General features: G+C 72.1%; 56 protein-coding genes (2 of these 56 only partly in view). 39 read left to right on the top strand and 17 right to left on the bottom strand.

The features are described 5' to 3' along the window. A protein-coding gene (locus tag ABZT17_RS14855) for a TetR/AcrR family transcriptional regulator (RefSeq protein ID WP_356348354.1) crosses the window boundary here: on the top strand, positions 1 to 369 show its 3' portion. The gene continues 225 nt to the left of window position 1, outside the view; 369 of the gene's 594 nt are visible here — the last part of the coding sequence; its start codon lies off the left edge, out of view; it ends in the stop codon at positions 367 to 369. 117 nt (positions 370 to 486) lie between these two features. Here ABZT17_RS14855 and ABZT17_RS14850 read toward each other — a convergent pair whose 3' ends face one another. After that, on the bottom strand, positions 487 to 1821 hold the full coding sequence (locus ABZT17_RS14850; protein ID WP_356348352.1) for a S53 family peptidase: 1335 nt from the start codon (positions 1819 to 1821) through the stop codon (positions 487 to 489). Between the two features lie 100 nt (positions 1822 to 1921). Next, positions 1922 to 2152 carry a hypothetical protein gene (locus tag ABZT17_RS14845; protein WP_356348349.1) on the bottom strand — a complete coding sequence of 77 codons (231 nt, stop codon included), beginning with the start codon at positions 2150 to 2152 and terminating at the stop codon, positions 1922 to 1924. Between ABZT17_RS14845 and ABZT17_RS14840 the strand changes: the two genes are divergently transcribed. The 3 genes from ABZT17_RS14840 to ABZT17_RS14830 all read left to right on the top strand — a co-directional run bounded on the left by ABZT17_RS14840 (position 2151) and on the right by ABZT17_RS14830 (position 5273). After that, positions 2151 to 2786 (top strand): DUF6629 family protein, encoded by a 636-nt coding sequence (locus ABZT17_RS14840; protein WP_356348347.1) that lies wholly within the window; start codon positions 2151 to 2153, stop codon positions 2784 to 2786. The two genes, ABZT17_RS14845 and ABZT17_RS14840, sit on opposite strands and share 2 nt — an antisense overlap. A 136-nt stretch (positions 2787 to 2922) precedes the next feature. Further along, entirely contained in the window at positions 2923 to 4098 is a 1176-nt protein-coding gene (locus ABZT17_RS14835; RefSeq protein ID WP_356348344.1) for a CoA transferase, read from the top strand. Beyond that, positions 4095 to 5273, top strand: coding sequence for an acyl-CoA dehydrogenase family protein (locus ABZT17_RS14830; RefSeq protein WP_356348341.1), 1179 nt, complete (start codon positions 4095 to 4097; stop codon positions 5271 to 5273). Before ABZT17_RS14835 ends, ABZT17_RS14830 begins: the two co-directional genes overlap by 4 nt. On the opposite strand, the gene ABZT17_RS14825 is transcribed toward ABZT17_RS14830, so the two are convergent. Beyond that, the gene (locus tag ABZT17_RS14825) at positions 5248 to 6216 is read right to left on the bottom strand and encodes a LysR substrate-binding domain-containing protein (protein WP_356348339.1); all 969 of its coding nucleotides are present in this window, start codon (positions 6214 to 6216) and stop codon (positions 5248 to 5250) included. The genes ABZT17_RS14830 and ABZT17_RS14825 overlap by 26 nt on opposite strands. Positions 6217 to 6326: 110 nt before the next feature. After that, complete coding sequence (locus ABZT17_RS14820; RefSeq protein ID WP_356348370.1) at positions 6327 to 7217, bottom strand: NAD(P)-dependent oxidoreductase; 891 nt, start codon at positions 7215 to 7217, stop codon at positions 6327 to 6329. 104 nt (positions 7218 to 7321) lie between these two features. Here ABZT17_RS14820 and ABZT17_RS14815 point away from each other — a divergent pair, with 104 nt between their 5' ends. The 3 genes from ABZT17_RS14815 to rox all read left to right on the top strand — a co-directional run bounded on the left by ABZT17_RS14815 (position 7322) and on the right by rox (position 10595). Beyond that, positions 7322 to 7912 carry a TetR/AcrR family transcriptional regulator gene (locus ABZT17_RS14815; RefSeq protein WP_356348336.1) on the top strand — a complete coding sequence of 197 codons (591 nt, stop codon included), beginning with the start codon at positions 7322 to 7324 and terminating at the stop codon, positions 7910 to 7912. 197 nt (positions 7913 to 8109) lie between these two features. After that, entirely contained in the window at positions 8110 to 9087 is a 978-nt protein-coding gene (locus tag ABZT17_RS14810; protein WP_356348334.1) for a TIGR01777 family oxidoreductase, read from the top strand. A gap of 83 nt (positions 9088 to 9170) precedes the next feature. Next, positions 9171 to 10595 carry a rifampin monooxygenase gene (gene rox, locus ABZT17_RS14805; protein WP_356348367.1) on the top strand — a complete coding sequence of 475 codons (1425 nt, stop codon included), beginning with the start codon at positions 9171 to 9173 and terminating at the stop codon, positions 10593 to 10595. Positions 10596 to 10686: 91 nt separating this feature from the next. On the opposite strand, the gene ABZT17_RS14800 is transcribed toward rox, so the two are convergent. From ABZT17_RS14800 to ABZT17_RS14780, 5 genes are all read right to left on the bottom strand, one after another. Then, positions 10687 to 12552 (bottom strand): alkaline phosphatase family protein, encoded by a 1866-nt coding sequence (locus ABZT17_RS14800; RefSeq protein ID WP_356348331.1) that lies wholly within the window; start codon positions 12550 to 12552, stop codon positions 10687 to 10689. Between the two features lie 193 nt (positions 12553 to 12745). Then, positions 12746 to 13966 carry an iron uptake transporter deferrochelatase/peroxidase subunit gene (gene efeB, locus ABZT17_RS14795; protein WP_356348329.1) on the bottom strand — a complete coding sequence of 407 codons (1221 nt, stop codon included), beginning with the start codon at positions 13964 to 13966 and terminating at the stop codon, positions 12746 to 12748. After that, positions 13963 to 15210: an EfeM/EfeO family lipoprotein gene (locus ABZT17_RS14790; protein WP_356348327.1), complete on the bottom strand. Its 1248-nt coding sequence runs from the start codon at positions 15208 to 15210 to the stop codon at positions 13963 to 13965. Before ABZT17_RS14790 ends, efeB begins: the two co-directional genes overlap by 4 nt. A 146-nt stretch (positions 15211 to 15356) precedes the next feature. Next, a complete protein-coding gene (locus ABZT17_RS14785) occupies positions 15357 to 16130 on the bottom strand; it encodes an SGNH/GDSL hydrolase family protein (RefSeq protein WP_356348325.1) in 774 nt (257 codons plus the stop codon). Positions 16131 to 16195: 65 nt separating this feature from the next. Continuing rightward, entirely contained in the window at positions 16196 to 17200 is a 1005-nt protein-coding gene (locus tag ABZT17_RS14780) for a LacI family DNA-binding transcriptional regulator (RefSeq protein WP_356348322.1), read from the bottom strand. A gap of 159 nt (positions 17201 to 17359) precedes the next feature. On the opposite strand from ABZT17_RS14780, the gene ABZT17_RS14775 reads away from it, so the two are divergent. The 9 genes from ABZT17_RS14775 (at position 17360) to ABZT17_RS14735 (ending at position 27294) form a co-directional block, all read left to right on the top strand. After that, positions 17360 to 18292, top strand: coding sequence for an amidohydrolase (locus tag ABZT17_RS14775; RefSeq protein ID WP_356348319.1), 933 nt, complete (start codon positions 17360 to 17362; stop codon positions 18290 to 18292). After that, entirely contained in the window at positions 18289 to 18831 is a 543-nt protein-coding gene (locus ABZT17_RS14770) for a cysteine dioxygenase family protein (RefSeq protein WP_356348316.1), read from the top strand. Before ABZT17_RS14775 ends, ABZT17_RS14770 begins: the two co-directional genes overlap by 4 nt. Before the next feature lie 70 nt (positions 18832 to 18901). After that, a complete protein-coding gene (locus tag ABZT17_RS14765) occupies positions 18902 to 19612 on the top strand; it encodes a ThuA domain-containing protein (RefSeq protein WP_356348313.1) in 711 nt (236 codons plus the stop codon). Next, positions 19582 to 20694, top strand: coding sequence for a Gfo/Idh/MocA family oxidoreductase (locus tag ABZT17_RS14760; protein WP_356348310.1), 1113 nt, complete (start codon positions 19582 to 19584; stop codon positions 20692 to 20694). The genes ABZT17_RS14765 and ABZT17_RS14760 overlap by 31 nt, the downstream gene beginning before the upstream one ends. Before the next feature lie 66 nt (positions 20695 to 20760). Next, positions 20761 to 21543, top strand: a complete 783-nt coding sequence (locus tag ABZT17_RS14755) for a sulfite exporter TauE/SafE family protein (protein WP_356348307.1) — start codon at positions 20761 to 20763, stop codon at positions 21541 to 21543. A 161-nt stretch (positions 21544 to 21704) separates the two neighbouring features. Further along, entirely contained in the window at positions 21705 to 23042 is a 1338-nt protein-coding gene (locus ABZT17_RS14750) for a gluconate:H+ symporter (protein ID WP_356348305.1), read from the top strand. Between the two features lie 41 nt (positions 23043 to 23083). Further along, positions 23084 to 24412 carry an enolase C-terminal domain-like protein gene (locus ABZT17_RS14745; protein WP_356348302.1) on the top strand — a complete coding sequence of 443 codons (1329 nt, stop codon included), beginning with the start codon at positions 23084 to 23086 and terminating at the stop codon, positions 24410 to 24412. Between the two features lie 78 nt (positions 24413 to 24490). Further along, the gene (gene argG / locus ABZT17_RS14740) at positions 24491 to 25945 is read left to right on the top strand and encodes an argininosuccinate synthase (RefSeq protein ID WP_356348299.1); all 1455 of its coding nucleotides are present in this window, start codon (positions 24491 to 24493) and stop codon (positions 25943 to 25945) included. A 242-nt stretch (positions 25946 to 26187) separates the two neighbouring features. Continuing rightward, complete coding sequence (locus tag ABZT17_RS14735; protein ID WP_356348297.1) at positions 26188 to 27294, top strand: FAD-dependent oxidoreductase; 1107 nt, start codon at positions 26188 to 26190, stop codon at positions 27292 to 27294. A gap of 11 nt (positions 27295 to 27305) precedes the next feature. Here the strand turns inward: ABZT17_RS14735 and ABZT17_RS14730 are convergent, their stop codons facing one another. Then, positions 27306 to 28667 (bottom strand): Tat pathway signal sequence domain protein, encoded by a 1362-nt coding sequence (locus ABZT17_RS14730; RefSeq protein ID WP_356348295.1) that lies wholly within the window; start codon positions 28665 to 28667, stop codon positions 27306 to 27308. A 275-nt stretch (positions 28668 to 28942) separates the two neighbouring features. On the opposite strand from ABZT17_RS14730, the gene ABZT17_RS14725 reads away from it, so the two are divergent. Together ABZT17_RS14725 and ABZT17_RS14720 are read left to right on the top strand one after the other, a co-directional pair. Beyond that, on the top strand, positions 28943 to 29719 hold the full coding sequence (locus ABZT17_RS14725) for an SGNH/GDSL hydrolase family protein (RefSeq protein ID WP_356348292.1): 777 nt from the start codon (positions 28943 to 28945) through the stop codon (positions 29717 to 29719). A 66-nt stretch (positions 29720 to 29785) separates the two neighbouring features. Continuing rightward, positions 29786 to 30364, top strand: coding sequence for a PadR family transcriptional regulator (locus ABZT17_RS14720; protein WP_356348290.1), 579 nt, complete (start codon positions 29786 to 29788; stop codon positions 30362 to 30364). 77 nt (positions 30365 to 30441) lie between these two features. On the opposite strand, the gene ABZT17_RS14715 is transcribed toward ABZT17_RS14720, so the two are convergent. Further along, complete coding sequence (locus tag ABZT17_RS14715) at positions 30442 to 30846, bottom strand: ATP-binding protein (protein WP_356348287.1); 405 nt, start codon at positions 30844 to 30846, stop codon at positions 30442 to 30444. 459 nt (positions 30847 to 31305) lie between these two features. On the opposite strand from ABZT17_RS14715, the gene ABZT17_RS14710 reads away from it, so the two are divergent. After that, positions 31306 to 31512 (top strand): hypothetical protein, encoded by a 207-nt coding sequence (locus ABZT17_RS14710; protein ID WP_356348284.1) that lies wholly within the window; start codon positions 31306 to 31308, stop codon positions 31510 to 31512. A 96-nt stretch (positions 31513 to 31608) separates the two neighbouring features. Then, on the top strand, positions 31609 to 32115 hold the full coding sequence (locus tag ABZT17_RS14705) for a MarR family winged helix-turn-helix transcriptional regulator (RefSeq protein WP_356348282.1): 507 nt from the start codon (positions 31609 to 31611) through the stop codon (positions 32113 to 32115). Between the two features lie 23 nt (positions 32116 to 32138). Here ABZT17_RS14705 and ABZT17_RS14700 read toward each other — a convergent pair whose 3' ends face one another. Next, positions 32139 to 32642 (bottom strand): MarR family transcriptional regulator, encoded by a 504-nt coding sequence (locus ABZT17_RS14700; RefSeq protein ID WP_356348280.1) that lies wholly within the window; start codon positions 32640 to 32642, stop codon positions 32139 to 32141. Between the two features lie 79 nt (positions 32643 to 32721). Between ABZT17_RS14700 and ABZT17_RS14695 the strand changes: the two genes are divergently transcribed. From ABZT17_RS14695 to ABZT17_RS14685, 3 genes are all read left to right on the top strand, one after another. Beyond that, entirely contained in the window at positions 32722 to 34005 is a 1284-nt protein-coding gene (locus ABZT17_RS14695; RefSeq protein WP_356348278.1) for a multidrug effflux MFS transporter, read from the top strand. A gap of 89 nt (positions 34006 to 34094) precedes the next feature. After that, the gene (locus ABZT17_RS14690) at positions 34095 to 34694 is read left to right on the top strand and encodes an NUDIX hydrolase (protein ID WP_356348276.1); all 600 of its coding nucleotides are present in this window, start codon (positions 34095 to 34097) and stop codon (positions 34692 to 34694) included. Then, positions 34691 to 35116 (top strand): CBS domain-containing protein, encoded by a 426-nt coding sequence (locus ABZT17_RS14685; RefSeq protein ID WP_356348274.1) that lies wholly within the window; start codon positions 34691 to 34693, stop codon positions 35114 to 35116. Before ABZT17_RS14690 ends, ABZT17_RS14685 begins: the two co-directional genes overlap by 4 nt. A 93-nt stretch (positions 35117 to 35209) precedes the next feature. Here ABZT17_RS14685 and ABZT17_RS14680 read toward each other — a convergent pair whose 3' ends face one another. Beyond that, the gene (locus ABZT17_RS14680) at positions 35210 to 35503 is read right to left on the bottom strand and encodes a hypothetical protein (RefSeq protein ID WP_356348272.1); all 294 of its coding nucleotides are present in this window, start codon (positions 35501 to 35503) and stop codon (positions 35210 to 35212) included. Here ABZT17_RS14680 and ABZT17_RS14675 point away from each other — a divergent pair. The 3 genes from ABZT17_RS14675 to ABZT17_RS14665 all read left to right on the top strand — a co-directional run bounded on the left by ABZT17_RS14675 (position 35493) and on the right by ABZT17_RS14665 (position 37389). Further along, positions 35493 to 35675: a hypothetical protein gene (locus ABZT17_RS14675; protein WP_356348270.1), complete on the top strand. Its 183-nt coding sequence runs from the start codon at positions 35493 to 35495 to the stop codon at positions 35673 to 35675. The two genes, ABZT17_RS14680 and ABZT17_RS14675, sit on opposite strands and share 11 nt — an antisense overlap. Positions 35676 to 35755: 80 nt before the next feature. Further along, a complete protein-coding gene (locus tag ABZT17_RS14670) occupies positions 35756 to 36406 on the top strand; it encodes a phosphoribosyltransferase family protein (protein ID WP_356348365.1) in 651 nt (216 codons plus the stop codon). 101 nt (positions 36407 to 36507) lie between these two features. Then, positions 36508 to 37389, top strand: a complete 882-nt coding sequence (locus tag ABZT17_RS14665; RefSeq protein WP_356348268.1) for a fructosamine kinase family protein — start codon at positions 36508 to 36510, stop codon at positions 37387 to 37389. Between the two features lie 140 nt (positions 37390 to 37529). On the opposite strand, the gene ABZT17_RS14660 is transcribed toward ABZT17_RS14665, so the two are convergent. Further along, on the bottom strand, positions 37530 to 39704 hold the full coding sequence (locus ABZT17_RS14660; protein ID WP_356348265.1) for a hypothetical protein: 2175 nt from the start codon (positions 39702 to 39704) through the stop codon (positions 37530 to 37532). Positions 39705 to 39913: 209 nt separating this feature from the next. Here ABZT17_RS14660 and ABZT17_RS14655 point away from each other — a divergent pair, with 209 nt between their 5' ends. Further along, positions 39914 to 40387: a carboxymuconolactone decarboxylase family protein gene (locus ABZT17_RS14655; protein ID WP_356348263.1), complete on the top strand. Its 474-nt coding sequence runs from the start codon at positions 39914 to 39916 to the stop codon at positions 40385 to 40387. A 22-nt stretch (positions 40388 to 40409) separates the two neighbouring features. Here ABZT17_RS14655 and mftR read toward each other — a convergent pair whose 3' ends face one another. Further along, positions 40410 to 41027 carry a mycofactocin system transcriptional regulator gene (gene mftR / locus ABZT17_RS14650; protein WP_356348260.1) on the bottom strand — a complete coding sequence of 206 codons (618 nt, stop codon included), beginning with the start codon at positions 41025 to 41027 and terminating at the stop codon, positions 40410 to 40412. Positions 41028 to 41110: 83 nt separating this feature from the next. Between mftR and mftA the strand changes: the two genes are divergently transcribed. Genes mftA through ABZT17_RS14610 form a run of 8 tightly spaced genes read left to right on the top strand, consistent with a single transcriptional unit; the run spans position 41111 to position 48386 of the window. Beyond that, entirely contained in the window at positions 41111 to 41275 is a 165-nt protein-coding gene (gene mftA, locus ABZT17_RS14645; RefSeq protein WP_356348257.1) for a mycofactocin precursor MftA, read from the top strand. Between the two features lie 13 nt (positions 41276 to 41288). After that, the gene (gene mftB / locus ABZT17_RS14640; RefSeq protein WP_356348255.1) at positions 41289 to 41585 is read left to right on the top strand and encodes a mycofactocin biosynthesis chaperone MftB; all 297 of its coding nucleotides are present in this window, start codon (positions 41289 to 41291) and stop codon (positions 41583 to 41585) included. Then, the gene (gene mftC, locus ABZT17_RS14635) at positions 41582 to 42805 is read left to right on the top strand and encodes a mycofactocin radical SAM maturase (protein WP_356348251.1); all 1224 of its coding nucleotides are present in this window, start codon (positions 41582 to 41584) and stop codon (positions 42803 to 42805) included. Before mftB ends, mftC begins: the two co-directional genes overlap by 4 nt. A gap of 20 nt (positions 42806 to 42825) precedes the next feature. Further along, positions 42826 to 44013: a pre-mycofactocin synthase MftD gene (gene mftD / locus ABZT17_RS14630; RefSeq protein ID WP_356348248.1), complete on the top strand. Its 1188-nt coding sequence runs from the start codon at positions 42826 to 42828 to the stop codon at positions 44011 to 44013. Further along, positions 44010 to 44711: a mycofactocin biosynthesis peptidyl-dipeptidase MftE gene (gene mftE, locus ABZT17_RS14625; RefSeq protein WP_356348245.1), complete on the top strand. Its 702-nt coding sequence runs from the start codon at positions 44010 to 44012 to the stop codon at positions 44709 to 44711. Before mftD ends, mftE begins: the two co-directional genes overlap by 4 nt. Continuing rightward, a complete protein-coding gene (locus ABZT17_RS14620; protein WP_356348243.1) occupies positions 44708 to 45508 on the top strand; it encodes a mycofactocin-coupled SDR family oxidoreductase in 801 nt (266 codons plus the stop codon). The genes mftE and ABZT17_RS14620 overlap by 4 nt, the downstream gene beginning before the upstream one ends. Beyond that, positions 45505 to 46935 carry a mycofactocin biosynthesis glycosyltransferase MftF gene (gene mftF, locus ABZT17_RS14615; RefSeq protein ID WP_356348240.1) on the top strand — a complete coding sequence of 477 codons (1431 nt, stop codon included), beginning with the start codon at positions 45505 to 45507 and terminating at the stop codon, positions 46933 to 46935. Before ABZT17_RS14620 ends, mftF begins: the two co-directional genes overlap by 4 nt. Continuing rightward, positions 46932 to 48386, top strand: coding sequence for a CoA transferase (locus ABZT17_RS14610; RefSeq protein ID WP_356348237.1), 1455 nt, complete (start codon positions 46932 to 46934; stop codon positions 48384 to 48386). The genes mftF and ABZT17_RS14610 overlap by 4 nt, the downstream gene beginning before the upstream one ends. Here the strand turns inward: ABZT17_RS14610 and ABZT17_RS14605 are convergent. Together ABZT17_RS14605 and ABZT17_RS14600 are read right to left on the bottom strand one after the other, a co-directional pair. Next, complete coding sequence (locus ABZT17_RS14605) at positions 48349 to 49734, bottom strand: amidohydrolase family protein (protein WP_356348234.1); 1386 nt, start codon at positions 49732 to 49734, stop codon at positions 48349 to 48351. The two genes, ABZT17_RS14610 and ABZT17_RS14605, sit on opposite strands and share 38 nt — an antisense overlap. After that, a complete protein-coding gene (locus ABZT17_RS14600; RefSeq protein ID WP_356348232.1) occupies positions 49724 to 50770 on the bottom strand; it encodes an enoyl-CoA hydratase/isomerase family protein in 1047 nt (348 codons plus the stop codon). The genes ABZT17_RS14605 and ABZT17_RS14600 overlap by 11 nt, the downstream gene beginning before the upstream one ends. 68 nt (positions 50771 to 50838) lie before the next feature. On the opposite strand from ABZT17_RS14600, the gene ABZT17_RS14595 reads away from it, so the two are divergent. The 4 genes in view from ABZT17_RS14595 to ABZT17_RS14580 are tightly spaced (at most 22 nt apart) and all read left to right on the top strand, a layout consistent with a single transcriptional unit that may run on beyond the window. Beyond that, positions 50839 to 52419, top strand: coding sequence for a methylmalonyl-CoA mutase family protein (locus ABZT17_RS14595; RefSeq protein ID WP_356348229.1), 1581 nt, complete (start codon positions 50839 to 50841; stop codon positions 52417 to 52419). Next, positions 52419 to 52820, top strand: coding sequence for a cobalamin-dependent protein (locus ABZT17_RS14590; protein WP_356348226.1), 402 nt, complete (start codon positions 52419 to 52421; stop codon positions 52818 to 52820). The genes ABZT17_RS14595 and ABZT17_RS14590 overlap by 1 nt, the downstream gene beginning before the upstream one ends. 22 nt (positions 52821 to 52842) lie before the next feature. Further along, the gene (locus tag ABZT17_RS14585) at positions 52843 to 53799 is read left to right on the top strand and encodes an LLM class F420-dependent oxidoreductase (RefSeq protein ID WP_356348224.1); all 957 of its coding nucleotides are present in this window, start codon (positions 52843 to 52845) and stop codon (positions 53797 to 53799) included. Beyond that, positions 53796 to 54666: the 5' portion of a CoA transferase gene (locus ABZT17_RS14580; protein ID WP_356348221.1), read on the top strand. The gene runs 185 nt beyond the window's last position; 871 of the gene's 1056 nt are visible here — the first part of the coding sequence; the start codon lies at positions 53796 to 53798; its stop codon lies beyond the right edge, outside the window. Before ABZT17_RS14585 ends, ABZT17_RS14580 begins: the two co-directional genes overlap by 4 nt.

Genomic DNA, 54666 nt, shown 5'->3' with positions numbered 1-54666 from the left:
GACGCGGGCCCGGCCGCGGGCGTGCGGGCCTTCCTGGAACTGTGGCGCGGCATCGTCGTCGAGAGCGACTTCCGCGCGGGCTGCCCCGTGCTGGCCGTCTCCGTCGAGGCGCCGCCGGACGAGGACGACATCCCGCCGGCCCTGGTCGCCGCCGCCGAGGCCTTCGAGGAGTGGGAAGGGCTGCTCACCGACGCGCTGCGCGCCCATGGCGTGGCCCCGGAGCGGGCCCCGGCGCTGGCGGCCCTCGTCGTGGCGTCGGTCGAGGGCGCCATCGCCATGTGCCGAGCCAAGCGCGACACGGAACCGCTGGACCGGGTCGCGGGGCAGTTGGACGCGGTGATCGCAGAGGCGTTGGAGCGCCAGGCCTGACGGGTGGCGCTCGTGCCTTCCGGCAGGGTGAAGGCCCCCGCCGAGCAGGGCCCCGGGCGGCGGCTCCTCGCCGGCGCGACTCCCTTGACCGGAGCGCCGATCACCCCCTTCGCGCGGTCAGCGTCGCCCCGCCAGGGCGTGGACGAGCCGGGTCGCGTCCACCGTGCCCAGCCCGGTCGCCTGGTCGTAACCCGGGCCCGCGGTATAGCCGTTGGGGCCCGTGTTGCCCGTGGTGACGTCCACGAGGCCGGTGTTCCGGTGGCCGTGGAGCCGGTACAGGAGTCGGTCGACCTGGCCGAGGCGATGGCCCGCGAGCTGGTCGGCGAGGGCGACCACGCCCGCGAACAGCGGGGATGACTCGCTGGTGCCGGCGCCGTCGGCGGTCCAGCCGGTGCGGGTGGGATCGAAACTGGAGTACATCCACAGCGCCCCGTCCGGAGAGGCCGCCATGCTGATGTCGGGCGTGCCCCGGTGCTCGCCCACGACCGAGCGGACGGGGTTCTGGTAGGCCGGGCGGGAGAAGACCTTGGACCGGTCGCCGCCGCTGCCTGACCAGGCGGTGTCGGGTTCGAGGCGGTTGCCTGCGTCGTCGAGACGGAGCTCGGTGCCTCCGACGGCGGTGACGAGCGGGTCGCCCGCGGGCCAGGCCGCGTCCACCCGGTTGGCATGGCCGCCTCCGTCGCCGGAACTGGCGGTGAGGGTGACGCCGTGCCGGGCCGCGTTCGAAAAGCCGTAGCGCAGGGTGGTGAGGCTGGTGTAGTCGCCGAGGTCGAAGCCGGGGAAGCGGGCCTCGCTGGTGGCCCAGCTCATGGAGACCACATCGCCCTTGCCCTCGTCGACGAGGTGGTTGACGGCGCTCTGCATCTCGGGGATGCCGACCGGGCCCTCGGTCTCGGCGACGCCGGTCTCGACGAGGACGATGTGCGCGCCGGGCGCCACCGCGTGGGCGGCCTCGACATCGAGGGTGGTCTCGCCGGCCCAGCCGTTCATGTCGGGATCCTTGTGGTCGAAGTCGGGCACGTCACCCCACTTGACCACCTCCACCCGGGTGTCGGGCAGACCCCACTGCTTGTCGAAGACCTCCAGGTCGTGCTGGATGGTCGGCGAGCCGAAGGAGTCCGTGATGACGATCGTGCGGCCCTTGCCGGTGACCCCTTCGGCGTAGAGCGGGGAGAGGTCGTACGCCTTGTCGTACTGGAGCGGCGAGTAGCACCCGCGGTCGATCTGCTTACGGCACGCGCTGGTGCTGACAGGGCTCTTGAACACCGGGTCGGAGGACAGCACCTGCCCGCCGACCAGGTTCCTGGGTGACCGTACGGCACCGGTCGAGGCCGGCGACGCGGTCGGTGCCGTGGCGGACGCGCCCGGGCCCGTCAGAGCGAGGACGGCGAGGGCGGACAGGGCGGCGGTTCCGGTGGTGAGCAGGGTGCGGCGCCGTGAGGGCGTGACCATGACAGTCCCTATCGATGGTGGGGGAGTGGTTCCGTCGGTGGTCATCGCAGCACATCACAGCGGCCTCACGGGCAACGCGGAGTCATTTTTTGACACAGTTTCAGCAGCCGCCGACCGCCGCCCGGACGGCCTGGGCCTTCTCCTCGGTGAACACCCCGCTGTCGACGAGGGAGAGGATCGGGAGCACGCCCCCGCCCGAACCCCAGCTGCCTTCCTCGGCCGTGCTCAGGTGCGGTTCCTGCGGGTATGTCCGCCATGGATGCCAGGTGATCCGTCCCCGACCCGCGTCGCTGGTGGATTTGCCGGGAGGTCGAGGCCATCGTGGGGCCATGTGCTGGAGCGCGACGGCCGACCTCGCCGCGGGAACCGGTATCGCCTGCGTCGGTGCGGCCTGCGTGGCGCGGGTACGCCGGCCCCGCGATCTCCCGCTGGCCGCACTGCCGTTGCTGCTCGGCGCCCATCAACTGGTCGAGGCCCGGGTCTGGCACGTCGGCGGCGGCACCGGCCCGGCCACGGTCGTATGGACCGTGATGGCCCTCCCGCTGCTCGCCCTGTGGGTGCCCGTGGCCGTGTTCTGCGCGGCGCCGCGCGAATCGGCGGCCCGCCTGGCCCTCCCGCTGGCGTCGGGCGTGGCGACCGCGGCCGTGCTGTCGTACGCCCTCGCCACCCGTCCCGTGCGGGCCGAGATCCGCGGTCACACCGTCGGATACGTCATCGGACTGCCGTACGGCCATGTGCTCGTCGTCGGTTATCTGCTGGCCACCATCGGCGCGCTCCTGCTCTCCGGCGACCTGTGGGTGCGCGGGCTCGGGGTGCTCACCGCGGTGGGCGCGCTGGTGTGCTCGGTGCTGTGGCGGCTGGAGTTCGTCTCGACCTGGTGCGCGTTCGCGGCGGTCTGCTCGGTGGTCGTGTTCGGTTGGGTGGGGCGGCGCCGCTCCCCGGAGCCGGCGCCCGTGCCCCTGTGACCTCGGGGTTTGGCACGTGTTCCGCGCACAAAGATGCGTCGGTACGTCGTTGACCGGCGGTCCGCGGCCGGGACAGGCTGGATCGCGCGGGCGGGCAGGCCGCTTTCGCGCGCGGGACGAGCGGAGAGGAGGGTGCGTGGACACCCAGGACAACGCGGCACTGCGGGGTGTGCGCATCGCCGACTTCTCCCGTGTTCTCGCGGGCCCCTACGCCACCATGCTCCTCGCCGATCTCGGCGCCGACGTGATCAAGGTGGAGCGGCCGGGCGGCGGGGACGAGACCCGGGCCTGGCATCCGCCGGCCGACGAGGACGGCACCTCGACGTACTTCCTGAGCGTCAACCGGAACAAGAGATCCGTCGTCCTGGACCTCGCCACCGGGGCCGGCCGGGAACGGGCCCGTGCCCTGGTCGCGGAATGCGATGTGCTGGTGGAGAACTTCCGTCCCGGCACCATGGGGCGACTGGGCCTCGGCCCCGACGAACTCCTCGCACGCCACCCGGGACTGGTCTACTGCTCGATCAGCGGCTTCGGCACCGGTGCGGGCGCCGCGATCCCCGGATACGACCTCCTCGTCCAGGCCGTCGGCGGACTGATGAGCGTGACCGGAGAGGCGGACGGCGAGCCGACGAAGGCCGGCGTGGCCCTGGTCGACGTCATCACCGGTCTGCACGCCTGCCTCGGCATCCTGGCCGCTCTCCGGCACCGTGACGCCACCGGGGAGGGCCAGCGCGTCGAGGTGAACCTCCTCGGCTCCCTGCTGTCGGCCATGGTCAACCAGGCATCGGCGTTCGCCGTGGCCGGAACCGTGCCGGGCCGGCTGGGCAACGCGCACCCCAGCATCGCGCCGTACGAGACCTTCCCGACCGCCGATCGTCCGATCGCCCTCGCGGTGGGCAACGACCGCCAGTTCGCGGCACTCGCCACGACCCTCGGCGCCCCCGGCCTCGCCACCGACCCACGCTTTCGCACCAACGCCGACCGGGTCGCCCACCGCGCGGCACTCCGTGACCTCCTCGGTGGACTGCTCGGCGGCGCCGGCGCGGACCACTGGGCGGCCGTGCTGCTGGCCGCGGGCGTGCCCGCCGGGCCGGTCAACACCCTCGACGAGGCCTTCGCCCACGCCGGCGGACTCGGCCTGCCCGGGATCGTCGACGTCCCCGGAGAGACGGCGCACGGCAGACCCTCCCGCCAGGTCGCCCACCCCATCGCCCTGAGCCGCACACCCGCCCGGTACCGTCTGCCGCCCCCGAGCCTCGGCCGGCACACCGCGGAAGTCCTGTCCGACCCTCACCCCTGGAGCACCCGATGAGCGGCGCCAAGCCGATGAAGGACCCCCTCGACCTGCTCGACCTCGCTTCCACGCTCAGCGACGAGGAGCGCGAGATCCAGGCCACCGTCGCCAAGTTCCTCGCCGACCGGGTGCGCCCGCACATCGGGGAGTGGTTCGAGAACGCCCACTTCGCCCGTGAACTCGCCCCGGAGCTGGGCAAGTTGGGCCTGCTGGGCATGCACCTTGAGGGCTATGGCTGCGCCGGCACCAACGCGGTCTCGTACGGTCTGGCCTGTCTGGAGCTCGAAGCCGCCGACTCCGGCTTCCGCAGCTTCGTCTCCGTGCAGGGCTCGCTGTCGATGTTCTCGATCTGGAAGTGGGGCTCTGAGGAGCAGAAGCGGGAGTGGCTGCCCCGCCTCGCCGCCGGTGAGGCGATCGGCTGCTTCGGCCTGACCGAGCCCGACTTCGGCAGCAACCCGGCCGGGATGCGCACCCGGGCCGTGCGCGACGGCGGCGACTGGATTCTGAACGGCTCCAAGATGTGGATCACCAACGGCGGTATCGCCGATGTGGCCACCGTCTGGGCGCAGACCGAGGACGGCGTCCGCGGCTTCCTCGTGCCGCGCGGCACGCCCGGGTTCACCACCCGGGACATCAAGCAGAAGATGTCCCTGCGCGCGTCCGTCACCTCGGAGCTGTCCTTCGACGACGTACGGCTGCCGGACTCGGCGCGGCTGCCGCTCGCCGAGGGCCTGCGCGGTCCGCTGTCCTGCCTGAACGAGGCCCGCTTCGGCATCCTGTTCGGTGCGGTGGGCGCGGCCCGTGACTCGCTGCAGGCGGCCATCGGATACGCCGACTCCCGCATCCAGTTCGACCGGCCGATCAGCGCCTTCCAGCTCACCCAGAAGAAGCTCGCCGACATGGCCGTCTCCCTGGGCGGCGCCGCCCTGCTCGCCGTGCACCTGGGCCGGCTCAAGGACCAGGGCCGTATCCGCCCCGAGCAGATCAGCGTCGGCAAGCTGAACAACGTACGGGAAGCGATCGCCATCGCCCGCGAGTGCCGCACGATCCTCGGCGCCAACGGGATCTCCCTGGAGTACTCACCGCTGCGCCACGCCAACAACCTGGAGTCGGTGCTCACCTACGAGGGCACCGGCGAGATGCACACCCTCGTCATCGGCCAGGCACTCACCGGCCAGGCGGCCTTCCGCTGACCGACGGGACATCGGCGGCCGCCTCGCGCAGCCGCCGGATCACCCCGCGCACCGCCGGTGAGGTCTCACCCTTGCGGTAGGCGCCGACCAGCCGGGTGGTCAGGGCCACGTCCGCCAGCGGACGGTAGGTCACGCCCGGGATCCGGACCCGGCGCAGCGAGTCGGGGACCAGGGCGACCGCCAGACCACCGCCGACCATGGTCAGGGCGGCGATGAAGTCCCGCACCGGCGGTGCGCACCGAGGCGGGAAGCCGCCGTGCGCGGCGACCTCGAGGATCTGGTCGCGGCAGCCGTACTCCTCGTCGAAGTGCGGGGCCACGAACCACTCCTCGCGCAGCCGCGCCGCGGGGACGGCCTCGCACTCCGCGAGCGCCGAGCCGGCCGGCAGCGCCAGCACGACGTCCTCGACGAGCAGACAGGTCGTCGTGACCTCGGAGGGGTACCGCGGCCGCCAGCGCAGAAAGCCCACGTCGATGTCCCCGGACGCCAGCGCCTCCAGCTGGGCCGGTGTCTCCAGCTCGCTCACCTGCACCGTCAGCTCGGTGTCCCGGCCCCCGCAGCGGGTGAGCACATCGGTCAGCACCCCGGAGAACGCGGCCGAGGCGACGTACGCGATCCGGGCGTGCCCCAGTTCCCCGCGCCCGGCCCGCCGGCCCACCGCCTCGGCCCGGGCCGCCTGTGCGAGGGTGAGCCGGGCCTCCTCCAGGAACAGCAGCCCGGCACTGGTGAGAGCGGGGCGGCTGCGCCGACCGCGGTCGATGAGACGGACGCCCAGATGGGACTCCAGCGCCCTGATCTGCGCGCTCAGCGCCGACGGAGCGAGATGCAGACGGTCCGCGGCCCGCGCGAAGTGCAGCTCCTCCGCGACGGTGACGAACGACTCCAGCCAGCGCAGCTCCACCGGTCCTCCGTCCTGCGTCCTGCCGGGTCTGGTCACAGCCATGACACCACAGCCGAAGTGTTCGATTTTTCTTCGGTTGCTCCGGCGTGGCGGTGCCGCCTGCCAGGGCCGTGGCACGAGTGGACCGGATCAGCCGCTGGTGAGGCACACCCTCAGACGAGGCCCTTCGGGGCGGGACCGGTCCTGGCCTCCAGCGCGTGCAGCACGGCCACCATGTCCTCGGCGCCGTGGCCCTGTTCGAGGGCCTCGGCGTAGAGGGAGTGGCAGACGTCGAGGAGCGGGGAGGCCAGGTCGGCCTTGCGGGCGGCCTCGGCGATCAGCCTGTTGTTCTCCAGCACATTGGTGACGGCCGCCTGCACGGTGAAGTCGCGGGCCAGCAGCTTGGGCCCCTTCACCCGGGAGACGGCGCTGGCCATCGGCCCCGCGTCCAGCACGTCCCGCAGCAGCCGCTGGTCGAGGCCGTGCCGGTCGGCGAAGTGGAACGCCTCGGTCAGCCCGGTGACCATCGTGATCAGGAACAGGTTCACCGAGAACTTCATCAGCAGCGCACCCGGAACCGCCCCGCAGTCGAACACCTCCCGGCAGACCGGGGCGAGCAGCGGCCGTACGGCGGCCACGGCGTCGTCGCCACCCGCGAGCATCCCCACCAGCTCGCCCCGCTCGGCCGGGACGCGGGAGCCGGAGACCGGGGCCTCCACATAGCGGCCCCTCGCCGCCCGGATGTCGTTCTCCAGACCGCCCGAGTACTCGGCCGACGTCGTGCCCATGTGGACGACCGTGTGTCCCGCGACGCGCGCGGCGAAGCCCGGGGTGCCGCGCCCCAGCACCGCGTCGGTCGCGGCCTCGTCGGCCTGCATCAGGATCACGGTCCCGGACCGGTCGAAGACCTCGGCGGGGTCGGCCGCGACCTCCGCGCCGGCCGCGCGCAGCACGTCGCACCGGGCCGCGGTGCGGTTCCAGACGACGAGGGGGGTGCCGGCGCGGGCGAGATTGAGGGCCATGGGCTGCCCCATGACACCGAGGCCGAGGAAACCGACGTACACGATCCACCACCACCTGAGTTCTATGACCGTGGTCATAGTAGCCGAAGGCTATGACCACGGTCATAGGATGGATGCGGGAGAGCGCCGACCGAAGGGGACCGACGATGTCCGAACGAGGACCGCGCGAGCGGATGGTCTTCAGCGCGGCCCAGCTCATCCGGCGGGACGGGGCCGTCTCCACCGGGATGCGCGAGGTGGCCGCCCATGCCGGCGCGCCGCGCGGCTCGCTCCAGCACTACTTTCCCGGCGGCAAGGAGCAGCTGGTCAACGAGGCGGTGGGGTGGGCCGGCCGGTACGCGGGCCGGCGGATCGCCCGCTTCCTGGCCGCGCTGGACGAACCGACACCGAGCCGGCTGTTCGCCCAGATGGTCCGGCAGTGGACCGACGAGTACGAGACCTCCGGATTCGCGGGCGGCTGCCCGGTGGCCGCCGCCACGGTCGACTGGGCGGAGTCGGTCCCGTCCACCAGGGAGGCGGTGGCCGCCGCGTTCGAGGCCTGGACGGGACCGGTGGCGCGGGCGCTGACCGACATGGGCGTGCCCGAGGAACGGTCCGGCTCGCTCGCCACGCTCATGATCAGCGCTCTGGAGGGGGCCATCCTGATCGCCCGCGCCGAGCGGGACGTCCGGGCCCTGACGACCGTCACCCGGGAACTCGGACCGCTCCTCGACGGGGCGGTGGGCGAGGGCGGGTGACGGCCGCCGCCCGAGGCGTCTCGACGCGCGAACGACACGTCCGGTCGGCCGAGGGCGGGGTCTTGGCCGGCCAGGGATGCTCCCCGCTCGATCATTGGCCGGCCGAGCCCACTCCCGGTCCGCGACACGTGGTCATTGAGTTGAACGTGTTCAAAAAATAGGCGTAGGCTTCGGTCCATCGCGGACGAGGGGGATCGATGAAGGTAGTGCTGCCCGGGGGAACCGGACAGGTCGGCGGGATACTGGAGCGGGCGCTGACGGCGGCGGGCCATGAAGTCGTGGTGCTGACGCGGCGTCCGAAGCGGGAGCGGGAGGTCGGCTGGGACGGGGCCACGCTCGGGCGGTGGGCCGACGTGGTCGACGGCTGTGACGCCGTGATCAATCTGGCCGGGCGCAGTGTGTCGTGCCGTTACACCGACGAGAACCTCCGGGCCATGATGGATTCACGGGTGGACTCGGCGCGGGTGGTCGGAGAGGCGATCGCCGCCGCCGCGCGGCCACCGCGGGTCTGGCTGCAGATGAGCACGGCCACGATCTACGCCCACCGGTTCGACGCGGCCAACGACGAGACGACGGGTGTCGTTGGTGGCTCGGAGCCGGGGGTGCCGGGCTACTGGGCGTACAGCGTCGAGATCGCCGAGAACTGGGAGCGGGCGCAGGCCGAGGCGCGGACGCCCGCGACCCGGAAGGTGGCGCTGCGCTCCGCGATGGTCATGAGTCCGGACCGGGGCGGAGTCTTCGACGTGCTGTCCTGGCTGGCACGGCTGGGGTTGGGCGGGCCGGTGGCCGGCGGGGCGCAGTACGTGTCCTGGATCCACGACGAGGACTTCGTGCGCGCGGTGGAGTTCCTGATCGGCCACGACGACTTCGAGGGCGCCGTGAACCTCGCCGCCCCGGGGCCGCTGCCACAGCGCGCGTTCATGCGGGGGCTCCGTGCCGCCTGGGGCGTCCCGGTCGGGCTGCCGGCGACGCGCTGGATGGCGGAACTGGGGGCGCTGGCGCTGCGCACGGACACCGAGCTGTTGCTCAAGAGCCGGCGGGTGGTGCCGGGACGGCTCGGCGCGGCCGGTTTCGAGTTCGGGTATCCCGAGTGGGAGCCGGCCGCCGTGGATCTCGTGCGCCGGAAACGACAAGGGCAAGGACGTCATCGAGTCCTTGCCACACTCAAGGTATAGCGCGCCGGGGGGCTTGCGGCAAGGCCCCCCGTGTCCCGCAGAATCGGCGGCCGAAGCCACAACCTGCGGAAACGGGGATCGTGTTGATCGACGTGATCGTTGTCGGCGGCGGGCCGACCGGACTGATGCTCGCCGGAGAACTGAGGCTGCGCGGCGTGCGGACGCTCGTGCTGGAGCGGCTGACCGAGCCGACCAGAGAGTCCCGCGGCCAGGGCCTGCACGCCCGCAGCGTCGAGATGATGGACCAGCGCGGCCTGCTGGACCGGTTCGCCGCGGTCAGCGAGAGGTTCCAGGTCGGCGGGCTCTTCGGCGGTATCGCCAAACCGTGGCCGCGGCGGCTGGACACGGCCCATCCCTACGGCCTCGCCCACCCGCAGCCCGTCACCGAGCGGCTGTTGGGCGAGCGCGCCCTCGAACTCGGGGCCGAGATCCGGCGCGGCTGCGAAGTGGCGGGCCTCAGCCAGGACGAGGAAGGGGTGAGCGTCGACCTCGCGGACGGCACGCGCCTGCGGACCCGCTACCTCGTCGGCTGCGACGGCGGCCGCAGCACCGTGCGCAAGACGCTCGGCGTCGCCTTCCCCGGCGAGCCGGCGACCGTCGAAACCCTCCTGGGAGAGCTGGAGCTGACGGCGGATCAGGAGACGGTCGCCGCAGTGGTCGAGGAGGTCCGGAAGACCCAGCTGCGGTTCGGAGCCATGCCGACCGGCGAGGGGTTCCACCGTGTCGTCGTGCCGGCCGACGGGGTGTCCGAGGACCGAAAGGCCCCGACCCTGGAGGAGTTCAAGCGGCAGCTGCGGGCCGTCGCGGGCACCGACTTCGGCGCCCGCTCGCCGCGCTGGCTCTCCCGCTTCGGCGATGCCACCCGCCAGGCCGAGCGCTACCGGGTCGGCCGGGTGATGCTGGCCGGCGACGCGGCGCACATCCACCCGCCGACCGGTGGACAGGGCATGAACCTCGGCATCCACGACGCGTTCAACCTGGGCTGGAAGCTCGCCGGCGCGGTCGACGGATGGGCACCGGAAGGGCTGTTGGACAGCTACCACACCGAACGGCACCCGGCGGGCGCCCAGGTGCTGGACAACACGCGCGCTCAGATCACCCTTCTGGGCACCGATCCGGGCGCGACCGCGCTGCGCGCCCTGTTCGCCAGGCTGATGGACTTCGACGAGGTGAACGCCTACGTGACGGGGCTGATCACCGCCGTCGACGTCCGCTACGACCTGGGCGAGGGTCATGAACTGCTCGGCCGGCGGCTGCGCGATGTGCGGCTGAAGCGGGGGCGCCTCTACGAGCTGATGCACGGCGGTCACGGGCTGCTGCTGGACTCGACCGGCCGGCTCTCGGTGACGGGCTGGACGGACCGGGTCCGGCACGTCGACGACGTCGGGGACGAACTGGACGTGCCCGCGCTGCTGTTGCGGCCGGACGGCCATGTCGCCTGGGTCGGCGAGACCCAGCAGGATCTGCTCGGCCCCCTGCGGAGGTGGTTCGGCTCCCCGTCCGCATGACGAGCCGCGGCGCCCGGAGCACCCGAGGGACGAGTGACGGCCCCGGCGTGAAGCAGCCGGGGCCGTCGACACGGCTCAGCGAGGGTGACGGTCAGGCGCTGTGCGCCCGGCGACGGCGCAGTGCGAAGGCCGTGGTGACCGTGCCCGCGGCGACCAGACCCGCGGTGAGGGCGATCGGGAGGGCCGGGGAGGCGGAGGCCGAGTCTGCCACGTTCTGGGCCTTGAGGTCCTGGACGTACGGCGGGTAGGACGCCGTCGCGGACGTGGCCGACGTGGCGAAGTGGTGCGGGATCGGCTTCACGGACCTGACCGAGCCGTCCGCGTTCAGCAGCACCTGCTTGTTGTTGGGGTGCCGGAAGTCGAACAGGCCGGTCAGGCTGCCCGCCCGCTGGTCGAAGGAGGCGTCACCGATACGGCCGGTGCCCCAGTTGTTCTCGATGAACCGGGTGATGGACGCCTGCTCGGTGGCGGTGTGGTCGACCGAGTTCACCTTGCTGTAGGGGGAGATCACCAGCAGCGGCTGCCGGGTGCCCGGACCGCAGCGGTCCGCGTAGCCGCCCTTGGGGGCCGGACCGGCCTGGCAGGCGGGCCCGTCCAGGGCCTTGCCGTTGGAACCGGTCGTGGCGTCCTTGGAACCGTTGAGGACCTTGGCGGTGACGTGGTCGTACCAGCCGTCGGAGTCGTCGTAGGCGACCACGACCGCCGTGGACTTCCACTCGGGCGACTGCTGCAGCGCGTTGATCTCCTTGACCAGGAAGTGCTGCTCGTCGGTCGGGTCCGAGTAACCGGCGTGGCCGTCCTGGTACTCGGCGGCCTTCAGGAAGCTGACGGCCGGGAGGCGGCCGGCTTTGAGGACGGCGTCGAAGTCGCTCAGGTCGTAGTTGTGGTTGGCCCGGCCGTTGTGCCCGATCTCGGCCACGTTCTTCGGCGCCAGGTGGTGCGGGTTGGACGTCGACTTGTAGTACTCGAACGGCGAGTGGTGGGGGCTGTAGTCGACCACCGCGGCCCCGCCGACGTTGGTGTGCGTGGTGTCGCACTTCGCGTAGTCGCCGCTCTTGCCGTCCCACGCGGTGCTGGGCCGGAAGCCGCCCTGGAACCAACCCCAGCTGACGCCCTTGGAGTTGAGCAGGTCACCGATGTTCCTGCCCTGCAGCACCGCGAGCGCGTTGGTCGCGGTGTGGTCCTTGTCCGAGCAGTCGTCGAAGGCCGGGTCCGGGTCGTTGACGACCGTGCCGACGCCCTTCGCGTCCGGGGAGAGGACGGTGTACGCGTCCGGTGTCGACGTCTGCTTCGGGTGCTCGGTGCCGGAGGCCGGGTCGACGGAGATCACACCGTGGGTCGATCCGGAGATCAGGTTGAGCGCGCCGGGCGTCGAGGGGCCGTAGACCGAGCTGAAGGAGTGGTCGCCCAGGGCGTAGTGCTGGGCGTAGTTCCACAGGCCGGTGACGGTGTTGCCGTCGTAGTAGTCCATCACCAGGCCGGGCTCGCCGAACAGCCCGCCGCTGCACTTGCTGACCTCGGTGTTCTCCACGTACTTGTCGGCCTTGCCGCCGTCGGCCGCGTACTGCTCGGGGCCGTAGGAGTGGTTCTGGTCGCAGGTCATCGCCTGTGAGGCGGCCAGCCGCGCGGGCGTGTACAGGTTCGGGTTCTTCTTCAGCAGCCCGGCGTTCAGCAGGTTGTCGGCCTTCGGGGTGTGCGCCGCGGCCTTGAACCTGGTGCCGTCCGTGTTGGCGGCCTTCGGGTAGGTGGCGAAGTAGTGGTCGAACGAGACGTTCTCGTCGTAGAGCACCACCAGGTGCTTGATCGGGGTGGCCGTGTGCGTGCCGTGGCCGCCGGGCGCCGAGGCCGCCGAGGCGGGGACGGCGCCGCCCGCCGTCGCCAGGGCCGCCGCGCCGAGCAGGGCGCCCACCCGGCCCCAACCACGCCGTGCGCCGGGAGTTCTTCCTGTGCCGATCATGCTGTCTCGCCTTCCGAGAGCACTGCTTACGAGAGCAACTGCATTGTGCTGCCACGACACCGGTGGCCATGGCACCCACGGCCGGATCCTCCGCAATGGTGGCGGCGGGGCGGAAGAGCGGCAATGACAGACGTGCGAATGTTCGGTCAGGAAATTCTCATGCTGTTTTGGGGACCTCTTGACCGGCCTCGGATCACACCAGCAAACCCCGGCCCAGCCAGTCGGACCCGTCCCGCACCCCGGGCAGCGCGAAGAAGTAGCCGCCGCCGAACGGGGAGACGTAGTCGACCAGCGGCTCACCGGCCAGCCGCTTCTGCACCGTCTCGAACTGCCGGGCGAGGTCCTGCTGGTAGCAGCAGAACAGCAGACCCATGTCGAGGTTTCCGTTGCCGTCGGTGCCCCGGTCGTAGTTGTAGCCGCGGCGCAGGATGCGTTGGTCGGCCGTGGCGCGGGTACGCGGGTTGGCCAGCCGGATATGGCTGTCCAGCGGGATGATGTCGCCCTGCGGATCCTGCGCGTAGTCGGGCGTGTCCTTCTCGTGGCGCCCGTCGAGCGGGGCCCCGGTGTCCCTGGCCCGCCCGAACATCCGCTCCTGCTCGGTGATCGAGACCCGGTCCCAGAACTCCACCAGCATCCTGATCAGCCGTACGACCTGATAGCTGCCGCCGGTCGCCCAGTCCGGCTCACCGCCGCCCGCGCCCACCCACACCAGTCGGTCCATCTCCCGGCCGCTGGTGGCGTCCGGGTTGGCGATGCCGTCCTTGAACCCCATGTGGTTGCGTGGGGTCCCCGACGGCCGGGGCGGGCTGATGAAGCCGTCCATGCGCCAACGCACCTGCATGGCGCCCCGTGTGTGCCGGGCGACGTCCCGCAGGGCGTGCAGCACGGTGTCCGCGTTGCCCGCGCAGAACTGGACGCTGAGGTCGCCGTGGCACCAGGCCGCGTCCAGGTCGTCGTCCGGGAACGGCGGCATCGCAGTGAGACGGCGCGGTTTCCCGGCGCCCAGGCCGTAGCGGTCGTCGAAGAGGGAGGCGCCGACGCCGACCGTGACGGTCAGCCGGTCGGCGGGCACGTCCGGGCCGAGCGTGCCCGAGTCGGCGGGCGGTGCGGTGATGCCCAGCTCGTCCGGGCTGCCGCCGGAGGTGAGCAGCCGCGCCCGGTCGGTCAGCGTGCGCAGCAACTCCCGCAGTTCCGCGCGGTTCTCGGCGGTGGTGTCGAAGGAGACGAAGGCGGTGGCGCGCGGTGCGGGCGTCACGATCCCGGCCTGGTGCGGACCGTGGAAGTCGATCCGGGCGCTCTCCCGGGACGGGGCGGCCACGGCGGCACCACGGTCGGCGGCCACCAGTCCACCACCGGCCACGGCGGCCGCACCGGTCAGGAATCCCCGGCGGCCGACCTTGCTCACGGGCTTCACGCGGTCCTCCGTACGTCCGTCAGGGCCGCCACATCGGCGAGCCGCTCCACCGACTCGCCCAGGTCGGCGTCGATCATCTCCCGCTGGGCGCGGCCGAGTCGGGACAGCGGCGTCCACCGCTGCCCGTGCCGGAAGGAGTCGAGGAGGCGCTGGGTGCGGTCGAGCCAGGAGTCGAGGCCGGCCAGTGAGCTGTCGCGCGTCTTCAGCAGCGGGCGCAGATACCCGAGGAGCACCCGGGTGCCGTCGAGGTTGGCGCGGGCCGTCGCCAGGTTGGTGCCGCTGCCGTAGTCGGTGCGGCCGGTCAGCTCGAACTGCACGGTGTTCTCCAGGATCTCGTGCGCCCGCAGCCCGACGTCGGCCGGGTCCATCCTCTGGTCGGGCCAGCTGTCGCGCAGCGCGTGGACCGCCTCGGCGAGCCGGTCGGCCGGACCCCGCAGACCGCTCGCCGACTCGCCGTGCCACAGGCCGTACTCCACCCGGTGGAAGCCGGTGAAGTCCTTGTCCCGCACCCCGTCCGCCAGCCCGGCCGTGGTCCCGTCGATCTTCTCGTCCGCGTCACCGAACGTCCCGTACGCGGCGCCCATCCGCTCGTACACCAGGTGCGCGGGCAGCCAGGCGGCACGCGCGGCCGTCAGGTCCCCGCGGTCCACGGCGGCGCGCAACACATCGGTCCGCCGGGCCAGTTCCACGGTCCGGGCCCGGATCCACCGCTGGTAGGCCAGCGTCGGCGGAATGAGGTCCTGCTGGGTCACCGGCACGGCGGCCGGACCGCTCCTCACCTCGGCGCCGCTGATACGGACCGTGGGGCCGGTCACGGCGTCCGCGTCGTCGGGCAGGCATCTGAAGGCGTACGTCCCATCGCCCAGCGTCACCCGCAGCGGGCGGACCGTGCCCGGGGCGAGCCCCTCGACCTCGCCGTAGACCGCGCCCGACCGCGGGTCGATCAGATCCACGTCGGCCGGCGCGCCGGAGGTGTTGTCGAGGTCGAAGACCTGCTTGCCGGGCTCGGGCCGGCTCCAGCCACGGCCGCAGCCGGCCGGTGTCACCTGCACGGTGGTGTGCCGCAGCCCGTCCCCCGCCACCGCCGCCCGATGCCCGCTCCCACCGGTGCCTCCGGCCACCAGCACCCCGCCGACACAGGCCGCCACGACCGCCAGCGCACCCCCGGTGAGCAGCGCGGTACGGCGCCGGGTCGCGCCGGAAGGGGGTGGCGGCTCATCGGCTCGGGAACCGGCTTCGGGCACGCCGGGCCTCCTGGGGGTCGTACGAACGAGGCGACGCAGCCGATCCTAAGCAGGCCGCGGAGCCGGGTTCGTGCCTCGGAGGGGCTTCTGACCGGAGCAAGGGCCAGAATTCGGCCGCCGTTCACCGGCCCGACGGGCGGAGTGGATCACGCCACCCGCTGCGCCATCGGCTCCAGCCGCGGTCTCTTGGCGACGAACCCGTCCCCGGGCACCCGCCCGCGCAGCCGTCGCCACAGCCAGGGGCCGGCGTGGTCGAGTGTCCAGCGCAGATCGGCCCCGAGGGCGTGCAGGGCGGGAACCGGCAAGCGCGGGGGGAGCGGGGCGTTCCAGTCGGCGTGGCCGGGGACGCCGAGCGTGTGGGCCATGCCGGCGGCGATACGCGTGTGGCCGAGGGGGCTCGCGTGGAGGCGGTCGGTGCTCCACAGGCGCGGGTCGCCGGTGAAGGGTTCCGGGAAGACGTCGAGGAGGGCGACGTCGTAGCGCCGGGTGAGGGTGCGCAGACGGGCGTTGAGGTCGAGGATGCGGGGGAGCACCCGGCGGGCGACGGGGGAGATCTTGCCCAGGTCCGGGAAGGACACCGTCGCCACCCGGGCGCCGGACGCGGTGAGGCGGGCGAACATCGCCTCCAGGTTCGCGGCGGCCGCCTCGGCGTCGTAGCGGGCCCGTACGAGGTCGTTCATGCCCGCCGTCACCGTCACCAGGTCGGGCCGCAACGCGAGGGCGGCCTCCAGCTGACCGGCTCTGATCTGCGCGCTCGTCTTTCCGCGCACGGCCAGATTGGCGTACGTGAACTGCGGCCGTCGCTCCGCCAGGATCTCGGCGAGCCGGTCGGCCCAGCCGAGGTGACCGGCGGCCGGATCGGGATCGCCGATGCCCTCGGTGAGGCTGTCTCCGATGGCCACGTAGCGCAGGAAGGTCATGAAGGTCGAGTCTACAAAGGGCGTCCGGCACGTGAACCGCGGACGTCCGGGCGTGCCCCGGCCGTTCAGACGCGCACGGCGGAGCCGCGTTCGCTCATCCGCGGTGCGCACAGCACCCGCTTCCTGCGCACCCGCTTCCCCTCGATCGCCGCGACGGTCAGCCGTGCCGCCTGCGCCGCGATCTCCGGCAGACCCCAGTCCACCGTGGTCAGGGGCGGGGTCAGGACCCGGGAGACGGGGTGGTCGTCGAAGCCGACGACGGAGATGTCCCGGCCCACCTCCAGCGCGGCCTCGGCGGCGGCCGCGTAGACGCCGTACGCCAGGGAGTCGGAGAAGCAGAACACGGCGGTGGCGGCCCGCGGGCCGTCCAGGACCCGGCGTGCCACCGCCGTCGCCTCGCCCAACTCCTGCGGGCACGGGACCAGTTCGGCCTCCAGGCCGAGACGGTCGGCGGCCTCGCCCACGTACACGTCGGCCGGCCGGTCGGGGGTGCTGGGGCGGGTCGGGGTCAGCACGGTCACCCGGCGGTGGCCGAGAGCGTGCAGATACTCCAGGACCGCGTCGATCCCGGACCGGTTGTCGAAGATGACCTGGCCGGCCGTGCGGGCCCGGCTCAGCGAGTCGCCCACGGCCACCACCGGCAGCGCGTCGGCGATCGCCGCCCAGCTCTCCGCCGAGGGGTTGACCGGCGAGACGAGCAGCGCGTCCACCCGCTGGTCGCGCAGCTGCTTGGCGAGGGCCAGCTCGCGGTCGGGGTCGCCGCCCGCGTCCACGATCAGCGCGTAGCGGTCGCCGGCCAGCAGCTCCCGGCCGATGGCCGCCATCAGCTGCTGCTGCCACAGGTCCTGGAGATCCCCCGCGAGCACGCCGACCATGCTGGTACGGCCGCTGGCCAGGGCGCGGGCGATGGGATCGGCCTCGTAGCCGAGCTCGGCGGCGGCCCTGCGCACCCGCTCCTCGGTCTCCTTGGAGACATGTGTGCCGCGCAGGGCGTAGGAGACGGCGGCGGTGGAGAGGCCGGTGGCCTCGGCCACCTCACGGAGGGTGGTGCGCTTGGTGGGCCTGGCCATGGCGGGAAGCCTACCGGGGCGGCGGCGTGATGTGGATGAGCGGCCCCGTCCACGATGCGAACACCTGCTTGACACCTCTTCTTGTTAAGCGCTTAAGTAAACCGCATCAGTGAAGCGCTTAACATGTTCGATCAACACCTCTCTCCCGGGACCCGCCGCGTGCCCACCGACGTCCACCAGCACATCTGGCCACCCGCCTTCGTCGACCTGCTGCGCGCCCGCACGACGCCGCCGTACCTCGACGGCTGGACGCTGCACCTGACCGGAGAACCGCCCTACCCCGTCGATCCGGCCGACCACGACGTCGCGGCCCGCACCCGCCTCGCCGCCGCCGACGGTCTCGACCTCGCCCTGGTGTCCCTCTCCAGCCCCCTCGGCATCGAGTACCTGCCGCCCGCCGAGGCCGCCCCGCTGCTGGCCGCGTTCCACGACGGCGCCCTCGCCCTGCCCGCGCCCTTCGGCGTCTGGGCCGCCGCCTGTCTGTCGGCACCGGAACCCGACCCGGACGCCCTCGCCCGCGAGCTCCGGCGCGGCTGCGTGGGACTCCAACTCCCCGCCACCGCCCTCCTCGACGCGGCGGGCTGGACCCACTGCGCACCCCTCCTCGACGTCCTCACCCACCACGACAGACCCCTGTTCATCCACCCCGGCGCGGCCCCGCCCACCCCCGGCGCACCGCCCTGGTGGCCGGCTCTGGTGCCGTATCTGCACCAGATGCACGCGTCCTGGTTCGCCTTCCGGGCCTTCGGCCGCGCCCGGCACCCCCGCCTGCGAGTCTGCTTCGCCGCCCTCGCGGGCCTCGCCCCGCTCCACGGCGAACGGCTCGCCGCACGCGGAGGCGGACGCGGCGAGGTCGACTTCGACGCGTTCTACGAGACCTCCTCCTACGGCACCCGGGCCGTCGACGCGCTCGTCCGGGCGGTCGGCATCGACGTGGTCGTCACCGGCAGCGACCGCCCCTACGCCTCGCCCGTCATCCCCGACCTCGGCGCGGACGCCGCCGTCCACGCCCTGCGCACCGCCAACCCGGCCCGGCTGCTGCACGGACGCACCGCAGCCGACGGCCGACGACTCGAAGGGAGCACTCCATGACCTATGAGTCCCTGCCCGAGACCTATGGGGCCCTGCCCGAAACCTATGGGGTCCTGCCCGACCGCACCCTCGACCAGAGTGAACTCCGTTCGCTGGTGGCCGAGTTGGCGGCCCGCCCCGAGCTGTGGCGCGAGCAGGTCGCCTTCTCCGACCAGCAGCGCCACTACGCCTCCCTCCACCGCGACGAGTACGTGGACGTCTGGCTCCTGTGCTGGACCCGGCGGAACGACACCGGCTGGCACGACCACGACCTCTCCGCGGGCGCCGTCACCGTGGTCCAGGGCGCGCTCAACGAGTCCAGTCCGCGCATCGGTGGCGCCCACCGCTCCGTCACCGTGGTGGCAGGGGAGGGCTTCACCTTCGGCCCCGAACACATCCACCGGCTCACCGGCGCCACCGACGACGCCGTCTCGATCCACGCCTACTCACCGCCGCTGTGGCGCCTCGGCCAGTACGACATCGCCGAGGACGGCCTGATGCGCCGGATGTCCGTGTCGTACGCGGACGAGCTGCGGCCCCTGGAGACACCGGCCGCCTGACGGACCCCGCCCCCGCCGACGCCCGCGAACGTCTGGACAATGAACGGAGTTGACGTACGAGGGAGTGAACATGGCGCAGCAGCGGGCCCTGGTCGTGCGCGGTGGCTGGGAGGGGCATCGGCCGGTCGAGGCCACCGAGCTGTTCATCCCGTTCCTGCGGGACAACGGGTACGCCGTGCGGGTCGAGGAGTCGACCGAGGTCTACGGCGACTCCGACGCGATGGCCGGCACCGACCTGGTGGTGCAGTGCGTCACCATGTCGGAGATCACGCCCGGGGAACTGGCCGGTCTTCGCGCGGCGGTCGTCGCGGGCACCGGCTTCACCGGCTGGCACGGCGGGATCGCCGACTCGTTCCGGGCCTCGTCGGACTATCTGCACCTGGTGGGCGGCCAGTTCGCCACCCATCCGGGCAAGGAGCCGTGCGAGCGGCGCGGTGAGGCCGCCGACAACTTCCTGCCGCACACGGTGCGGATCACCGAGCTCGGCCGCACCCACCCCATCACCGCCGGGCTGGCCGACTTCGAGCTGGAGACCGAGCAGTACTGGGTGCTCCACGACGACCTCATCGACGTCCTGGCCACCACCACCCATCCGGTACGGCCGTACGAGCCCTGGCACCGCCCGGTGACCACGCCGGCGATCTGGACCCGCGTCTGGGGCGCCGGGCGCATCGTCGTCACCACACCGGGGCACAGCCTCGACGTACTGGAGGACCCGAACGTCCGTACCGTCATCGAGAGGGGAATGCTGTGGGCGACGCGCACCGCATCGGCATCGTAGGACTCGGCGTCATCTCCCGGGCCTATCTCGACACCCTCGCGGGCCATCCCGGCGTCGAGGTCGTCGCGGTGGCCGACCTCGACGGCGCTCGCGCGGACGCGGTGGCCGCCGAGCTGCCGGGAGCCGAGGCCAGGAGCGTCCAGGACCTGCTCGCCGCCTCCGACGTGCAGACGGTGCTCAGCCTCACCACGCCCGCGGCCCACGCCGAGATCGCGCTCGGCGCGATCGGCCACGGCAAGCACGTCTACACCGAGAAGCCGCTGGCCAGTACGTTCGCCGACGGCACGGCCGTCGTCGAGGCCGCCGCGGCGGCCGGGGTCGGGGTCGGCTGCGCGCCGGACACGGTCCTCGGGACCGGCACCCAGACCGCCCGCGCCGCCGTCGACGCGGGCCTCGTCGGGCGTCCGCTCGCCGCGTCGGCCGTGATGGTCACCCCGGGGCACGAGCGCTGGCACCCCCACCCCGACTTCTACTACCTCCCGGGCGGTGGCCCGCTGCTGGACATGGGGCCCTACTACATCTCGGCGCTCGTCCAACTCCTCGGCCCGGTACGGTCGGTGACCGGCGCCGCCGCCCGGCTGCGCGACGAGCGGGTCATCGGCTCCGGCCCCCGCACGGGGGAGCGGATCCCGGTGCGGGTCGACAGCCATGTCTCCGGCGTCCTCGAACACACCGGTGGCGCCCTCTCCACCCTCACGACGAGCTTCGACGGGGTCGCCACCACGGCCGCACCCATCGAGGTCCACGGCGAGACCGGGACCCTGTCGGTACCCGACCCCAACCAGTTCGACGGCGCCGTCCGCCACTTCGCGCTGGGCGGCACCGACTGGCGCACGCTCGAACCGTCCGCCGGTTACGTCGGCGGCGGCCGTGGGGTCGGTCTGCTCGACTTCGTCCAGGCCGACGAGCCGCGCGCCGGAGGCGCCCTCGGCCTGCACGTCCTCGAGATCATGACCGCCCTTCTGCGTGGAGCGGACGAGGGGCGCCGCATCACGCTGACGACGACGGTGGAGCGGCCCGCCCCGGTCCCGCTGACACCCGCCGAGGCATGGCGGGGTCCGAAGGGTCGTCTCTCCATGTAGACAGCGTCTTGCATATGGAACAGTCGTGGGGGAGGGTGAGGCGTCCGCCTCGGAAGGGAACCCTCTGTGTCCGCCGGCTCCGCCCTGCTGCTCGCCGTGGCGGGCGTCGCCTCCGGACTGGCGGGGTCGATCGCCGGCCTGGCCTCCCTCTTCAGCTACCCGGCACTGCTCGCCGCCGGACTGCCCCCGGTGGCCGCCAACGTCACCAACACCGTGGCGCTGTTCTCCAACACCCTCGGAACGGCGGCCGGTTCACGCGAGGAACTCCGGGGACAGCGGCGAAGACTCGGCCGGCTCTCACTGCTCTCGGCCCTGGGCGGCTCGGCCGGCGCGGCGCTCCTGCTCGGCACGCCCTCGTCGGCCTTCGAGCGCGTGGTCCCCTGGCTGATCGCCCTGGGCTCGGTGCTGATCCTGGTCCGTGAGCCGCTGCGCCGGGTGACCGAGGGGCGGATGGCGGACGACGCGTCCGCGGACGGTCGCGGCGACTGGCGTACGGCGCTGCCGCTGACCTGCGCGGTTGTGCTGGTCGGTCTCTACGGCGGCTACTTCGGTGCCGCGTCCGGCGTCCTGATGCTCGCCGTGCTCTCCCTCTCCGCCGACGAGCCGCTGCGGGTCACCAACGCCGTCAAGAACATCGTCACCGGCGCCGCCAACCTCGTCGCGGCGATCGCCTATGTGTTCCTCGCCCCGGTCGACTGGTGGGCCGCCGTGGCCCTGGGCCTGGGCTGCCTCGCCGGCAGCCGGATGGGGCCGGCGGTCGTGCGACGGCTGCCCGAGAAGCCGTTGCGGATCGCCATCGCGCTGGCGGGGCTCGGGCTGGCCGTATCGCTCTGGTACGGGACCGGCTGACGTCTCGTCCCGGAAGAACCATGTCGTGCACACCCATTGACCTCCGCATGACGATCAACCTAGCCTCCGTCCTCATATGTAGACGACGTCCTCATCTGAGGATTTCGTTCGAGGGGATGAACTTCCCAGCCTTGACTGGCAGTTCGAAGGAGAACTGACGCATGCCGCTCGTCGTGGTCGGAATCAGCGTGGTGGTCCTGCTCTTCCTGATGACGAAACTCAGACTGAACGGCTTCGCGGCCCTGCTCCTGGTGGCCGTCGGCGTCGCCCTGGTCCGGGGCATACCGCTGGAGAAGATCTCGGACGTCCTCTCCGAGGGCATCGGCGGCCAGATCGGCGACACGATGCTCACCATCGGACTCGGCGCCATGGTCGGCCGGGTGATGGGGGACTCGGGTGCCGCCCAGCGGATGGCCACCAAGCTGCTGGACGTCTGCGGGCCCCGCGGGGTCCAGGTCGCCATGGTGCTGACCGCGATGCTCATCGGCGTGACGATGTTCTACGAGGTCGCCTTCGTCATCATCGTGCCGGTCGCCTTCACCCTCGTCCGCGTCACCCGGTCCAACCTGCTGTGGGTCGGACTGCCCATGTCCATCGCCCTGTCCACGATGCACAGCTTCCTGCCGCCCCACCCGGGCCCGACCGCCGTGGCCGCCACCTTCCACGCCTCCGTGGGACTCACCCTGTTCTACGGCCTGTTCATCGCCGTCCCGGTCGGCGCGCTGATCGCCCTCACCTGGCCGCGACTGCCCTTCGTCCGGGCCATGAACCCCCAGGTCCCCGAAGGCCTGGTGAGCGACCGTGTCTTCGAGGACGAGGAGATGCCCGGCATGGGCTGGTCGCTGGCCGTGGCCCTGCTGCCGGTCGTGCTGATCGCGGGGGCCGCGGTGACGGACCTGGCCACCTCCGGATCGAGCCCGCTGCTGCACTTCGTCGCCTTCATCGGCTCCGCCCCGATCGCCCTGCTGCTCACCCTCCTCCTCTCCGTCTGGGCGCTCGGCCCGCGCATCGGCCGCAGTCTGTCCGAGGTCGCCGAGTCCTGCCGGGAGGCCGCCCGGGCGATGGCGATGATCCTGCTGGTGATCGGCGCGGGCGGGGCCTTCAAGAACGTCCTCGTCGAGGGCGGCATCTCCGACTACATCAAGGACTCCACCGAGCACTGGTCCATCTCGCCGATCATCCTGGCCTGGCTGATCGCCGCGATCCTCCGCGTCGCCCTGGGGTCGGCGACCGTAGCCGTCGTCACCGCCTCCGGCGTGGCGCTGCCGCTGCTCGCCGGCAGCGGGGTACACCCCGAGGTCATGGTGCTCGCCGTCTCGTGCGGCTCCATCGCCTTCTCCCATGTCAACGACCCGGGATTCTGGATGTTCAAGGAGTACTTCAACCTCTCGGTCATCGACGCCGTCAAGGCGCGCACGACCTACACCACGGTCCTCGCCGTCCTCGGCCTGGGCGGTGTGCTGGTCCTGGAGCAGGTCCTGGACGCCCTGAACGTCTGATCCCCCACCCCGATCCCCCTCACCGGAAGGGCAGTTCCCCCATGAGTCAGCCCGTCGTCACCAAGTTCTCCGTCTACCCGGTCGCCGGCCGTGACTCCATGCTCCTCAACCTCTCCGGCGCGCACGCCCCTTGGTTCACCCGGAACATCGTCGTCATCGAGGACTCCGAGGGCCGTACGGGCCTGGGCGAGGTACCCGGGGGTGAGCGGATCACCCAGACCCTGCGCGACGCCGGACCGTTGGTCCTGGGTGCCCGCGTGGGCGACCACAAGGCGGTCCTGCGTACGCTGCGGACGGCCTTCGGCGACCGTGACTCCGGTGGGCGCGGCGCCCAGACCTTCGACCTGCGCACCACCGTGCACGCCGTCACGGCCGTGGAGTCGGCCCTCCTGGACCTCCTCGGCCAGCACCTGGAGGTCCCGGTCGCCGCCCTGCTCGGCGACGGCAAGCAGCGCGATTCCGTACGCGTCCTCGGCTATCTCTTCCACGTCGGCGACCCGGACCGCACGGACCTGGACTACGTCCGCGAACCGGACGCGGACGTGGAGTGGTACCGCGTCCGGCGCGAGGAGGCGCTGACCCCGGAGGCGATCGTCCGCCAGGCCGAGGCGGCCTACGCGCACTACGGCTTCCGGGACTTCAAGCTCAAGGGCGGTGTCCTGCCGGGCGCCGAGGAGGTGAAGGCCGTACGGGCGCTGAAGGACCGCTTCCCCGAGGCGCGGATCACGCTCGACCCCAACGGTGCCTGGTCGCTGCGTGAGGCGGTCGACCTGTGCCGGCCGCTGCTGGGCACACTCGCCTATGCCGAGGACCCCTGTGGAGCCGAGGACGGCTACTCGGGCCGGGAGATCCTCGCCGAGTTCCGCCGGGCCACCGGACTGCCCACCGCCACCAACATGATCGCCACCGACTGGCGTCAGCTCACCCACGCCCTCGCCCTGCAGTCCGTCTCCATCCCGCTCGCGGACCCGCACTTCTGGACCCTGCGCGGGTCGGTACGGGTGGCGGAGCTCTGCCACGAGATGGGCCTGACCTGGGGCTGCCACTCCAACAACCACTTCGACATCTCGCTCGCGATGATGGCCCACTGCGGTGCCGCCGCGCCGGGCGAGTACAACGCGCTGGACACGCACTGGATCTGGCAGGAGGGCCAGGAACGGCTGACCGTCGACCCGCCTCGCGTCATCGGCGGCGAGGTCGCCGTCCCGGACACCCCCGGCCTCGGTGTCCGCCTCGACATGGATCGCCTCCTCGCCGCGCACGAGCTCCACCGCACCAAGGCACTGCCGGGCCGCGACGACGCGGTGGGCATGCGTTACCTGATCAAGGACTGGACCTTCGACGGCAAGCGCCCCTGTCTGGTGCGCTGAGCACGCGCCCCAGGGCCCGACGAGAAAGTAACCGACCCCACCTTTGCATGATCATGCGTAATCATGCATACTCTTCCTATGTCCAAGGTCCTCACCTCCCTTCCCGCCGGCGAGCGCGTCGGCATCGCCTTCTCCGGCGGGCTCGACACCTCGGTCGCGGTCGCGTGGATGCGCGACAAGGGCGCCGTCCCGTGCACCTACACCGCCGACATCGGCCAGTACGACGAGCCCGACATCGCCTCGGTGCCCGGCCGTGCCAAGACCTACGGTGCCGAGATCGCGCGCCTGGTCGACTGCCGTGCCGCGCTGGTGGAAGAGGGCCTGGCCGCGCTCGCCTGCGGCGCGTTCCACATCCGCTCCGGCGGTCGTGCCTACTTCAACACCACCCCGCTCGGCCGCGCGGTCACCGGCACCCTGCTGGTGCGGGCGATGCTCGAGGACGACGTCCAGATCTGGGGCGACGGCTCGACCTTCAAGGGCAACGACATCGAGCGGTTCTACCGCTACGGCCTGCTCGCCAACCCGCACCTCAGGATCTACAAGCCCTGGCTGGACGCGAACTTCGTGACCGAGCTCGGCGGCCGCAAGGAAATGTCCGAGTGGCTGCTCGCCCACGGTCTGCCCTACCGGGACAGCACGGAGAAGGCGTACTCCACCGACGCCAACATCTGGGGCGCCACCCACGAGGCCAAGACCCTGGAGCACCTCGACACCGGGGTGGAGACCGTCGAGCCGATCATGGGTGTCCGCTTCTGGGACCCCGAGGTCGAGATCGCCACCGAGGACGTGACGATCGGCTTCGACCAGGGCCGTCCGGTGACGATCAACGGCAAGGAGTTCGCCACCGCCGTCGACCTGGTCACCGAGGCCAACGCCATCGGCGGCCGCCACGGTCTGGGCATGTCCGACCAGATCGAGAACCGCATCATCGAGGCCAAGAGCCGCGGTATCTACGAGGCCCCCGGCATGGCCCTGCTGCACGCGGCCTACGAGCGCCTCGTCAACGCCGTCCACAACGAGGACACCGTCGCCCAGTACCACACCGAGGGCCGGCGCCTGGGCCGCCTGATGTACGAGGGCCGCTGGCTGGACCCGCAGGCGCTCATGGTGCGCGAGTCCCTGCAGCGGTGGGTCGGCTCGGCGATCACCGGCGAGGTCACCCTGCGGCTGCGGCGCGGCGAGGACTACTCGATCCTCGACACCACCGGCCCGGCGTTCAGCTACCACCCGGACAAGCTCTCCATGGAGCGCACCGAGGACTCCGCCTTCGGCCCGGTCGACCGGATCGGCCAGCTCACCATGCGCAACCTGGACATCGCCGACTCCCGCGCCAAGCTGGAGCAGTACGTCGGCCTCGGCCTGATCGGCACCGGCAGTCCCACCATCGGCGCCTCCCAGGCGGCGGCGACCGGGCTCATCGGCACCATGCCGGAGCTGCCCGAGGGCGGCGCCGAGGTCATCGCCTCCCGTGGCGAGGTCTCCGAGCAGGACGCGCTGCTGGACCGCGCCGCCATGGAGGCCGGCACGGACTGACCGGCCCCTGCCGGAACGACGTACCACCACAAGGCCGGTTCCGCGCCGAGAGGCGCGGGGCCGGCCTTGTGTCATGGAAGCGGGCGCACACGCATCCCGCGTCATGGCTTCGTAAAATGTACACACGGCCCCCCGAGAACTTTAGAGTTCAAGCGCTAGTCTCACAGGCAGTTCGAGTGGCCGAGGAAGCCCCACCTGTCCCGCTGCTCGTATCCCCCCACGAGCAGGCACAGGAGAGTCGTGTGCATGACGGCGACATAGTGGTGATAGGCGGCGGCTACGCGGGAGTGCGCCTGGCGAAACGACTGGACGCGACGGCGCGGGTCACCCTGGTGGACCGCAAGGAGGTCTTCTTCCACCGTATAGCCTCCCTGCGGGCGGGTGTGCGCCCGGAGTGGTCCATCACCCCCTTCATCCCGTACGACCGGTTGCTCACCCACGGCCGGGTGGTGGTCGGCAAGGCGCTGCGGATCGACACCGACGCGCGCGAGGTGGTCCTGGCGACGGGCGAACGGCTGCCGTACGACGTGGTGGTGATCGCCACCGGCGCCGACTACCCCGAACCGGCCCGCTTCTTCGGGACGACGGCCGAAGAGGCGCTCAAGTCCTTCGCCGACCACCAGTACAAGATCGCAGGCGCCGAACACATCCTCGTCGTCGGCGGCGGCCCCTCCGGCGTCGAACTCAGCGCCGAGATACGCCTCGCCCGGCCCGACGCCCGGGTCACCCTCGCCCACTCCGGCACGGAGCTGCTGCACAACACGGGCGTCGAGCGGGCCGGACGCCGGGCGCGGGCCTGGCTGGAGGACCACGGCGTGGACGTACGGCTCGAATCGTTCATGTCGCCCGGCAACGACTTCGGCACCTTCCGCGACAGCCGCGGCAACACCATCGCGGCCGACCTCTCCTTCTGGGCCACGGGCACCACGCCCAACACGCTGTGGCTGCGGCTGGGCGGGCACGGCGACTGGCTGAACGGGTCCGGGCACGTCAGGGTCGACCGGTCGCTGCGGGTGGCCGGATGGCGGAACGTCTTCGCGGTCGGTGACGTCAACGACGCCACCGAACTCAAGATCACGCCCGCCGCGCTCGCCCAGGCCGACCTCGCCGCCTGGAACATCCGCACCTACCTGCACAGCGCAGGGCGCCACCGCAAGGAGCCCCGGCTCTACCGGCCTGTCCATCGCACCCCGATCATCGTGCCCTTCGGCCCGCGCGACGGGCTGACGATCATGCCGGTACTGGGCGGCCAGAGCGCGGTCCTGGGCAACGGGCCCTCCGTACTGGCCAAGGCGAAGACCCTGATGACGCCGTACATGAGGCGCCAACTCGGCTACGCCACCCGGTGATCGGGGCGCTCTCAGGCAGCCAGCGGGTTGGCTCGTGCCGCCGCCAGCAGGTACCAGGACGTGGCACCGGTGTGCCGGTAGGGGTAGTAGCCGAACCCGAAACCGGTGTCGAGCGGACTGCTCGCCGACACCACCCCGGAGCCCTCGGCGACCGCCGTGCCGCCGAGGGTCTGGCCGCCGCCCAGCAGATCCTGGGCGCGTTCCACCGACGCCAGCAGCCGCCGCGCCCGCGTCTCGTCGCCGGGAGCCCGGCGCTCGCGCAGGGCGAGTGCGAGATGCGCGGTGCCCTCGAACCAGACGCCGTTGCGGTCGGGTCTGGGCTGCCCCGAAGCGATCGGCGCGTCCTCGTCGGCCACCAGGGCGGCCGAGCTGAAGGTGACCCCCTCGTACGACTGCCCTTGCGGGACGGTGCTGTTGGGGCGCTCGGCGGTGTCCAGGACGGCGAGTTGGGAGGCCGCCCAGTCCAGCGAGCGCGCGTAGTGGGGGGAGTTGAGGGCGAGTGCGGTCCAGGTCTGGGTGTCCTCGGGAATCGGCGACTTGTTGACCGTCACGCCGTCGTTGGTGCCGGTGTAGAAGAAGCCGCCGGACGGTTCCCACATCCTCCGCACGAACTCCCTCGCGTGCGCCCGACGTTCGAGCCACACCCGGTCACCGGTGAGTCGCGCCAGCTGCCCGAACAGGCCGACCAGGTCGGTGTTGTGCTCGGTCGAGGAGAAGGGCAGCCTCTCGTCGGCGCCGTTCACCCCGAACTTGTACCCGCCGAGCGGCTCGTCGGTGCGAGCCGTGCGCTCGATCCACTCACCGATCCGCACCGCGCCTGTCAGGAACCGGCCGGCGCCGGTCCGCCCGGCGAGCGCGCTCAGCGCGATACCGGCCCACGCCATGTCGCCCACCGCGGTACCGGTGAACCCGAACTGGGTGCCCACGTTGGCGGTGCCGTCCGCGCGCACGAAGCCGTCCGGCTGCGCCGAGCCGTCGTAGAAGGTGTACGGCCCCACGTTGTACGCCTGCCGCAGCCTGCCGTCGTCGTGGCCGGGGTCGTGGGCCTGGGCGTACAGCAGCGCGTCGCCCAGCGCCACGGCGCGGGAGTGCCCGCCGGTCGTGCGGCAGGCGAGATGGGCCAGGATCGCCAGGGCGTTGTCGTAGGTGAACGCCGTGCTGAACAGACCGGCCTGGTCGGTGTAGCTCTGCGCCAGCCGGACGGTGCCGTGGTCCGGGTAGGCGTCCATGGCGGCGGCGAGGAAGGCGGAGGCGCGCTGCGGCGCGGAGGCCGTGCGCTGCGCCGCCCGGGCGGTTCCGGTGGCGGTGAAGACCGCGGCGCCTACGCCGAGTCCGGTCCCGATGAGTGCGCGACGGCTGAGTCCCGGGGGCATGGGTCTCCTTGTGAGGTTCGGGGCGCTCCGAGTCTTGAGAGCGCTCTCAAGCGTGCGCGCTCATTGTGCTGTCGGGGTGGCCTCCGGTCAACGGCTGGGGTGTGCGGGGCAGTTGGGAAGGGGTAAGGGCCGGTCGGGGAGGGGTGGGCGCCTTCCGCGACGAACAGCTGCTCGCGTCCGCAGCTTCCCGCTATAGTCAACAATGCGATTAGGTGACTGGTTGAATGGGATGAATGGGATGGCTGGTCCGGAGCGGGCACCTGGAGGGCGTCGCCATGACAGACACCGGATATCTGCGGTACGTCGCCCTGGGCGACAGCCAGACCGAAGGGCTCGGTGACGGAGACGAGGCGCGGGGCTGGCGCGGCTGGGCGGACCGGCTCGCCGAACAGCTCGCGCGCGACAGCCCGGGACTGCTGTACGCCAACCTCGCCGTGCGCGGCCGGCTGGCCGGACAGGTGCACGCCGAACAGCTCGCGCCCGCCCTCGCGTTGAAACCCGACCTCGCCACCGTGGTCGCCGGGCTCAACGACGTGCTGCGGCCCCGGTTCGACCCGGACGAGGTGGCCGGGCACCTGGAGGCGATGTTCGCCGCGCTCACCGCGCAGGGCGCCCGTGTCGCCACGGTCACCTTCCCCGACATCGGTCGGATCGCCCCGCTGGCCCGCCCGCTCGCGCCCCGCGTCCTGGCCTTCAACGCCCGCCTGCGCGAGGCGGCTCGGCGGCACGGTGTGATCGTCGCCGACTCGGAGCCCCACGCGGCGGTGACCGACCCCCGGCTGTGGAGCGCCGACCGGCTGCACGCCAGTCCCCGCGGCCACGCCCTCATCGCCGCCGCCGTCGCCCACGCGCTGGCCCTGCCCGGCAGCGACGACGGCTGGACCCGCCCCCTGCCCGCGGCCGCGGCGCCCACCGGCCTGCGTGCCGTCGGCGCCGAACTGCGCTGGGCCGGCACCTTCCTGGGCCCCTGGCTCCTGCGGCGCGTACGCGGCCGGTCCTCCGGCGACGGCCGACAGGCCAAGCGCCCCCTGCTGCTGCCGGTGGCGGAGTGAACGTCACTCGCGCTCGGCTCCACTACCCATCTCCTTGACTAGTCAACGCGGTGTTAATTTGGGCCCATGGCACTGCGCAACGCTGTGATGGCCGCGCTCCTGGAGGGCGAGGCGTCCGGATACGACCTGGCCAAGGGCTTCGAGGCCTCGGTCGCCAACTTCTGGATGGCCACCCCCCAGCAGCTCTACCGTGAGCTGGAGCGCATGGAGGGCGAGGGGCTGGTCTCCGCGCGGGTCGTGCAGCAGGAACGCCGCCCCAACAAGCGGCTGTTCTCCCTCACCGAGGCCGGGCTCGAAGTCCTGCGCGACTACGTCCTCGACGCCCCCGCCAAGCCGCCGGCCATCCGCGACGAGCTCATGGTGAAGGTGCAGTGCGTCGACCTCGGCGACGCGCGCGCCGTCGACGCCGTACGCGCCGCGGTCGCCGAGCGCCTGGAGCGGTCCGCGGCCAAGCTCACCCGCTACGAGCGACTGCGGGAGCGGCTGCTGGACGGGCGCACGGAGGACGAGTACTTCGTGAAGGCCGAGCGCATCGGCCCGTACCTCACCCTGCTCGGCGGTCTCGCGCTGGAGCGCGCCAACGTCCACTGGGGCGGCACCGCGCTGAAGCGGCTGGAGCAGCGGATGGCCGTACTGGAGCACTGACGCGGATCCACACCCCGGGCCCGGAGCCGCGGCCGACCGGCATCGCGGCCGATCGCCATCGCGGTCGGCGGCCCGTCTCACGGCGTGGAGTCGACCAGGGCCCACACCGTCTTGCCGTGCCGTCCCCGGGGCCGTACACCCCAGGTCCGTGCCACCTGGTCGACCAGATGCAGCCCGCGCCCCCGCTCGTCGTCCGCGCTCCGCGCGCTCTGGAGGACCGGCTGGGCCGGGCTCTCGTCGGAGACGGCGATGAAGCAGGAGCCGTCGGCCCTCGCCGTCACCGATATCTCGAACTCGCGCTGCAGTATGGGGCCGTGGCGGACGACGTTCGCCGCCAGCTCCGAGGCCAGCAGCACGACGTCCTCCGTGATCGCGTCGTCCTTGTCGTGCCCCCAGGTGGCCAGATGCTGGCGGACCCGGTGCCGGGCGAAGCCGACCGACGCGGGGTGCCGTGGCACCCGGAAGGCCTCACGTCTCAGCACAAAGCATCCCTCCCCAGGAAACGCCGAAAATACTCCCCACGGGGAGAAGCGCACAGTGACAGATCAATGTCACAGCGCACACGAGGCGGATAGGAATCCGGCCATGTCCGGACGATCGGAGCCATGGTGACGGCCGTCACTGTGTGAGCGTCCCCGAGCGACACAGAAGCACGAAGTCTCAGGTGGGAGCGGTGGTTGACCAGGGGTGGGGAGCTGGGGCACGGGTGGGAGAAGGTGGGTGCGGTGGCCCGTGCCACTCGCGGTGTGAGGTCAGATTGGCCGAGCCGCGGCGGGTCGGACCGAGCCGAGAGAGGGGAGTCCCCGGAGGTCACCGTGCGCGGATGATCTCGTACCGGGCACGGATCGGTTGCGGCCCGGACGTCCCGGCCGTGCGCTCCGCACGGCCGGGGAAGCAGGGCGAGGCATGAGCAGAGACCGCTGCGTCGACTTCCCGCGCGCGTGGCGATCGTCCTGGTGGCGCTCGGCCACTGGCTGATCACCGCCCTGCGCCCACTGGAGACCGCCCTGGTCGGGCGCTACGAGCGGTCCCGGTCCGGCGTCACCCCGTACCGGCCCTGGGACAGGCCCTCGGCACGGCGCTGGTGCTGTTCCACCGCCGTCCGGCGTCCGGCCCTGAGCACCTTGTGCCGACCGGCGAGCACTTGAGCAGGCAGCTCCGCCTCTTCCGTCGTCGCCGCGTGAGGGAGCCTCCGAAGGGACATCGTGATTGAACCTTCAAACGGCCGCCCGTAGAGTGTGGGGATGTCCAAGACGCCGCGCTGGCTCAACGTCGAGGAGCGACGGGCCTGGCTGGCCTACGTCGACTTCTCCACCCTGCTCGCCGACCACCTCAACCGGCAACTGCGGCGTGACGCCGGCATGACGCACGCCGACTACAGCCTGCTGGCGTACCTCTCCGCGACGCCCGACGGCGTCCTCGGCATGTCCGAGCTGGCCCAGCGGCTCAAGATCACCCGGAGCCGGCTCACCCACGCGGTGAACCGGCTCCGCGACACCGGCCTGGTCGACCGGCGTGAGGACCCCGCCGACGGCCGCGGCCAGCTCGCCGTCCTCACCGACGAGGGGTACGCCTTCCTGGAGCGAGCCGCCCCCGGCCACGTGGAAGCCGTACGCAAGGCGGTCTTCGACGCCCTCACCCCCGAGCAGGTACGCCAGTTCGCGGAGATCGGCGAAGCGATCAGCGGCGCCCTGCACCAGGCCGAGAACGCGGACGCGGCAGCGACCGCGCTGCCGTGGCGGCGGCGCTGAGGGGGATGTGGAGAGGCCTGTTCTCAGTCCCGTACCACGTGGTTCTCCATGGCCTCGACCAGTCGGCCCAGTGCCCTCAGTACCCACTCCCGGTCCTCGCCCAGTCCCGCCAACAGCTCCACTTCGGCGGCGAGTTGGCGAGGGAAGAGGGCGTCGACCGCCTCGGCGCCCTCCGGAGTGATGGTGACGAGTGCCGCGCGCCGGTCGGCGGGGCTGGGGGCGCGGTGGATGAATCCGCGCCGCTCCAGTTTGGCGAGGGTCTTGCTCACGCCGGCCCGGGACAGGCCCAGCCGTTCGGCCAGGCTGCGGGCGATCACCGGGTCCGTGGTGTGCCGTAGGGGGATGAGCATGTCGACCTCGGCGGCGGTCAGTGGCGCGCCCGCGTAGATCGGCTCGACGGCACGCCCCAGCAGAGCGCTGGCGTGCTTGAGCAGGCCCACCAACTCCATCGGTGAGGTGTCCAGTCCGGGGTGGTGCTCGGCCCACTGCTTGCGGAGGAGGGCGGGGGGTGGGGGAGCGGAGGGCATGCGGCTCGCCTTCTCACGGTACGAGAGGATGACTCTTCCATCTTTGTTAACTAGTGAACTATCAGTTACCTTTATGCCCATGGTATCCCCGCCCCCCTCCCCGTCCTCTTCCCCCTCCCGCTCCGCCCCCGACACGGACCTCCCCAGCCCGGTCGCGAAGCCCTCCGTAGCCGCTCTGGTCGCCGTCCTCGGCTCGCTCACCGCGGTCGCGCCGCTCGCCACCGACATGTACGTGCCCGGATTCCCGTCGATGGGGGACGCGCTCGGCGCGAGCGGCTCGGCCGTACAGCTGACGATGACCGCGTTCCTGGCCGGACTGGTCGTCGGCCAGCTGGTCATCGGTCCGCTCAGCGACGGGCTCGGACGGCGACGGCTGCTGATGTCCGGGGTCACCGGCTTCGTCCTCCTGTCCCTGCTGTGCGCCGTCGCCCCGAACATCGGTCTGCTGACCGCCACCCGCTTCCTGCAGGGCGTCGCCGGCGCCGCGGGGACGGTGCTGGCCCGGGCCATCCTCACCGACCGTTTCCAGGGCGCCGAACTCCCGCGCTACTTCGCCGTGTTGTCCCAGGTGCTGGGGGTGGCGCCGATCGTGGCCCCGGTGCTCGGCGGCGCGATCCTGACGGTGTCCACATGGCGCGCGGTCTTCGTCGTCCTGGCCGTGCTGGGCGCCCTGCTCCTGCTGGCCGTCCTGCGCGCCGTGCCCGAGTCCCTGCCGCCCGAGCGGCGGCAACGCGGCGGAATGGCGAGCACCTTCCGTGCCATGGGCACACTGCTCACCCGTCGCGCCTTCATGGGGTACGTCTTCGCCCTCGCCCTTTCCGCGGCGGCCCTGTTCACCTATATCAGCGGCTCCAGCTTCGTCTTCGAGAACCTCCATGGCGTCTCGTCGACGACGTACTCCCTCATTTTCGCGACCAACGCCCTCGGCATGCTCCTCGCCGGCGCCCTCTTCTCCCGGCTGGTCGGGCGGGGCGTACGGCTGAACACCCTGCTCAGCGGGGCGGTATGCGTCGCGGTGCTCGGCGGGCTGGCGCAGGTGGTCCTCGTGGTCCTGGTCGGTGAGACCCTCGCGGGCACCTGGGCCACGCTGTTCGTGACCGTCAGCGCCATCGGCATGGTCTTCCCGGCGTCCATGAGCATCGGCCAGGCCCTCGGGCGCGTCGCGCCGGGCGCCGCCTCCGCCCTCCTCGGCGGCCTCCAGTTCCTCTTCGGCGCCCTCGCCTCGCCCCTGGTCGGCCTCTTCGGGGAGGGCAGCTCCCTGCCGATGGCGCTCATCATGCTGATCTCCGTCACGACGGCGGGCGTCGCGCTGGTGTGTCTGGCGCGGCCTTGGCGGGGCGAGGGGGAGCCCGGGAGGGGGTGAGGGGGAGCGTAGCGGGGTGGGGGTGACAGGGAACCCGGGCGGGGTTGAAGGGGGACGGATTGTCAGTGGCGGGCCCTACGCTCCGGAGGATGACCCGACACCGCATCGAACCCCGCACCCTCGAAGCCGCGATCAGCGACGCGAGACAGGCCCTGAACTCGTACGACGGCGCGCTGGAGTGGCTGCTGCGCCCCGCGCCGGAGTTGAGCGGCCCGCTGGGCAGCGGGGTCTGGGTGTTCGATCGCGCGTTGACTCATGTGCTGCTGGTGCGGCACCCCTGGCGCGGTTGGGTGCCGCCCGGCGGAGCGGTGGAAGCGGGGGAGACACCGCGTGAGGCGGCCCGGCGGGAGCTGTTCGAGGAGACGGGGGTGCGTGCGCGGCTGCGGCGGGTGCCGGAGGCGGTCACGGTGCGCTCGTACCACCCGGGCTGGCCGGCCGTCATGGGGGTGACGTTCGTAGAAGTCCTGGACAGAGACGTCGAGTTGACGCCCGAGGAAGGGCAGCCGGCGGCCTGGACGCCGCTGGACCGGCCGTGGGAGGGGTGGTTCACCGAGGACCGGCCACGGATGCTGCGCTGCGTGGAACGGATGCGGTCCGAGGCGGGGTTTACCGGGCCCCGTGCGGGCTACGCGGCTGATACGCACTACCTCGCCGAAGCAGGACCGGCAGACACGGAAGGCACCTCATGACCCGGAAGATACGCGACGTGATGTCGCCCGGCGCGGCCTCCGTCGAACCCATGACCACGGTGGCGCGGGCCGCTCGGCTGATGCGCGAGCAGGACATCGGCGACGTCCTGGTGGCGTACGACTGCGATCTCTTCGGCGTGCTCACCGATCGCGACATCGTGGTCCGAGCCCTCGCGGAGGGGCGCGACCCCGAGAGCACGACGGTGGGCTCCGTGTGCACCCGGCCACCCGTGGCGACCCTTTCCCCGGACGACACGACCGACCGGGCGATCGAGCTGATGAGCCGCTACGCGGTCCGCCGTCTGCCGGTCGTCGAGCGCGGCGGCTGCCCGGTGGGCGTCGTCAGCATCGCCGACCTCGCCGCCACCGAGGACCCGCACTCGGCCCTCGCGGACATCGGCAGGGCCGCCCCGAACCGGTGACCTGTCGACCCCGACCGGCCTGAGGGACACACCTACCCCGGCCTCGGGCGGTACGACACACGGTGGCGGACGATGATCGTGCCGGCGTCCGCCTCAGGCAGGGGCGTCCCGCCCGGCCGTCTCGTCGACGCGCTTCGCCCTGCCCGGCCCGTACGCCCGCGGTCCGCGGCGTCGGCGGTGTGACGCGCCGCCCACCATGGCCAGGGCCAGACAGAAGATGAGCGCCAGTGCCAGGCCGGAGCTGAAGACGGCGAGCATGTTCATCGTGGCGATGTCGTGGTCCAGCACCGACACGGTGTACTCGGGGCCTCCGGACAGGTTGCCCGCGATCGCCAGGGCCGTGAAGGCGCCGGTGGCTCCGAGGAGGAGCAGTCCGATGAGCAGCATCCGAGTCATCTCCTCACAAGAGATCCTGCGGTGGCTACGGGTACCCCTGACCTGGCGGTCCATGAACCTGGCGGGAACGGTGCGATCTGACGGGAAGGGCGCGATCTGGGGAACGGCGATCTGGCGGGGACTGCGCCGAGGCGGCCGGGACATGCGCGTCGGGCGGGGCTGAAGGGGTGCGTGGTCCCGGGACGCCGCGGGTACGCGGACCGCGGACGACGAGGTGTCCAGGTGGGAAGGGCGGCGAGGGAGATGCGGTTCCACGACCGGGGGCAGGCCGGGCGGGAACTGGCCGAGCGGCTGCGTGTCGAGCAGGAGAACGGCGTTCTCCCGGACCCCGTCGTCCTCGCCCTCCCACGCGGCGGAGTCGCCGTGGCCCGAGAGGTGGCGCGGGGATTGAACGCCCCGCTCGACGTTCTGGTGGTTCGGAAGATCGGTGCCCCCTCCCAGGAGGAGTACGGCGTCGGCGCGATCGCCGGCGAGGACGAGCCGCTCTTCGACGGGCGCGCCCTCCACCTGCTGGGCCTCACGAAGGCGGACCTCGCCCCTGTCGTCGAACGCGAGCGCGCCGAGCTCCGCCGCCGTGAACGCCGTTACCGGCAGGGCCGGGCCGCCCCCGAGCTGACCGGCCGGACGGTGCTCGTCGTCGACGACGGCCTGGCGACGGGCTCCACCGCGCGCGCCGCGCTACGTCGCGTCCGCCGCCAGGCCCCCGGCCGACTGGTGCTGGCCGTGCCGGTGGGTTCCGCGGAGGCGACCGAACTGATGCGGGCCGAGGCCGACGACGTCCTGTGCCTGCGCACCCCGTCGCCCTTCGTCGCCGTCGGCCTGTATTACGAGCACTTCGACCAGCTGACCGACGAGGATGTGCTGAGGGCGTTGCGGGCGCGCGCCGGGCAGTGAAGACCAAATCGAACGAGCCCCGATGCCCCGCCAGGGTAAGTCGACCGGATCGTACGTACGCTGGTCTCCGTGCACCTCTGTTTCCTCAGTCGACCCGTCGTATGACCACCCGTGAACCGGTCCGGCCCGGTGAAGGGCCGGCCGCCGCGGCGGCCCGCATCACCGGTCGTGCGGTGCGGGAGGAGCGGCGGCTGGCCGGTGCGTTGACCGAAGTCGGCCTCGACGGCGGGCAGTTGGTCGTGGTCAAGCGTGCTGACGAGCCCGATGCCGTGGCGGCGGAGGCGGCGGGGCTGCGCTGGCTTGCCGACGCGGGGACGGTCCGCGTTCCCGACGTGTGGGGAAGTGACCGTGCGTGGCTGGTCAGCGACTTCGTTCCAGAGGGCCCGCCGACGGTCGAGGCGGCCGTCCGGTTCGGGCGTGAGCTGGCCGCTCTGCACTCCGCCGGTGCGCCCGCCTTCGGTGCCCCGCCGCCCGGCGGCCCGGTCGACGCGTACATCGGGCTCGCTCCCATGCGGAACATCCGAGGTACCGACTGGCCGAGTTGGTACGCCGAACACCGGGTCCTGCCGTATCTGCGGGCCGCGGTCGACGGCGGAACGATCCGCGTGGCGGAGACGGCCGTGGTCGAGCGCGTCTGCGAGCGGTCGCCCGAACTGGCCGGTCCCGCCGAGCCACCCGCACGGCTGCACGGTGACCTGTGGAACGGGAACGTGCTGTGGGGCGCCGACGGGCACGTCTGGCTCATCGACCCCGCCGCACACGGCGGTCACCGGGAGACCGACCTGGCGATGCTGCGCCTGTTCGGCTGCCCGCATCTGGAGCGGATCGTGGACGGCTACGGGCAGCAGGCGCCGCTCGCCGACGGGTGGGCGGACCGCATCGCACTGCACCAGCTGTTCCCGCTGCTGGTGCACGCCGTGCTCTTCGGGCGCGGCTACGCCGAGCAGGCGCTCGCGGCGGCCCGGGCGGCTCTCGCGCGATGAGTCGGGGGCGCCGCGGGTGCGGCGCCCCCGATCATCACGTCGGTGGTGAGGAAAGCGAAAGGACTGGGCTTTCGAGGCCCGCTTTGAAGGCGGATGAGAAGGAAGCCCCTTCATGGCCTCACCACGGACGACGCTAACACTCAGGCCGGGATCAAGTCGCGCAGATTTTCCGGGGTGATGACCCTGGAGTCCGGGTGCAGGCCCTCAGGACGCTCCAGCCCGATGTAGGTGACGGGCACGTCGTCCGGGACCGTCGCACCGTCCCATGCCGTGACCTTCGCACCGGACTCGGCCATCAGGGACGTCAGGTGACGTACTGTCAGCTGTTTCCGCTCGACGATCGAGCGCAACAGCTCAGCCACCGACACCCGATTCGCCTCCACCCGGTTGAACGCCGGCCTGCCCCTCAGGTAGAGGTGCAGCCACCTGGCCTGCCAACCACCGTCCTCCGCACGCCGGAAGGCCAGCGGCAACGCGATCCGTCCCGGTCCGCGCAGCTCCGACTTCATACGCACCGTACGAGGTTCGAAGGGCCGGCCCTTCTGCTCGCCCTCGCGCAGCATGAAACCGAAGAACGACTCCGCCGTCTCCTCGAAGCCCTCCCCGGAGTAGATGTTGACCTGCGGCACGATGTAGTTGCCGCGCACGGCGCCGAGCCGCAGGTTGATGAACTCCGAAGCGCCGTGGGGGGCGTCGGTGATGTCGCCCGAGTGCTCGCCCTCGACGTCCCGCAGATTGGTGTACGACAGCCAGGTCACGGGTTCGAACTCGTGGTCCAGGGTCAGGGCGGACAGGTCGTAGTCGGTGACGCGCTCCGTCTGCCTCCAGTACACGAAGAACCGCAGCAGCTCGCCGTCGACCGGCGACACCGAGCCGCGCGGCAGCACACCGAGGCCTGCCGAGGTCGCCCTGCCGCTGAGCGGCAGCGCCACGTCCAGGATGTCGGGGTCGACCAACACCCGCTCCACGGGCGGAAGTCGACGGCGCGTCTCGGTGTCGAGCACGGCGATCAGGCGCCCGCGCACCGCGGCCGGGACGGGTGTACGCCGGTCGTCGGCGACATGGGCGTGGCCGGCGCGGTTGACGAACACACGACGCTTCCCGGTGTCGTCGGCACGGTTGTGCAGGTGCTCACGGACCGACAGCACGACCCGACCCGAGACCTGCGGGGCGGCCTGCTCGGCGGCGGCCACCACGGCGTCCCGCTCCTCTTCGGTGGACGCCGTGCGCAGCAGCCGGTCCAGGGACCGGAACAGCTTGCCCGGCGCGGACTTCAGCAGCTCCGCCGCGCCGCCGACGTCGTCCCGGGCGAGCAGTCCCTCGACACGGCCGTCGAAGGAACGCGCCCGCTTCTCGCCCCGCGCAACGGCGAACACCTCGGCGGCGTGCGGCCAGTGCGGGTACTCGTGCGGGTGCAGCCGCTCGCCGAGACGCTTGAACGCCTCGCGGTACTGGTTGACGTCGGCGAGCTTGACCGGTGCGTCGGCGATGATGTCGTCGAGCCCCGCGAGCAGGGCCCGGCGGACCCGACGCGACAGCGCCCGGAACCGGGTCGGCTCCCGCAGGGTCACATCCCCGTCGGACAGCGCGCAGGCCAGCCGGAGCACATCGGTGACCGTGTCCAGCAGCAGGCCCGCGCCCGCCTTCAGCCGGGCCGCGTTGACGAGAGCCCGGTTCTCACGGATCGGGAACGCCTCCGGCCGGGGGCCGTGCGCACAGTGCTCGGCGAGAGCGCTCAGATCCCGCAGATGCTCCTCGCTCAGCGGTGTGGTGCTGCCGGCCAGCGCCAGGTACAGGGCCGTGACCTCGTCCTCCGGATCCCCGGCCGGATGCAGGACCGTCAGCCGGTCGCCCGCGGCGGCGATCAGCTCCTCATGGGCGGCGAGCATCTCGGCGTACGTGTGCCGGTACCTGCCGTAGGACGGGAGGGTGAGCAGGTTGACGACACCGTCGCGGAGCTGGGCGAGGATGCCGGGGCGGGAACTGCCGTCCTCCAGTGCCTCGGTGACGCACCGCATCCAGAAGTCGAGCGTGTCCGGCACATGGGCCGGGAAGTCGACGAAGTAGACGTTGTGCTCGACATGGTCACCCACCATCTCGCGCACGGTGGACAGCGTACGGACGGCTGTGTCGACGACCGTCGCCTCGGACAGCCCCGACAGCCGCTGCAACACCTCGGCCGACAGTTTGAAGCCCACGGACATCAGCGCGGCGTCGAACTGCCGTGCGCGGACCTCGCCCCGGCCGGCGGGGCCGGTGGGCAGCGGGAGTCGGTGGGTGTGCCGGACGACCAGCGGTACGAGTCGATGGGACATTCCGGAAGGATCGCAGGCCGTGCGGCCGGCCGCACTCGGGTTTTCGGGGCGGCCGCACTGGGGTTTTCGCCGGGCCGGCCGCATGCGGCACGAGCATCCGGTTGGCGATCGCGGCGGGTGGTGAGAAATAGGACCGTCCGACGTGTCACATCCCGACGACTTGTTCCGTCAAAGAGGTGTAACCGAAGCCACCTTCACAGGAGCCCATGATGGAAGCTCGCCTGAACATGCTCGAGAACCCCGTTGCCGCCAAGATCTTCCGGCACATCAACTCCGCGGGCAAGGTACTCGCCGACTCGCCGCTGCCGGCCGCCACACAGGAGCTGGTGAAGCTGCGGGCCAGCCAGATCAACGGCTGCGGATTCTGCACCGACATGCACACCAAGGACGCGCTGGCCGCGGGCGAGACCCAGCAGCGGCTCAACCTGGTCGCGGCCTGGCGCGAGGCGAAGGTGTTCACCGAGGCCGAGCGGGCCGCTCTGGAACTCGCCGAGCAGGGCACCCGGATCGCCGACGCGGCCGGCGGTGTCCCCGACGAGGTCTGGGCGAACGCCGCCAAGCACTACGACGAGGAGCAGCTCGCCGCACTGGTCGCCACCATCGCCCTGATCAACATGTACAACCGCTTCAACGTCCTCGTCCAGCAGCCGGCCGGCGACTACCAGCCCGGCCAGTTCGGCTGACGGGGGAGCCGTCGGGCCGGCGTCACGCCGGCCCGAAGCCCGGCCCCAGTGACCGCAGCGCCTCGTTCAGGAAACCGGCGAGATCGGATCCGTCCTGTCGCAGCCACTGCTCGTAGGCGGCCACCGCGGCGCCCAGACAGGAGTAGGCGATCACCTGGGGCAGCAGGGCGTCGGGCGCGAGACGGAGGCGGTCGGCGGCGAACTCCGCCACCACGGCGCGCCATTCGGCGTACATCAGGGTGGAGTGCGCCTGCAGGGCGGGCACTTCGAGGATCAGTCGCATCCGCAGCCGGTGCCACGGGACCTGCGCCGCGTCGAGGCGGTTGAAGTCCACGATCGCCTCGCGCAGCGCGTCCATCATCGGTGTCTCCCGCGGATACCCGGCGAGCACCTCCCGCATCCGTTGCAACTCGCCCTGGAAGTCCCCCCAGACGGCGTCGTTCTTCGACCGGTAGTAACGGAAGAAGGTGCGGCGCCCGATCCCCGCCGACGCCGCGATGTCCTCGACCGTCACCTCGTCGAAGCCGCGCTCGGCGAACAGCCGCAGAGCGTGTTGCTCCAGGTCGGCGCGGGAGGTCGACGGCCGGCGCCCGACGCGGGCGACCGGCTCGGGTGCGGCGGAACTCGACGACTTCAGCACGCGCTCTTCCTTTCGGCACCGGGTGCCATTATGGTCGCGACACGGAGAGAACGTCCTCATCTTCTTAGGAGAAGGAGCTTCTCGTGAGTGAAGTGACGCGAACCCTGGGCATGGAGACCGCCACCGTAGACCGAACCGAGGCCGAACCGCCCCTCGTCGACGACAGGGCGCTCGAGGACGACCTGATGGTCGAGGAGGACCTGCTGGTCGAAGAGGTCTCCATCGACGGCATGTGCGGCGTGTACTGAACCGGCGTCCGAGATGCCGTCCTTCGACATGGCCGGCCCCTGGACCCTGCACCCCCAGGTCGCCGTGCGCCCGGAACCCTTCGGAGCCCTGCTCTACCACTTCGGCACCCGCCGGCTGTCCTTCCTCAAGGACCTGAGGCTCCTGGCCGCCGTACGCCGCCTGCCCGAGGCGCCCAGCGCGGCCGAAGCCTGCCGCTCGGTCGGCATCCGCGAGGACGAACTGGCCCGCTACCGGGCCGCGTTGGGAACCCTGGCCGGCTCCCACATGATCGTGCAGCGCACGCCTTCCCCACTAGACGAGGCGCCATGACATCCCCTGCCGCACCCCCGCACCCGACCCGCCTGGTCGACCACTTCCAGTACGGCCTCGACGCCCCGATCTGCCTCACCTGGGAACTGACCTACGCCTGCAACCTGTCCTGCGTCCACTGCCTCTCCAGCTCCGGCCGCCGTGACCCGCGCGAGCTGAGCACCGCCGAGTGCAAGACGGTCATCGACGAACTCGAACGCATGCAGGTCTTCTACGTCAACATCGGCGGCGGCGAGCCCACGGTCCGCCCCGACTTCTGGGAACTCGTCGAGTACGCCACCGCCCACCGTGTGGGAGTGAAGTTCTCCACCAACGGCGTCCGGATCACCCCCGGCGCCGCCCGCCGCCTCGCCGCCTCCGGCTACGTCGACGTACAGCTCTCCCTGGACGGCGCCACCGCCGACGTCAACGACGCCGTACGCGGCCGGGGTTCGTACGACACCGCACGGCGTGCGATGGAGAACCTGCGAGCCGCCGGAATGAGCGGCTTCAAGATCTCGGTCGTGGCCACCCGGCACAACATCGGCCAGCTCGACGACTTCAAGGCCCTCGCCGACCAGTACGGCGCCCAACTCCGCCTCACCCGCCTGCGCCCGTCCGGCCGCGGCGCCGACGTGTGGGACGAGCTGCACCCCACGGCCGCACAGCAACGGCAGCTGTACGACTGGCTGGTGGCACACGGCGAGAACGTCCTCACCGGGGACTCCTTCTTCCATCTCGCCGCGTTCGGCGGCCCGTTGCCCGGCCTGAACCTGTGCGGAGCCGGACGCGTCGTATGCCTGATCGACCCCGTGGGAGACGTCTACGCCTGCCCCTTCGCGATCCACGACACCTTCAAGGCCGGAAACGTCCGCACCGAGGGCGGCTTCACCCGGGTCTGGCGCGAGTCCGAACTCTTCGCCGACCTACGGCGCCCCCAGACCGGTGGCGCCTGCACCAGCTGCTCCGCCTACGACTCCTGCCGGGGCGGCTGCATGGCGGCGAAGTTCTTCACCGGGCTGCCGCTCGACGGACCGGACCCCGAGTGCGTCCAGGGGTACTCCGAAACGGCCCTTGCGGCTGCCGGACGTACGGTTCCCGCCCCCGGACAGGACCACTCCCACCGCCGCGAACCCGTGTTCGTGTCGATCGGTGAACGCCCCGCCGCCGACCGCACGCCACCCGTGTCCGCGTGCGCCGAACACCCGCTGGCCGGATTCCGGCCGACCGAACTCCCGTAACCCTTCCGCGAGAGGCACCCATGGGCAACCGTTGGTTCGAGACCGTCGCGCACGCTCAGCAGCGGGCACGGAAACGGCTTCCCAAGTCCGTCTACAGCGCCCTGCTCGCCGGCTCCGAGGCCGGAGTCTCCTACCGGGACAACACCGCCGCCTTCCAGGAGCTGGGCTTCGCGCCGCACGTGGCCGACCTGGCCGGCGACCGGGCCACGGTCACGACGGTCATGGGACAGGAGATCGCCCTGCCCGTCGTCATCTCTCCCACGGGTGTCCAAGCCGTCCACCCCGACGGTGAGTTGGCGGTCGCCCGGGCCGCCGCCGCGCGCGGCACCGCCATGGGACTCAGCTCCTTCGCGACCAAGCCCGTCGAGGAGGTCGTCGCGGCCAACCCGAAGACCTTCTTCCAGATGTACTGGATGGGCTCGAAGGACTTCATGCTCCGCGCCATGGACCGGGCCCGGGCCGCCGGCGCCGCCGGACTGATCGTCACCCTCGACTGGTCCTTCTCCCACGGACGCGACTGGGGCAGCCCCTGGATCCCCGAACGCCTCGACCTCAAGGCGATGACGAAGCTCGCCCCGCAGGCCCTGTGCCGCCCCGGCTGGCTCCTCGACTACGCCCGCACCGGCGGCCTCCCGGACCTGACGACCCCCAACCTCGCCGACGAGAACGGCGTTTCCCCCGCCTTCTTCGGCGCCTACGGACAGTGGATGGGCACCCCGCCGCCCAGCTGGGACGACATCCGCTGGATGCGCGACGAATGGCAGGGCCCCTTCCTCCTGAAGGGCGTCTCCCGGGTGGACGACGCCCGCCGCGCCGTGGACCTCGGCGTCACCGCCCTCTCCGTCTCCAACCACGGCGGCAACAACCTCGACACCACCCCCGCGCCCATCCGCATGCTGCCCGCCGTGGCGGAGGCGGTCGGCAACCAGGTGGAGGTCCTGCTCGACGGCGGCGTCCGGCGCGGCGGCGACGTCGTGAAGGCCCTCGCCCTCGGTGCCCGCGCCGTCCTCATCGGCCGCGCCTATCTGTGGGGGCTCGCGGCCGCGGGCCAGGCGGGAGTCGAGAACGTCCTCGACATCATGGCCGGCGGTATCGACTCGACCCTGCGGGGCCTCGGGCGCTCGTCCATCCACGACCTCACCCCGGACGACGTTCTGGTTCCACCCGGCTTCACCCGCCACCCGGCAAGCGCGGCACAGCGTCCATGAGAACCGAACTCTCCCACCTCGCCTGGACCGACGTACCGGACCGTCCGCTCGTCCTGGTGCCGCTCGGCTCCTTCGAACAGCACGGACCCCACCTGCCGTTGGACACCGACACCCGCGTCGCCGACGCCGTCGCGCACGGCGTGGCACGGCGGCTGCGGGGCGAGGCGCTCGTCGCGCCACCGGTCGTGTACGCGGCCAGCGGGGAGCACCAGGGCTTCCCCGGCACCATGTCCCTCGGGAACGAGGCCCTGCGGTTCGCACTCCTGGAGCTCGGGCGCTCGCTCGGCCTGTGGGCCGGACGGGTCGTGTTCGTCAACGGCCATGGCGGCAACGTGAGATGCCTCGCCGACGCCGTCACCCGGCTGGTCGAAGAGGGCCGGGACACGGCGTGGGTGGCCTGCTTCCCGGACGGCGGCGACGCGCACGCCGGACACACCGAGACCTCGCTGCTCCTCCATCTCGCCCCGGAACTCGTCCACATGGACCGGGCTCACCCCGGAAACATCACGCCCCTGCGGGAGTTGATGCCCGCCCTCCGCACCGGAGGTGTCGCCGCCGTGTCCGCCTCCGGAGTGCTCGGCGACCCGACCACCGCGACGGCCGAGGAGGGCGCCCGGCTCTTCGACGCCCTGGTCACCGACATCGCCGCCCGGCTTCAACCCGAGGGAGCACACCGGCCCGAGGGAGCACACCTGTGACCGCCCGCGTGGCCCTGGTGACCGGCGCGGCCCGCGGTATCGGCGCCGCCACGGTCCGCGCCCTCTGCGCCCAGGGGTACTCCGTTCTCGCCGTGGACAGCTGCGCCGGCAGCGGCCCCGACCGTGGAGCGGGCGTGAACTACGCTCTCGCGACCCGCGAGGACCTGGAGAAACTGGCCGCCGAACACCCCGACCAGGTGCGTGCCGAGATCGCCGACGTACGCGACCGGCGCGCACTGGAGCAGGCCGCCACCACCGCTGTCGAGACCTTCGGCCGCCTCGACGCCGCCGTCGCCGCGGCCGCCGTCATCACCGGCGGACAACCCCTCTGGGAGACCCCCGAGGCCGACCTGCGCACCCTGTTGGAGATCGACGTTCTCGGAGTCTGGAACACCGCCGCCGCCTGTGTCCCGCACTTCCTCACCGGACCCGCGCCGACCGGCTGCCGCTTCGTCGCGGTCGCCTCGGCCGCAGGCACCCGCGGGCTGTTCCGTCTCAGCGGCTACGGCGCCGCCAAGCACGCCGTCGTCGGACTGGTCCGCGGCCTCGCCGCCGACCTCGTCAACACCGGAGTCACCGCCGTGGCCGTCTCCCCGGGCTCGACCCGCACCGCCATGCTCCGGGCCACCGCCGCCCTCTACGGCCTCGACGACGTCGACGCCTTCACCGACTCCCAACTCCAGGGCCGCCTCATCGAACCGGACGAGGTCGCCTCCCTCATCGCCTACTGCTGCTCCCCGCACGGCGGCGTCGCCAACGGGTCCGTCCTGAGCGCCGAAGGAGGCTTCCGCGGATGACCGCACCCGTCGCCGAAACCGCCGGACCAGGCCTGCCGATCGGTTCCGTGGTCCAACTCGGCGCGCGGACACGGCGGTACGACGACGGCCGCGTCCTCGTCGGCGGCACCCCGCCCCGCCTGGTACGGCTGTCCGCCCGCGCCCGAGCGCTGCTGGACGGACGGCGCATCCCTCTCGACACCCCCGCCGCCGTCCGCCTCGCGAACCGGCTCGTCGCCCTGGGGATGGCCCATCCGGTCGCATCCGAACTCCCGCCTCTGCACGGGGCATTGGTGACAGTCGTCGTACCGGTCAAGGACCGCCCGAAGGAGCTGGACCGCCTGCTGGCAAGCATCGGCGGCCAGGCACCGGTGATCGTGGTCGACGACGGTTCCCGAGCCCCTCTCGCCGTGACCCGCGTCGCCGCCCGCCACGGCGCACGGCTGATCGCCCTCGACCACAACCGCGGCCCGGCGGCGGCCCGCAACACCGGTCTACGACAAGTCCGTACCCCCTATGTGGCCTTCGCCGACTCCGACGTGGTCCTCGACGCAGACACCCTCCCGACGCTGCTGCGGCACTTCCACGACCCGCGGCTGGCCATGGCAGCGCCCCGCGTCCTGGGTCTGAACGACACCGGTCCGGGCTGGCTGTCGCGATACGAAGCGGCGCGCTCCTCCCTGGACCTCGGCCCGCACCCCGCCCTCGTGCATCCCCGTTCCCGTGTGTCCTGGGTCCCCAGCGCCTGCCTGGTCGCGCGAGTGGCCGCCCTGGGCACCGGATTCACCGAGAGCCTGCGGGTCGGCGAGGACGTGGACCTGGTCTGGCGGCTGGCCGGGGAGGGCCGGCGCATCCGCTACGACCCCACGGTCACGGTCCGCCACGACCACCGTACGACCCTCTACAAGTGGGCGGCGCGCAAGGCGTATTACGGCACCGGAGCCCACGCGCTCGCCCAACGGCACGGGACGGCGATCGCCCCGGCCGTCCTCACCCCCTGGGCGGCGACAGTGGCGACCGCCCTGCTGGCGCAACGGCGTTGGTCGCTCCCCGTGGCCACCGCGGTGGCCACGGGAGTGGCCCGGAACTACACCCGTGACATCACCACGGGGACCGCCGCCCCATGGCGCCTCGCGGTCTCCCTGACCGGCCTGGGTCTGGCCGCCACCGCGGAACAGACAACGGCCCTGCTCCTACGGCACTGGTGGCCGCTGACCGCCGCGGGCTGTCTGCTCTCCCGTAGGGCACGCCGGGCCGCCCTGCTCGCCGCCATCGCCGACGGACTGCTCGAACACCGGCGCTGCGCCCCGGAGTTGGACCCGATCCGCTTCCTGCTCGCCCGCCGCCTCGACGACCTCTCCTACGGGGCCGGACTGTGGGCCGGCGCGGTCCGGGGGAGATCGCCGCGCTGTCTGCTGCCTGAGATCCGCGGGAGGCGGGAACGGTGAGCGTGCACCGCTGGCTCTCAGTGATAGGCGACTCAGCACTGCCCTCGGCCCTCGACCGATCGCCCTCGGTCCTCGCCCCTTCGCCACAGGTCCCCGCCCCACCACTACCACCCTCCGCCCCCGAGTGCCCGTTCCTCGACTGGGCGTCCTCCGGCGCCATGGCCCTCACCGTCGACGAGAACGGCGCTCCCGTACTCTCACCGGGCACGATGTGGCCCCTGCTCGATCAGGTCGGCAGGGCACTGACGTGGCTGAGCGGCGAGACGGGACGCCCCGTCCCCGTCGACCCCGCCCTCCTCCTCACCGGGCGAGCCGGCCTGAGGAACCTCACCGGACGGGGCCGGACATCGGCGGGCGGCGCCACCCGGCTGCTGCGCACGGCCGGCGGCTGGTGCGCACTCACCCTCGGCCGTCCCGACGACCTGGAGCTCGTCCCCGCCATCCTCGGCCGCGCCGACGTGGCCGACCCCTGGCCGGCCCTCGCCGCCGCGGCACGCGACACGACCGCACCCGAACTCGCCGCACACATCAGGGTGTTCGGGCTGCCGTGCGCCCCGCTCCCGCCCGAGCCGCCACCGGTCGACGTGCCTTGGCTGGTCTCGCGCATCGCGATGCCCGACGCGGACCTACGCCTCGACGGAGCGGTCGTCGTCGACCTCTCCGCACTCTGGGCCGGGCCCCTGTGCGCCCACCTCCTCGGCCGGGCCGGAGCCCGGGTGATCAAGGTGGAGAGCACCCGGCGGCCCGACGGCGCGCGAGCCGGCAACCGCCATTTCTACGACTGGCTGCACGCCGGGCACGAGAGCGTCGCTCTCGACTTCAGCAGCGACGCGGGCCGCAGCGCCCTCGCCGAACTCGTGAACGCCGCCGACATCGTCGTCGAAGCCTCTCGGCCCCGCGCGCTGGCCCAGTTGGGGCTCGCCGCGGAACGGCTCGACCACCGGGCCGGGAAAGTGTGGGTGAGCATCACCGGCTACGGCCGTGGCCACCCGGACCGGGTGGCCTTCGGGGACGACGCGGCGGTGGCCGGAGGACTGGTCGGCCGGACCGGCACCGGGCCGGTGTTCTGCGCGGACGCGATCGCCGATCCGCTGACCGGACTGGTCGCCGCACTGGGCGTGATGGGCTCCGTGGCGGGCGGCGGCGGACAGTTGCTCGACGTGTCGATGCGGGATGTCGCGGCGGCGTTCGCCGGGGTTTCCTTCCAAGAGCACGGCCCCCACCGGGTGCGGGACGGCGCGGTGGAGTGCGCGGTGTCCGGCCGGTCCCGGCCCGTGCTCCCGCCGCGTGTACCGGGCCCGGTCGGGCGGGCCGTGGCCATGGGCGCGGACACCGCCCGGGTGCTGGCGGAGGTGCCGGCCGGCCGGGACCGCGGTGTCGGCCGGGGGCGCGGTGTCACCCGGGGGCGCGGTGTCAGCCGAGATCCCCGTACTCGACCCGCCCACCGATGAACGTGGCCCGCACGTGTTCGGCGTCCGGCTGAAGCAGGGCCTCCGCCAGCGGGCGGTCCAGCAGGACCAGGTCCGCCGGCGCACCGGGCGCGATGAGGCGCGGCGGACCGCCGGGATCGTGCAACGGCGAGAACATGCCTCTCAGGACCATTTCTCCCGCGACACGTTCCGCCGGCCCGAGCACCCGCCCCGACCGAGTCGTGCGCTCCCGGGCGGCCCGCAGACAGGCCCACGGATCGGGGTTCCCGTACGGCGCGTCGCTGCTGGGGGCGACGCGGACACCCGCCCGCAGCAGCCCGTCGTACCGCCACAGGTCGGGCCGGTCCTCGGGCTCGACACGCGTCCAGTAGTCGTCGCCCCGCAGGGCCACCAGCGTCGGCTGGGTGACCACCCGGACACCGCGAGCCGCCACTTCGCGTGCCGCCGCCAGGTCCGCCACGGCACAGTGCTCCACCCGGTCGCCCTCCAGCCCGCCCACCAGATCCAGCGCCGCCAGGGTCAGGGCGAGGGCGGTGCGCGTCACGCAGTGCACGGCGACGGGACGGCCATCGGCATGGGCCCCGCGGATCCATGCGCCGAGGTCGTCGAGAGCGGGAAGGGAGTGATCGGCGACGACCAGCTTGACCGGCCCGACACTCAGGCGCGGGACGCTGGTCGGGGGACAAGCGGCCGCCATCACCATCACGTGCTGCGGTAGTTCGTGCCGCCGTACGGCATCGGCGACGAGCTCGGCCGCTCCCGCGTCCGGTGTGGCATCCGCGACATGGGTGACCCCGTATGCCGAGAGCCGCGCCCCCACAGACCGCAGGGACGGCCGCCGCCCCCCGATCGCCCCCCGCAGCCACGCGTCGGCCCGCCACAGCCGCCCCGTCGCCCGGCCGTCGGCGGCGCGCTCGGCGCCCTCGTGGTCCCCGAGCCGCTCCAGACCGGCCGAATTCACCACCCACAACGCCCCGGACCGGTGCTGCACCCGTACCGGCACCCGACCCGCGTGCGCATCCAGTGCGGAGCGGTCCAGATCCCCGTGGACCACCTCGTCGTACCCGACGGCACGCAGCCACCCGTCCTCACCCACCACGGCACCCGCGAACGCCGTTCTCAACCCCGCACGTGGGACACCGGACAGGTCGACGGAACCGTCGGCTGCCGCCATGGCGGCGAGGTGCAGATGGTGATCGGCCAGGCCCGGCAGCAGGGCACCGCCGTCGCCTCGGACGACGAACTCGTCCTCCGCGGGCGGCAGATGAGGCCCGATCTCGGACACGGCGCCCGCGCGGACGCGGACGTCGACCTGATGGGGTGAGGGATAGCACTCCACATCTCGCAGCAGCAGCCCATCACCGTTCATGCTCGTCGACCTCGTCCACCAAGCCCCATCGCAGGGCCGTGCCGGCATCGATCCGGCGCCCGCCGAGCATCATCCAGGCCGCTCGCCAGCGCCCGATCCGTCGCGGCACCCCGACCGTCCCGCCCGCCCCCGGGACAAGTCCCATCTCCACCTCGGGCAACTGGAAGAACGCCTCAGGGGAAGCCACCACTCGCCCGGCGAAAGCGGCCATCTCGATCCCCGCGCCGACGGCCGCGCCTCCCACCCGGACCGTCACCCGATCCCGCATCCGGTCGATCAACCGCCAGGGCGCCCGATCCAGCCGGACAAGGTACGCGGCCACGAGATCCCGGGCGGAGCCGAACTCGGCGAGATCGCCCCCGCTGGAGAACACCGGCCCGGCTCCGCTCAGTTCGATCTCGTCGACGGTGCTGTCGAGGGCGGCCAGCTCCAGGGCCTCGTAAAGCTCCTCCCGCATCCGGAAGCTGAACGCGTTTCGCCGGTGCGGTCGGTCGAGCAGGATGGACAGCCTGCCGGCGACGCGCTCCACGCGGACGAGCGGCGTTCCCTCGGCGGGGGGAGGGCGATTCTCGCGTAGGCGCCTCTCCCGCCCGGCCAGCCAGGCCGAGAACTCCGTTCCGCCCAGCAGCATCGAGTACGTGGCCGCCTCCGCCGCCAGCCCTTGGAGGGTGCCGAGCGCGGCGGTCTGCCGCAGGAGCTGTCCCAGGGCCAGGCTCGCCCGCGGATGTCGTTCGACGGCGTGCGCCAACTCGTCGTAGGCCTTCCCGGGATCCTCCACGGACACCAGACGCCGGTCGTCCGCTTCCACTTCAGGGCCCACGAGCGTCAGGGTCAGCCGGTCCAGCAGCGGGCTCAGCCGGTCGGGCGGCCGACGGGTCGCGATCCCGATGGTCAGGGGCAGGCATTCGCCCAGCCGATGCGCCGCGGCGGCCGGATCGGCGCCGTGCCACTCGTCGAGGGAGACACGACGCACCGGTGCCTCGGGCCGCCCGTCACCGCGGAGCGACAACCCTCCGTCGACATCGGTCGCATCCATCCGGCAAGCATAGCCATTCTCTGCTGCGGTATTGGCATTCTCTTTTCTCGCAAGTACCGTATCCGACAATGAATGACTTCGCCCAGACCTCGTCCGGCATCCCGCTCAAGCCGGTCTACGGACCGGCGGACCGGGTCGCCGAGCCGCCCGAACCGGGTGTGTTCCCGTTCACGCGCGGCAACTACGCCTCCGGCTACCGGGGGCGGCTGTGGACGCTCCGCCAGTACTCGGGGTTCGGCACCGCCGAGGAGTCCAACCGGCGCTACCGCTATCTGCTGGAGCAGGGCGGAACCGGCCTCTCGGTCGCCCTCGACCTGCCCACCCAGTGCGGCTACGACTCCGACGACCCCGAGGTGAGCGAGGAGGTCGGGCGGGTCGGCGTCGCCGTGGACACCCTCGCCGACGCCGAGGTGCTGTTCGAGGGCATTCCTCTGGACCGGATCAGCACCAGCTTCACCATCAACGGCACGGCGGCGATCCTGCTCGCCTTCTACGTCGCCGCCGCCGAACGCAGGGGAGTGCCCCGCGCGAAGCTCACCGGCACCATCCAGAACGACATTCTCAAGGAGTACGCCTCCCGCGGGACCTGGATCTGGCCGCCCGAGCCGTCGCTCAGGCTGATCGCCGACACCATCGAGTTCTGCGCCGCCGAGGTGCCGAAGTTCAACGCGATCTCGGTGGCCGGCGCGCACTTCCGTGACGCCGGCGCCAACGCCGTCCAGGAGATGGCGTTCACCCTCGCCGACGGGGTGACGTACTGCGACACCGTGCTGGAGCGCGGTCGTATGACGATCGATCAGTTCGCCCCACAGGTCTCCTTCTTCTTCTACACGCACGGCGATTTCTTCGAGGAGATCGCCAAGTACCGTGCCGGGCGCAGGCGTTGGGCGACCATCGTGCGGGAGCGCTACGGCGCCGGCTCCGACAGGGCGGCCATGTTCCGCTTCGGCTGCGTGGCCGGCGGCGCCTCGCTCTACGCCCCGCAGGCCCGCAACAACACCGTCCGCGTCGCCTACGAGGCGCTGGCCTCCGTACTCGGTGGTGTGCAGTCGATGTTCACGGCCGCCTGGGACGAGCCGTTCGCGCTGCCGAGCGAGGAGTCGGCGACCCTCGCCCTGCGCACCCAGCAGATCCTCGCCCATGAGACCGGCGTCGCCCGTGTGGCCGACCCGCTCGGCGGCTCGTACTTCGTCGAGGCGCTCACCGACGCCACCGAGGAGCGGATCGTCGAGATCATGGCGGACCTGGAGCGGCACGGCGGCATGGTCCGGGCGATCGAGGACGGCCATCTGCAGGGGATGATCGCCGACGAGGCCTACCGGATCCATCAGGAGGTGGAGGCGGGCACCCGGCCCGTCATCGGCGTCAACCGCTTCGTCGCCGACGACGAACCGGCCCCCGAGGTCGCCACCTACGAACTCGACGCCAAGGGGCGTGAGTTGCAGCTCAAGCGTCTCGCCCGGGTCAAGGCCGAACGGGACCCGGGCGCGGTCCGCGCCCGTCTGGCCGCGCTCTCCCGCGCCGCCGAGGGCACCGACAACCTCATGACACCCCTGATCGACTGCGCGGCTGCGTACTGCACGGTCGGCGAGATGGTCGCGGCGCTGAAGGACGTGTGGGGCGAGTTCCAGCAACCGGTGGTGTTCTGATGGGAACCAGGATCCTGATCGCCAAGCCCGGCCTCGACGGCCACGACCGGGGCGCCAAGATCGTGGCGCGGGCGCTGCGCGACGCGGGCTTCGAGGTCGTCTTCACGGGCATCCGGCAGCGCGTCGACGACATCGTGGCCACCGCCGTCCAGGAGGACGTGGCGATGGTCGGTCTGAGCATGCTCTCCGGCGCCCATCTCGCCCTCACCGCCCGCACGGTGGAGGGGCTGCGCGCCGCGGACGCCGGTGACATCACGGTCGTGGTCGGCGGCACCATCCCCCCGGCGGACGTCCCGCGACTGAAAGCCGTTGGCGCCGCGGGGGTGTTCCCCACCGGCACCCCCCTGGACGTCCTGGTCGCCGAGGTGCGCGCGCTGACGGCGGGCCCGGCCTCACCCTGAGTTTCGGACAACTGGAGGCAACGTGCGGATCGGTGTGATGATCGGGGCCGAGCGAGGGGACTCCTCGCGCAAGGTCTCGCGGTTGATCGCGGACGCCGAGTGGGCCGAGAGCGCGGGGATGGACACGGCCTGGATCCCCCAAGTCCCCACGGACTTCGACGCGTTGACCGCCGTGGCCCTGATGGGAGCGCGCACCGGCCGCATCGAGCTGGGCACGGCCGTCGTACCCCTGCAGGCCCAGCATCCGATCGCGCTCGCCCGTCAGGCGCTGTCCGCGCAGGCCGCGGCGGGCGGGCGGTTGGCCCTGGGGATCGGCCCCTCGCACCACTGGATCATCGAGGACATGCTCGGCCTGCCCTACGAGCGCCCGGCCGCCCTCACCCGCGACTACCTCGACGTCCTGGACGCGGCCCGTCGCGGCCCCGGCCCCATCGATGTCGAGAACGCCACTTACACCGTGCACAATCCCCTCGACCTCGCCCCCGTCGCCCCCCTGCCGATCCTGGTGGCGGCCCTGGGCCCGGTCATGCTGCGGCTCGCGGGGGAGCGGGCCGACGGGACGCTGCTGTGGATGGCGGACGAACGCGCGGTCGCCGAACATGTCGTCCCCCGCATCACCAAGGCCGCTGAGGCCGCCGGCCGTCCGGCCCCGCGGATCGTCGCCGGGATCCCGGTCTGTCTGTGCCGCCCCTCGGAGGTCGACGCGGCGCGTGAGCGTGCGAACCGCATTCTCGGAGAGGCCGAGACATCCCCCAACTACCAACGGCTGCTGGACCACGGCGACGCCAGGGACGTCGGAGACCTGTGCGCGGCGGGGGACGAGGCCGCCATCGCGGCCCGGTTCAAGCGGTTCCAGGACGCCGGGGTCACCGATCTGTCCGTACGGCTGCTGCCGATCGGCGACGACCGCGACGCGCTCGTGGCCTCCAAACGCCGTACCCGGGAGATGATCGCGAGCCTCGCGGCGGAGCTCAGGTGACTCCCGGACCGCTCGCCGGCATTCGCGTCCTCGAAGTCGGACACATTCTCGCCGGGCCCTTCGCCACCATGCTGCTGGCCGACCTCGGCGCCGAGGTCACCAAGCTCGAGCCGCCCGGCGGCGACCTCTCCCGCCAGGTGGGCGACGCCTACTTCGCCAGCCTCAACCGCAACAAGCGCAGCATCCGCCTCGACCTCACGACCGAGCAGGGCCGGGAGAAACTCGCCGAGTTGGCGACCGACGCACATGCCCTGCTGGTCAACCTCAAGCCGTCGGTGATACGGCGCCTGGGGCTGACGTACGACAGTCTGCGCCGCTTCAACGAGCGGCTGGTCTGTGTCGCCCTGACCGGCTACGGGCTGGAGGGCGGCGACGACCCGGCCTTCGACTACATCATCCAGGCCGCGACCGGTGTGGCCGCACTCACCGGCGACCCCGACGGGCCCCCGACCCTCCCCGGGTACTCCTCCGTCGACAACTCGGCCGGACTGACCGCCGCGTTGGGCCTGCTCGCACAGATCGTCTCCGGCCGCGGCGGCCAAGTGGACATCGCCCTGCGGGATGTGATGCTCGCTCAGCTCAACTACCGCGCGGCCGCCTACCTCAACGACGGCGTGGAACCGCGGCGCATGGCCCACGGCGCGCACTCGTACTACGTGCCCGCCCAGCTCTTCCCCACCGCTGACGGCCACTTGGCGCTGTTCGTCACGCACGACGGCTTCTGGAAGATCTTCGCCGCCGAGGCCGGCATCGACGGCTTCCCGACGATGGCCGAGCGGGCCGCCCGCCGTGACGAGGTCCTTGCCGTGGTCACACGCGCCCTGGCCGCCGACACCGCCAGGGGCTGGGAGGCCCGGCTGCGCCCGC

The organism is Streptomyces sp. NPDC005648, assembly GCF_040605395.1.
GTDB lineage: Bacteria > Actinomycetota > Actinomycetes > Streptomycetales > Streptomycetaceae > Streptomyces.
The sequence above is the reverse complement of the archived record's forward strand: the minus strand, read 5'-3'. Positions and strand labels throughout refer to the sequence as shown.

Excerpts from the sequence above, each read along its gene's own strand:
- ABZT17_RS14810 (WP_356348334.1), top strand. The coding sequence starts at position 8,110 with ATGAAGGTAGTGCTGCCCGGGGGAACCGGACAGGTCGGCGGGATACTG.
- ABZT17_RS14850 (WP_356348352.1), bottom strand. The coding sequence starts at position 1,821 with ATGGTCACGCCCTCACGGCGCCGCACCCTGCTCACCACCGGAACCGCC.
- ABZT17_RS14845 (WP_356348349.1), bottom strand. The coding sequence starts at position 2,152 with ATGGCCCCACGATGGCCTCGACCTCCCGGCAAATCCACCAGCGACGCG.
- ABZT17_RS14600 (WP_356348232.1), bottom strand. The coding sequence starts at position 50,770 with ATGGATGCGACCGATGTCGACGGAGGGTTGTCGCTCCGCGGTGACGGG.
- ABZT17_RS14840 (WP_356348347.1), top strand. The coding sequence starts at position 2,151 with ATGTGCTGGAGCGCGACGGCCGACCTCGCCGCGGGAACCGGTATCGCC.
- ABZT17_RS14750 (WP_356348305.1), top strand. The coding sequence starts at position 21,705 with ATGCCGCTCGTCGTGGTCGGAATCAGCGTGGTGGTCCTGCTCTTCCTG.
- ABZT17_RS14830 (WP_356348341.1), top strand. The coding sequence starts at position 4,095 with ATGAGCGGCGCCAAGCCGATGAAGGACCCCCTCGACCTGCTCGACCTC.
- ABZT17_RS14605 (WP_356348234.1), bottom strand. The coding sequence starts at position 49,734 with ATGAACGGTGATGGGCTGCTGCTGCGAGATGTGGAGTGCTATCCCTCA.
- ABZT17_RS14680 (WP_356348272.1), bottom strand. The coding sequence starts at position 35,503 with ATGCTGCTCATCGGACTGCTCCTCCTCGGAGCCACCGGCGCCTTCACG.
- ABZT17_RS14670 (WP_356348365.1), top strand. The coding sequence starts at position 35,756 with ATGCGGTTCCACGACCGGGGGCAGGCCGGGCGGGAACTGGCCGAGCGG.
- mftD (WP_356348248.1), top strand. The coding sequence starts at position 42,826 with ATGGGCAACCGTTGGTTCGAGACCGTCGCGCACGCTCAGCAGCGGGCA.
- argG (WP_356348299.1), top strand. The coding sequence starts at position 24,491 with ATGTCCAAGGTCCTCACCTCCCTTCCCGCCGGCGAGCGCGTCGGCATC.
- ABZT17_RS14725 (WP_356348292.1), top strand. The coding sequence starts at position 28,943 with ATGACAGACACCGGATATCTGCGGTACGTCGCCCTGGGCGACAGCCAG.
- mftB (WP_356348255.1), top strand. The coding sequence starts at position 41,289 with ATGCCGTCCTTCGACATGGCCGGCCCCTGGACCCTGCACCCCCAGGTC.
- ABZT17_RS14825 (WP_356348339.1), bottom strand. The coding sequence starts at position 6,216 with ATGGCTGTGACCAGACCCGGCAGGACGCAGGACGGAGGACCGGTGGAG.
- ABZT17_RS14685 (WP_356348274.1), top strand. The coding sequence starts at position 34,691 with ATGACCCGGAAGATACGCGACGTGATGTCGCCCGGCGCGGCCTCCGTC.
- ABZT17_RS14690 (WP_356348276.1), top strand. The coding sequence starts at position 34,095 with ATGACCCGACACCGCATCGAACCCCGCACCCTCGAAGCCGCGATCAGC.
- ABZT17_RS14595 (WP_356348229.1), top strand. The coding sequence starts at position 50,839 with ATGAATGACTTCGCCCAGACCTCGTCCGGCATCCCGCTCAAGCCGGTC.
- ABZT17_RS14765 (WP_356348313.1), top strand. The coding sequence starts at position 18,902 with ATGGCGCAGCAGCGGGCCCTGGTCGTGCGCGGTGGCTGGGAGGGGCAT.
- ABZT17_RS14665 (WP_356348268.1), top strand. The coding sequence starts at position 36,508 with ATGACCACCCGTGAACCGGTCCGGCCCGGTGAAGGGCCGGCCGCCGCG.
- mftF (WP_356348240.1), top strand. The coding sequence starts at position 45,505 with ATGACCGCACCCGTCGCCGAAACCGCCGGACCAGGCCTGCCGATCGGT.
- ABZT17_RS14730 (WP_356348295.1), bottom strand. The coding sequence starts at position 28,667 with ATGCCCCCGGGACTCAGCCGTCGCGCACTCATCGGGACCGGACTCGGC.
- ABZT17_RS14695 (WP_356348278.1), top strand. The coding sequence starts at position 32,722 with ATGGTATCCCCGCCCCCCTCCCCGTCCTCTTCCCCCTCCCGCTCCGCC.
- ABZT17_RS14720 (WP_356348290.1), top strand. The coding sequence starts at position 29,786 with ATGGCACTGCGCAACGCTGTGATGGCCGCGCTCCTGGAGGGCGAGGCG.
- ABZT17_RS14590 (WP_356348226.1), top strand. The coding sequence starts at position 52,419 with ATGGGAACCAGGATCCTGATCGCCAAGCCCGGCCTCGACGGCCACGAC.
- mftC (WP_356348251.1), top strand. The coding sequence starts at position 41,582 with ATGACATCCCCTGCCGCACCCCCGCACCCGACCCGCCTGGTCGACCAC.
- ABZT17_RS14800 (WP_356348331.1), bottom strand. The coding sequence starts at position 12,552 with ATGATCGGCACAGGAAGAACTCCCGGCGCACGGCGTGGTTGGGGCCGG.
- ABZT17_RS14785 (WP_356348325.1), bottom strand. The coding sequence starts at position 16,130 with ATGACCTTCCTGCGCTACGTGGCCATCGGAGACAGCCTCACCGAGGGC.
- ABZT17_RS14745 (WP_356348302.1), top strand. The coding sequence starts at position 23,084 with ATGAGTCAGCCCGTCGTCACCAAGTTCTCCGTCTACCCGGTCGCCGGC.
- mftE (WP_356348245.1), top strand. The coding sequence starts at position 44,010 with ATGAGAACCGAACTCTCCCACCTCGCCTGGACCGACGTACCGGACCGT.
- ABZT17_RS14700 (WP_356348280.1), bottom strand. The coding sequence starts at position 32,642 with ATGCCCTCCGCTCCCCCACCCCCCGCCCTCCTCCGCAAGCAGTGGGCC.
- ABZT17_RS14655 (WP_356348263.1), top strand. The coding sequence starts at position 39,914 with ATGGAAGCTCGCCTGAACATGCTCGAGAACCCCGTTGCCGCCAAGATC.
- ABZT17_RS14780 (WP_356348322.1), bottom strand. The coding sequence starts at position 17,200 with ATGGCCAGGCCCACCAAGCGCACCACCCTCCGTGAGGTGGCCGAGGCC.
- ABZT17_RS14675 (WP_356348270.1), top strand. The coding sequence starts at position 35,493 with ATGAGCAGCATCCGAGTCATCTCCTCACAAGAGATCCTGCGGTGGCTA.
- ABZT17_RS14705 (WP_356348282.1), top strand. The coding sequence starts at position 31,609 with ATGTCCAAGACGCCGCGCTGGCTCAACGTCGAGGAGCGACGGGCCTGG.
- ABZT17_RS14660 (WP_356348265.1), bottom strand. The coding sequence starts at position 39,704 with ATGTCCCATCGACTCGTACCGCTGGTCGTCCGGCACACCCACCGACTC.
- ABZT17_RS14770 (WP_356348316.1), top strand. The coding sequence starts at position 18,289 with ATGACCTATGAGTCCCTGCCCGAGACCTATGGGGCCCTGCCCGAAACC.
- ABZT17_RS14815 (WP_356348336.1), top strand. The coding sequence starts at position 7,322 with ATGTCCGAACGAGGACCGCGCGAGCGGATGGTCTTCAGCGCGGCCCAG.